The sequence below is a fragment of the Methylophaga sp. F-2 genome (genome assembly GCF_056859315.1).
The window spans coordinates 403,701-461,197 of record NZ_JBSXOF010000018.1 but is presented as its reverse complement, the minus strand read 5'-3'; the positions used below and the strand labels follow the sequence as shown (position 1 = coordinate 461,197).

Here is a 57,497-nt window from a genome sequence, read left to right as displayed (position 1 = left end):
GTCAGGCGGTCGGTGAACTAGATGATCAGGCGATAGCGAATTTTCTGCCACAGATTGGGCTATCAGCAAATGAAACAAAAACCTGGCTGGATTCATCATCACGTAATTTTACCGGTAACACGGACTACACCAGTCATGGCTACACATTGAGTCTGACCCAGTCTGTGTATAAACGGGAAAACTTTGTACAGAAAACCCAAGCTGAAATTGCCATGAAAGGGGCTGATGCCAGCTATAGCGTCGCTGAACAATCCCTGACATTACGGGTTGCAGAGCGTTATTTTGGTGTATTAGGAGCACAGGATGATCTGACCTTTGCTCTGGCAGAACGAGAGGCTATTGCCAAGCAGCTAGAGCAAATGCAACAACGTTTTGACGTTGGTATGGCGACAATTACTGATATTACTGAGTCACAAGCAGCTTATGATTTGGCTAATGCTAGAGTGATACAGGCTCAAAATGACCTTGCTAATGCGCAGGAACAATTGCGTGAAACGGCTGGCAAGTACATTGATGATCTGGTCGGGCTTTATGGTGAGTCACCGCTTGTAAAACCCGAACCGGCCAGCATCGATGCCTGGAGTGAAACCGCTATTTCTCAGAACCCGTCTTTGTTACTGGCGAATATCAATGTTGAAGCCGCAAAACAGACAATTGAATTACAACGCAGCGGCCACTATCCATCTTTAGGTATCGTAGCTCAGAAGAATTACAACTCTGACAGCGACGGTATATATGGTCGAAGTAATGCGACCAATGAAAGTCTGGGTCTGGAGTTCAATCTGCCAATCTATTCAGGTGGCGCTGTATCATCCAGAACACGCGAAGCGGGACATCGTCTAGACGAAACCATGCAGGTTGAAGAACAACAACGTCGTGCCGTTACTCGACAAACACGTGAGTCATATAACGGCGTGATGTCAGGCATCAGCCGTGTTAAAGCACTTAAACAAGCGGTGGTTTCAAATCAAAAAGCATTAGAGTCGACAGAAGCAGGTTACGATGTAGGAACACGGACAACGGTTGATGTGCTGAATGCGCGCCGTAATCTGTTTAGTGCAAAGCGTGACTACGCACGTTCTCGTTATGATTACATTCTGGATACATTGCGCTTGAAACAAGCCGCCGGTATTTTGAGTGTGAATGATTTGGTTGATATTAATAACTGGCTGGGTAAAGGCACTTCTTAAGTGAGTCAGGCTTTATCCATAGCGAATGCTGAAAAGGGTGTGCTGATAGTGGTCGATATACAAGATCGACTTCTGTCAGCCATGCCGCAACAGCAGCAAGAGATGATCCAAACATCGGTGCAGACCTTACTCGCTGCAGCCGATGTTCTTGCTTTACCAGTCTTAGTCACAGAGCAATATCCGAAAGGCTTGGGTCATACAGTGGCTGCCTTAAAGGACATCTTACCGGCTAATACGCCCATTTTTGAGAAAATACAGTTTTCCGCCTGGCAGGTTGATGATATTGCTGCTGTGCTCAAGCAATCGGAATATCAGCAAGTATTTCTATGCGGCATGGAAACACATATCTGTATATTACAGACGGCCTTAGATCTGCTTAAGCAAGGGTTTGAGGTGTTTGTGATAGAAGAAGCAGTATGCTCACGTGATAACAAGCACTATCAGAATGCTTTGAACAGACTTCGCGATGCCGGAGCCATAATCACAAATATTGAATCATTATTATTTGAGTGTCTTGGTGATGCCCGTCACCCTCAGTTTAAAACCATCTCAAAACTGATTATTTAGTTTTTCTTTTTTGAGCTAAACGTAGCTGCCTGCGTTGCTGGCAACGTTCTAGGGTTTGTAATTTTGCCGTGTCATCCATTGCAGACCAGCCAGTGATTTCATCAAGCCGGCGATAGCAGCCTAAACAGACATCTTTTTCATCCAGACAACATTTTCGCAGACAAGGGCTGGGAATGACTTGTTGAGATGAGTTAGATTGTCTGGTCATAGCTTGTCTCTCATGAGTACATGAATTAATTAATTGATCGTTCTACAAGCATCATGGTTGAGTTAGTTTTAGCCATGATAACGCTGACGTTTATTGGCTACCCCTGCTTTTGCCGGTTTATTCAAGCTGGGTAAATTTTCGTAGTCTGGAATACCTTTCACACCCGCTCGAGCGTAATCAAGCTTTAGATGATCTTTGACTGTCTGTTGATCAATGGCTAAATCTTCAGTCAATACAACAAACAGCAGTTCAAATAACCGTTTAAGTGCAATCTTCCAGGTACTGCCACTAATGTCAAAAAGTCGATCAGAGAGCAGCATGAAACGAGCAAATGCATCATCGCCCAGAATAAGTGGCAGCGTATTAATAAAGCGGCCGGAATTGCCAATCATATCCCAGAATCGTGCAAAGCGATTTACCCGTTGCATCGTCATAAAATCGACGCTGTTGGTCGATAAAATATTATACGGCGCTTGTGGATTATAGTTTAAAGCGAAGTTTTCATTATGACGATTAAGTGGCGCACCACGCAGCCGTTTCAGAATGCCTAGCTGAATTTCATGCGGGTTCAGAGCGACCAATTGATTAAAACTCTCAGCAAAATTATCCAGCGAGTCAGAGGGCAGACCAAAAATCAGATCGGTGTGTAAGTGAGCACCGGTATGTTCCCTCAACCAGCGAATATTCTCTCGGGTTTTATCATTGTTTTGTTTACGGCTGATAAGAGTTTGAATATCGCTGTCAAAAGTCTGAATACCAATTTCAAATTGCAGACTATTGGGTGGGAAACGTTTCAGCGCCTCTTTCAATTTATCAGGCAGATTATCAGGCACCACTTCAAAGTGGAGATATAAATCATCCGTCATTCGTTCAAGGAAAAATTCCAGAATACGAATACTGGTGGAGACCTTCAGGTTGAAAGTGCGATCAATAAATTTAAAGTTACGAACGCCGCGTTGCCATAATGCGTCCATTTCAGCCAGGAATGATTCCAGCGGGAAGGCGGTAGCTGTTTTATCTAATGCCGATAAACAGAATTCGCACTTAAACGGGCAACCACGAGACGCTTCGACATAAATCAGCCGGTTACGAATATCTTCTTCATTGTAGAGGTGGTAGGGCAGTTGTAATTCAGCTAAATCAGTAGCGAGACCATCAATATATTTTGTTTCAGGCCGTGCCTTGTCTAAAATTTGGCGGCACAGCTCTCGAAAGCTTTTTTCACCCGGACCACTGATCACAAAATCAGCTAATGCACAGATATCCGGTACATCCGGGTAATGGCCGACTTCCGGCCCACCAAGCACGATAACGGTGTCGGGTGAGATTTGTTTAATGACGGTGACAATGTCGCTGATTTCACGAATATTCCAGATATAGACACTAAATCCGATAATTTTAGGTTGATGCTGCAATAGCTGTTCGGCGATATTCAGTGTTTGTTCCTGAATGGTGAACTCGATCATTTTAGTTTTGGACGCCAGTTCTTCCATATTGGCGAGAAGATAGCGCAGCCCAAATGCTGAATGCATATAACGCGCATTAAGGGTAGTAAGTAGAATGTCGACTTGCTGAGTCATATTAGTTCGCTTGGTAACCAAGTTCAGCCGCTAATTGGCTGGCGTAGTGAGTGAGATCAGCCAGGACTTTTTGTTTTTGTTCAGGCAAGCCTTGTTGTTTCGCTTCAGCAAGCGCTGAATAAAACCGTGAGAAGTTAAGAATAGCGTCTGGTGTCTCATCTGCCAGTCGTTGTTGACGGTATTGCAACCATTGATCTTGTTCATCTTCAGTTAAGGACCCAGGCCAGTTACGAGCCCGATAACGGAATAACATCTCGGCCAGACGCGAGTCTTCAAAAGGGATAGATAATGTTTTTAACATATCCGGCTCAGCTGAACGAATAAGCTCCATCTTGCGTTTATCATTGTCACTGAAAAAACCACCGCTGTAGAGACTGGCATCAGGATCAGCGACCGGATCAAATGGTTTAGGTGTAAAAATCTGTGACAGCTTTTCGCTTAAATCACCTGCCGTATTCAACATGTCCAGGTGACGTTGATGTTGGGCACGATCAATATCTAAGCGTTTTGCTGCATCGTCATTTAATGTCGCTGCCGGCACAACCACCGGGCATTTATTGATATGAATGGTTTTAAGGGCCGGACGTTGAATACCTTCAGCCAGATCCGCTGAGGGGGTAAATAAACGTTGCTGTAATGTCTCTGCATCAAGCTCAATCAGATCGGTGGGATCATAACGGCAGTCGTAGACAATAACCCCATTAGGATTAGTCGGATCTTTTGCTAAGGGCACAACCAGTGCAGTGCCACAATATTCACTTGGATACATTCTCGACACATGAATGACCGGAGTTCTGTCATGGATATTGAGCAGCGGGGCAATATTATTTTTACGACGATTCTGATAAACGTAATCAAACAATTTGGGTTGGGCATTTTTGATGAGCTTGGCAATTTCTATCGTCGCATAAACGTCGACTAAGGCATCATGAGCGCCGATTTGTTCGATATTGTTTGCGGCTGTTAAATGTTCCAGGCGGAAACTGGGTTTGCCATCATCATGATCCGGCCAGTTGATACCTTCTGGTCGTAAAGCCCGGGTGAGTCTGACCATATCGATAATGTCCCAACGGGAATTACCGTTTTGCCATTCACGGGCATAGGCATCATAAAAATTACGGAACAAACTAAAGCGTGTGAACTCATCATCAAAGCGCAAGCTGTTATAACCAACGCCACATGTGCCGGGTTCTGCGAGTTCGGCATGAATACGTGCAATGAACTCGGCTTCTGTTAAACCTTCCTGCTGAGCTTTTTGTGGGGTAATACCGGTGATTAAAGAGGCTTGAGGATGGGGCAAAAAGTCATTGGCGGGTTTGCAATAAATCATCAGCGGCTCGCCGATGATATTAAGCTCTTCGTCTGTACGAATACCGGCAAACTGCAAAGGTCTGTCATAACGGGGATCCGTGCCAGAAGTTTCATAGTCATGCCAGTAAAGCGTATTCATAGTTAATTCAATATCTTAGATTTGTATAGATGGGATATATATCATTTTAACGTACAAAGCCATACATCTGCTGAGCATGTATGGCTTTGTACCGGTAATGGTGATTTATAAAGCAGAGAAAGCGGCTTTTGCTGCTGATAAGGTATGCTCGATTTCTTGTTCGCCATGGGCAGCAGAGACAAAACCAGCTTCAAATGCTGAGGGTGCCAGATACACGTCATTATTTAGCATTAAGTGGAAGAAGTGTTTGAAGCGCTCCTGATCGCAAGCCACAACTTGCTCGTAGTAGTTCACTTGGCTGTCTTCAGTAAAGAATAAACCAAACATACCGCCAACCTGGTTCGTTGTCATCGGAATACCCGCTTTATCAGCCAGTTCCTGTAAACCTGAGACTAATGTTTCGGTGGTTTTTGTTAATGCATCGTGAAATCCAGACGCCTGAATCAGTTTTAAGGTTGTCAGTCCGGCAGCCATGGCGATAGGGTTACCTGATAAAGTGCCCGCCTGGTAAACGGGGCCAAGCGGTGCGATATGCTCCATCACTTCACGTTTGCCACCAAATGCACCTACTGGCAGACCACCACCAATGATCTTGCCAAAGGTCGTTAAGTCCGGGGTGATATTGTAATGCGCTTGCGCACCACCCAGTGCAACACGGAATCCGGTCATCACTTCATCAAAAATCAGTACTGCACCATATTCATCGCAGATTTCTCTAAGCCCTTGCAGAAATCCGGGAACAGGTGGAATACAGTTCATATTACCGGCAACAGGTTCAATAATAATGCAGGCAATCTGATCACCGGCTTCTTTGAAACAGGCTTTGACGGACTCTAAGTCGTTATAACGTAATGTGAGTGTGTGTTCTGCTAATGAGGCTGGCACACCTGCAGAAGAGGGCACACCTAGGGTTAAAGCCCCTGAGCCTGCTTTCACTAACAATGAATCGGCATGGCCGTGATAACAACCTTCAAATTTGACGATTTTGTCACGACCGGTGTAACCACGTGCTAAACGAATGGCGCTCATCGTGGCTTCAGTCCCAGAGCTCACCATACGAACTAACTCCATTGATGGAACAAGTTCACAGACTAAGTCGGCCATGGTTGTTTCAATTTCCGTCGGTGCACCAAAACCTAAACCATGATTTACCGCCTCTTTGACAGCATCAATCACTTCCTGGTGTGCATGACCGACAATCATCGGCCCCCATGAACCAATATAGTCCACATATTTTTTTCCTGTCGCATCTGTCAGCCATGCGCCTTTTCCTTCGCGGAAAAATACGGGATCCCCACCCACACCTTTAAATGCGCGGACGGGCGAGTTGACGCCACCTGGAATATGTTTTTGGGCCTGTTGGAACAAGTCGTGATTATTTTGCATGCTGTTTCCTAATCGTCTCCGTTGTAACTGTGCGATAATTCTAAACTTATCTCATCTATTGTACTGATGATCATGAGTTTAAAACTACGATTACTAATAATAGTCAGCATTATTTTGCTGATTAACTTCGCTGCTGCCGGTTATTTCATGGTGCAAAACGCCAGATTAGCGCTTGCCCAGGAAATGGCCTCCAGTACGCAGCTGGCTAAAGGTTTGCTGGTAAATGCGCTCCCGACATTACGTTTTTCTAATGATCTGAGTGAGCGATTGACGCTGATTGTCGATAGTGTCAGACATACCCGCCATATTCGTGCCTGGTTTGAAGATATGCATGGCGAACCGTTGATTGGACAGGAAGATCAAACCGGCTTTTTTAATAAACCCGATGCACCGGACTGGTTTATTCGAATGATGGAGCCTGAAGCCGTCGCTTTCCGACGACTGATTACCAAAGGCAGTAAATCTTATGGTTATCTGGTAGTAGAGGCTGATCCCAGTGATGAAGTCACCGAAGTCTGGCAGGATATCCAAACCTTATTTTGGCTGGGTGTGTTCTTCTTATTACTGATTTTGAGTTTAATTTATCTGGCTTTACGTCAAGGTTTAAGGCCGTTATCACAACTGTCAGATGCGCTGGGGCATCTTGAACAAGGTGACTTTACAGCACGGGTGGATACTTCTGCTGTAAAAGAGTTGAATCCCATTCAAATCCGCTTTAATCATATGGCCAGCGTGTTAGAAAAAACCATGGCAGAAAATCATGCACTTGCCGGTAATATGCTCAGCTTACAGGAATCCCAACAGCGGGATTTGGCGCGGGAATTACATGATGAGTTAGCACCGTGTTTGTTTGGTATTCGTGTTGATTTAGGTGAAATTGAGCGAATTGCCGGCGAAAATCATCTGATCGAGATCGAAGAAAAAGTAGGCTCTGTAAAAACGATTACTAATCATATTCAATCTTTAGTCAGGAAAATGTTAAGCCGACTGCGTCCGATGACGCTGGATGATTTAGGTTTAACAGAAGCATTAAGAGATATGTTGCACAACTGGCGTGAGCGTCAGCCGGAAATTGACTGGGAGTGGGACTTTGTCGGTGAATTTGAATCACTGCCTGATACACTACAGGTAACGATTTACCGTCTGGTTCAGGAATGTACGACCAACTGTGTACGCCATGCCCATGCCAGTCATGTCAAAGTTGAAGTACGCCGGGAAACAGAGACCATCAAAGTGGCTGTAACGGATGATGGTAAGGGGCTGGATGCTAATCTGGTCAAAGGTTTTGGTTTAATTGGTATGCGAGAAAGGGTGTCAGCACTCGGTGGTCGTATAGCGTTTGATACGGAAGAAGGACGTGGTTTACAGGTCCGGGTGTTGATTCCATTAAAGGGTGAAGCAAAAAATGAAACAGGCATTAACAATTTTGGTAGTGGACGATCATCCAATAGTCAGAGCAGGTTGCCGTCAACTGATTCAACAAATTCCCTCGGCTACAGTTCTCGAAGCTGAAACTGGCGAAGAGGGTTATCGTCTCTTTCAGGAGTCGCAGCCAGATATGGTGTTGCTTGACATTACGCTGCCAGGTGTCGGTGGTCTGGAAGTATTAAGACGGATCAGAGCAAACCGTGAAGATGCCAAAGTGTTGATGTTTAGTATGCATGAAGATCCGGTGTTTGCATCACGTGCTATGCAGTCAGGCGCCAGAGGTTATATCACTAAAAACAACGCGGCGGATCACTTGGTCGAAGCGGTGAATAAAGTGCTTGATGGTAAAATTTACTTAAGCCCGGACATGGCTCAACAATTGGCCATGCTGAATATTGATGCAGGCACCAGTGCTCTGAGTGACTTATCACGCCGTGAGTTAGAGATTTTACGACTCTTGGGCGAAGGCAAGAGCATGACTGAGATTTCTGAAGTATTAGGAATCAGTTATAAAACGGTGGCTAACAATTTGACCCAGATAAAAAGTAAGCTGGATATCAGCAAAACAGCCGAACTGATGCGCTTTGCAATCAGCCATGGTATTTCATCGTAAATAATTGATATTGAAGGAAAGAGGAATAGGAATAAATTCCCGAGTTATTAGGATAAGTCGCTCATTTGAAAATCAGGAGTGATTTGTATTATGTATCTCAAGTTTATAGAAATTTCAGCTTCTATAGTCTTATATTTCTCTCTCCTTCTATGAAGGTTTCGCCAGATACAATTTGTATCTGGCTTTTTTTTGTCTAAATTCTACGCTAAACCGTTTCCCACTTTCCATTCTCTTGTTAAGATGACTCCTTTCGTTTACTGCCGTGATGACGGCAAATATGGGATTTGAAATCTATGCACCTCAAGCAAACCATCAAACGTGGTTGGCAGTTGAGTATTTTTCTTGCGTTGCCTTTTTTAGCCAATGCAGGCGCCTTGGATGAGGCGATTGATACTCAGGTCAATACCGATATTGCCGCTCAGAAGTCTCAAGAGAAAATTGATAATTTATCCGATGAAACCACGGATATGCTGGCGGAATACCGTGATGTTCTAAGACAAACGCAAAGTCTCAAATCCTATAATGACCAACTCCAGTCACTGGTCAATTCTCAACAAGAAGAAATGGCCTCCATCGCTGAGCAATTAAATAATATCGAAACAACACAGCACGACATTGTGCCGCTCATGCTGAAAATGATCGATGTCCTACAACAGTTTGTGTCATTGGACGTGCCTTTTCTGAAACAGGAACGTCAAACGCGTTTAGAGGCGTTAACTGCGATGATGGGACGCGCTGATGTGTCATTAGCAGAAAAGTATCGCCGTATTATGGAAGCCTATCAGGTCGAAACTGAATATGGTCGAACCATCGAAGCCTATCAGGCTGATTTGGAAGATGGCGAAATGAAAAAAACAGTCGACTTCTTAAGAATTGGTCGTGTCAGCCTGTATTACCTCACACTGGATGGAAAAGAAGCGGGTATGTGGGATAACGATAAAAAGCAGTGGGTCGTATTGTCTGATGATTATATTCAATCTATAACCGATGGCTTGAAAGTAGCGAAAAAACAATTACCACCGGATCTGATGGTGTTACCAGTTAATACTGTAGGAGAGAAACAATGAAACAACTGATTTCTCTTCTTTGTTTACTGACGCTGAGTTTGCCTGTATTCGCTGCGGATAAACCGGCGAATCTTGATGAGTTATTGCAGCAGGTCAAACGTGAACGTGTGCTTGAGCAACAACAAAATCAGGTACGTGAAGCTGAGTTTGCGAAAGCGCATGATCAACAAGCCAGTCTTTTGGCCCAAGCCAAGCAAGAATTAGCGGATCAGGAAAAGCGTACCCAGCAACTGAACACCATTTTTAACGAACAAGAGCAGCGTCTAGCCGAGCAACAAAGTCTGTTGGATGACAAATCAGGTTCATTAGGTGAGTTATTCGGTACCGTCAGACAAGTCGCCAATGATAGCCGTGCTGTGCTGGAAAGCTCGATGACCAATGTTCAGCATCCTGAACGTGTCGATTTCCTTAATCAATTAAGCGACAGCAAACAGCAACCCACCATCGAAGAACTTCGCCAGTTATGGTTGACCCTGCAAGAAGAAATGACCGCTTCAGGAAAAGTGGAAAAATTCACTACCCCCGTAATCACCACTACCGGGGATGTTGAGGATAAACAGGTTACCCGAATTGGTGTGTTTACCGCGTTTACTGAGGGCTTGTTCCTGCGTTATTTGCCAGAAACAGGCAATTTAGTTGAGCTGGCAAGGCAACCTGTGGATCGATTCAGAAAGCTGGTCGCTGAGTTTGAAGATGCCCAGCCAGGTGAGTTACTACCAACGGTGATTGATCCGACCCGGGGTGCGATTATGGCACTGTTAGTGCAAACACCGACCCTAAAAGAACGTATAGAGCAAGGTGGCTGGATTGGTTATATCATCCTGGTGCTGGGTGCGATTGGTTTGATTATCGCTCTTATTCAGTTCTTATCTTTGACCAAAGATGGCCATGGTATTGCCAAGCAGCAAAAACAAAAAGAAGTCAGTCAGAAAAATCCGCTGGGACGCATTTTGTCTGTGTACAACGATCGCTTAGCACATGATGTTGAAACCCTGTCATTAAAACTGGATGAAGCCATTCTCAGAGAAATGCCAAAACTGGAACGCGGTTTAATCACGCTGGCTATTCTGGCGGCGGTTGCGCCAATGCTAGGCTTATTAGGCACGGTTTCAGGCATGATCGAGACATTCCAGTCGATTACCTTGTTTGGTACCGGTGATCCGAAATTAATGTCTGGTGGCATATCCCAGGCACTGGTCACCACAGAACTGGGTCTGGCTGTCGCCATTCCTTTGTTATTGATTCATAGTGGTTTATCGAGCAAATCAAACCGTCTAGTGCAAATTCTTGATGAAGAAAGTGCTGCTATCGTTGCTCGTAACGCGGAAAAACAACATGACCAGTCTGTCTGACGGACTCTTTCAGATTGAATTGCTGATGGAAAGCGGCGGCAGTGTGCTGTGGCTGATCCTGTTTGCTTCGGTGTTAATGTGGAGTTTGATTATTGAACGTTATTTGTTTGTGGTGTTTGAGCATCCTAAACAGGTCAAACGTTTGATTAATGAGTGGCAGCAACGTAAAGACAGAAATAGCTGGTTTGCCCATCAAATACGTCAAGGCATGATTACAGAGAGTCGTATTTCCTTACAACGTTATTTGATGACGATTCGTACACTTACTATGGCGCTTCCTATGTTGGGTTTGCTGGGCACGGTGAGCGGAATGATTCAGACATTTGATGTGATGACCGTATTTGGTACCGGTAATGCCCGCGGTATGGCGGGTGGTATTTCTGTTGCGTTGATTACCACGATGGGCGGTCTGTTAACTGCATTATCAGGTTTGTATTTCAGCACTCAGTTAACCCAACGTGCAGAACGTGAAGTCGATAAAGTGGCTGATGCCTTGCGTAGAGAGTAAAGGATAAAAATGAGAAACCGACATTCCCGACGCCAAAGTGGTGGTATCGCTGAAATCAATATGACACCACTGATTGATATGGTGTTTATCTTATTAATCTTTTTCATTGTCACCAGTTCGTTTGTAAAAGAAACCGGCGTGGATGTGAACCGTCCTTCGGCAAAAACAGCGGTGAAAAAAGAACGGGCCAATATTCTGATTTCTATTCGTCCCAATGGCGAAATCTGGATGGATAAACGCCAGATTGATCGTCGTGCTGTCAGAGCCAATGTAGAACGTATGCATGCTGAAAACCCGGAAGGTTCAGTTATTATTTTGGCCGACGAAGAAGCGAAAACCGGCCTGTTAATTGAAGTTATGGATCAAGCCCGACTGGCGGGCGTGGCCAATGTGTCTATTGCTGCTGAACGCGACTAACGGCGGATTTGATGAGATTAGTTGTTGGTATTGTTCTCGCACTACTGGTTAACTTTGGTTTGTTCTATTTAATGGAACATATGACCAATAGTAAGAGTGTGGATAAACGCGATATTGAAGAAGTTCAGATTCTGGACTTTGTGCGTTTGAAAAAGGAAGAAGCGCAACCGGAAACCAAAAAGCGTGAGTTGCCCAAAAAACCGCCTCCACCGGATGAGCCGCCACCGCCACCTGAACCTGCGCCAACCCAGGCAAATAAGCCGGATGCACCGACACCAGAAATGGATATTCCAGCGATCGATGTACCGATGAATATCACCGGGGGACCGTATTTGGGGGATTTCTCCGCGGCCCCTAAAGCAGCACCCGCTCCAGCACCTAGTGACGCGCCGATGCTGGATAATGAAGTGGTGCCATTGGTACGTATTCCACCTAAATATCCGCGTGTTGCGTCACGGCGTGGTATTGAAGGCGTGGTGACGGTGACATTTATTATCACTAAAGATGGCAGGGTACGCGATCCAAAAGTGATTAAAGCTGAACCCGCCAGCGTATTTAATGATGCGGCGCTGAAAGCTATTTTGAAGTGGAAGTTCAAACCTAAATTAGTGGATGGACAGGCAGTTGAGCGTCAGGCCACTCAGGAAATCGAGTTTAAATTGTCACGATGAAAAAGCCATTATTAACGATCCTTTTTCTTACACTGTCTCTGTTGGTACTGGGAAGTGTATCCGCGGCTGATGATGAGAAACAATTTTTACTCAGTGAAAAAACATACAAAGCTTTGAATCAGGCACAGGAGTTGATGGAAAAAGAAAACTATCAACAGGCCAAACAGCAGCTTGATAGTTTATTGAGTACCGTTGAAAAGGGCAGTTATGAGCAGGCTGTTGTTCTACAAACTCTAGGCTTTTTATATTCATCATTAGAGCAGTATAAAAAAGCGACAGAGACATTCCAGCAGGCGCTGGATTTAAACGCATTACCTGAAGATGTCACACATACCCTGCGTTATAACCTGGCTCAATTGCTCATTGCTGATGGGCAATATAAAAAGGGCATTCCACTGATGGAGAGCTGGTTAGCCGCTGAGAACAAACCAGATAATACAGTTTATGTACTTTTGGCCAGCGCTTATTATCGTGTAGATAATTTTTCTAAAGCGGCCGACAGAATACAAATTGCTATTAAAAATGATAAAGCACCAAAAGAAGATTGGTACCGCTTATTGCTATCGTCTCATTTATCACTGAAACACTACAAATCAGCTATATCGGTGCTGGAATTACTGATTACCCGCTACCCTGACAAAAAAATGTATTGGGATCAGCTGGCAGCTTTATATATGCAGGAGAATAAAGAATTTACTTCTCTTGCCGTGCGTATGTTAGCTAAAAGGCTGGATCTGACCGAACCTAAAACGCTGGTAAATCTGGCTGATATGTATCGTTATCTGCGAGTACCATACAAAGCTGGTCAGTTACTTGAGCAGGGAATGGAACAAAACATTATTTCCAGTAACTTTGAAAACCTGAATAAGTTGGCAGACAGTTGGTTAGCTGCCAGAGAAAACCAGCGTGCCGTAGATACTTTAAAAGTCATGTTACCTATGGATAGTAGTGGTGATACCCAGTTAAAACTGGGGCAAATCTATATCAGTATGGAACAATGGGGAAATGCCATTGATACTTTATCTTCAGCATTAAAATTACTGAAAGGTAAAAAATTAGGCCAAACATACGCTATGTTAGGCACGGCTTACTATCATCAGGACAACCTTGAACAAGCCAAAGCACAATTTCTGAAAGCGGCTTCCTTTGAGGCTCAGAAAAAACAAGCGGCTCAATGGCTACAACATATTAATAGCCTGTTAGAGAAAAATGATGAGCCGGTTGCCTGATTTACAGCAACAGAAACAGGCTTTAGTTCAGCACTATAAATGGCTGCGTCAGTATGGTTGTAATGACTCTCATAGCGGTAATGCGTCTTTTCGTTGGCATGATGATGTCTGGGTCACGCCAACAGGCTGTTGTGCTGATACTTTAACCACTGATGATTTGGTGCTTTGCCACATTGATGGTCATTGTGGTGAGGGCGCGTCGCTTGATGCCCCTTTGCATGTGGCGGTGTATCAAAAAAATGAACAAGCTAGAGCGCTTTTTCATAGCCATGGTCCTTACACGGTCGCTATGACGATGAAGGAAAAAAGCTTCACCCCCATCGATTTCGAAGGCCAGTATTATTTTCCAGAAGTGCCAATTATTCATATCAACTATGCGCAGTATGTCGAACTGGCACCTGCTGCAGTTGCGCAGATCCTTCAGGACTATAAAGTAACAGTCGTAAGTGGGCATGGTGTCTATGCCTGTGCTTATAGCATAAATTTGGCTTATAAATGGACATGTTCCCTGGAGTTGTCAGCAAAAACAGCATGGATCGCCAAACAAATCTGATGTGTGTGACTTATTTTCGCAACAAATTCACAGTTCATTAGTCATAACACACAATAAAAATACAGAGATGGAGTAGCAATATGACTGCTGAGAATGCCTTGAAAAAATATGCCTCGATGGAGAGTTCTTATTTGAGAACGCCTTTATTAGATGGCGGTAATGCTGCAGATAAACGACAGGAAATTGCAGATTACTTCAATTTCACTTTTGAGCGTTATGAATCGCTGTTTGATACGCTAATTGATGATCAGGCGTATTTTCAGAAGTCTATTCCTCTACGTCACCCGCTGATTTTTTATTTTGGTCATACCGCCACCTTTTTTGTAAATAAAATGTTGCTGGCCGGACTTATCGATAAGCGCATTGATCCCAAATTTGAGTCTATGTTTGCTGTCGGTGTAGATGAGATGAGTTGGGATGACCTCAATGAAGATCATTATGACTGGCCAGCAGTGGAAGAGGTGAAAGCCTACCGCAAAAAAGTCCAGGCGATGGTGAATAAAGTCATTCGTCAAGCTCCCCTCAAGTTACCTATTGACTGGGAAAATCCATGGTGGTCGATCATGATGGGGATTGAGCATGAACAGATTCATCTGGAAACCTCTTCAGTACTGATTCGTCAACAACGTCTGGAGTGGGTCAAACCGCATCCAGCCTGGCAACCGTTCAGAGAGACGAATGAGGCACCGAGAAATAGTCTGGTGGATATTCCCGCAGGCAATGTTAGTTTAGGTAAGCCTTACTCAGATTCTATCTATGGTTGGGATAATGAATATGGTGAGCATGAAGCCGATGTTGAGGCCTTTCAGGCAGCCAAGTTTTTGGTCAGTAACCAGGAGTTTCTCGAATTCGTTGAAGACGGTGGGTACCACACAGATGAGTTCTGGTCTGAGGATGGTTTACAGTGGCGTCAGTTTACCAAAGCACAACACCCCACATTCTGGCATCAAACAAAAAAAGGCTGGCAGTGCCGTTTGATGGCGGAAGTCATTGATATGCCGTGGGACTGGCCAGTGGATGTTAACTACCATGAAGCAAAAGCGTTTTGTAACTGGAAAGCGAAACAGACCGGCCAATCTGTACGTTTGCCAACAGAAGATGAATGGTACCGACTCTATGAGGTGGCCGGACTGGATGAATTAACCAGCGATTTGGCACCCGCCAATATTCATCTGGATTATGCGGCATCCTCTTGTCCTGTTAACTTCTTTAAACATGGTGACTTATATGATGTGATTGGCAATGTCTGGCAATGGACTGAAACACCGATTTATCCTTTTGATGAGTTTAAAGTTCATCCTATTTATGATGATTTTACAACGCCAACCTTTGATGGCCGTCATAATCTGATCAAAGGTGGTTCGTGGATTTCGTCAGGCAATGAGAGTCGTAAAGCATCAAGGTACGCGTTTCGTAAACACTTTTTCCAACACGCTGGTTTTCGTTATGTCGTGTCAGAGGCTGAACTGGAAGAATACAGTTCTAATTACGAAACTGACATCATGCTTTCACAGTATGCTGAATTTCATTACGGTGATGAATATTTCAATGTCGCTAATTTCCCTAAAAAATTAGCGGAATTGGCGGTGGAGATGATGGCAGGCCGGCCAATGAAAAAAGCCCTGGATTTAGGCTGTTCTGTCGGCAGGGCCAGCTTTGAGCTAGCAAGACATTTTGACAAGGTTACTGGTATTGATTTCTCAGCACGCTTAATCAATCTCGGCACGCAAATGGCTGAACAGGGTGTGGTGCGCTATACCATTACCGATGAAGGTGAGCTGGTTCACTATAAAGAACGCCGTTTGGAACAGCTGGGTTTGGAAGATACGGCCTCTAAAGTTGAGTTTTTACAAGGTGATGCCTGTAATCTTAAGCCGATGTTTGAAGGTTATGATCTGATCCTGGCTGCTAACTTGATTGATCGCCTTTATAAGCCTGCACAGTTTTTAGCTACTGTTCACGAGCGACTCAATCAGGATGGCATTCTGATGTTGGCCTCACCTTATACCTGGCTGGATGAACACACTGAAAAAGAACATTGGTTGGGTGGGTTCAAAAAAGATGGTGAAAGCTTTACCACATTGGATGGTCTGAAAGCGATTCTGGAACCTCATTTTGAACTTATTCGCGCGCCGGAAGATATTCCGTTTGTTATTCGTGAAACCAGCCGTAAATTTCAGCATACCTTATCTGAGGTGACGGTCTGGAAACGTAAATAATGACGGTTGATTTTGACCAGAAAATAGATCGAAGTTTTAGTCAAAGCCTGAAATTTGATGCCAGAACGGCCTATTTTGGCCGTAGTGATGTTATCCCAATGTGGGTGGCGGATATGGACTTCGCTGCCCCTGAAGCTGTGACTAAGGCTCTGGTAGAGCGTGCTAAACATCCCATCTATGGTTACACGCTTCATCCTGATTCCATGTATGAAGCATTGATTGAGTGGAGTGCAAAGCGCTACGACTGGCAGATAAAGCAAAGCGATATCATTATGTGTCCAGGCGTTGTACCTTCAATCAATGCCGTCATTGAAGCGATAACGGAGCCCGGTGATAAGGTCATTGTTCAGCCACCGGTTTATTTCCCTTTTTTCTCATCGGTAGAAAAAACGGGGCGAGAATTAGTATTAAACCCGTTAAAGTTAGACAATAATCGTTATTTTATCGATTTTGAACATCTAGAGGACTGTGCCCAACAAGGAGCAAAAACATTACTTTTCTGCTCACCGCATAATCCTGTGGGGCGAGTCTGGACTCGCGAAGAATTACAGCAGTTGCTGGAACTGGCCGAACGTTATCAGATGACGATTATTTCTGATGAGATTCATGCTGATCTTATCTTCCCCGAGCAACAGCATATTAGCCTTGCAACCTTAACACACAGTAATAATGTGATTACGACGTTGGCGCCCAGCAAGACATTTAATATTGCCGGCATGGGGCTTTCAGCGTTGATTGTCAGTAATGTGCAACAGCGAAAAGCTATTAAAGCCATATTTGAACAATGGCACATCAGTCCCGCTAACCCTTTTAGTATCACCGCATTTGAAGCGGCTTATCGCTATGGTGAAGACTGGTTAAAACAGCTGAATGTTTATATTTACAAAAATAAAAAATGGGTAGAAGATTTTCTTCAAAAGCGTTGTCCTCAGATCCAGTTAATCGAGTCTGAAGGTACATACTTATTGTGGCTTGATTGTCGTGCACTGGGTATGGATAACGAATCGCTCAGACGCTTTTTTATTGAAGAGGCCAGGGTGGGCATGAATCCGGGTTATGTGTTTGGCGATAATGGCTCAGGGTTTATGCGATTAAATATCGGAACACGTCTTGAAGTTGTCCAGCAGGCTCTGGAAAACATGGCGGATGCTATTGCTGGTCTCAAAACAGTTTAATCAACACTCTTTCATGAGTTAAATGGAGTTTAGCCCCATGATGAATGATGAAATTGGTGAAGCTGCAGGCCTTATCTGGACATATTTAAATACCCGTGGCGAAGCGTCAGTCACGCGTATATGCAAGGATACGATGCTTGAGCCTAAGCTGTGTCAGCGTGCTATTGGCTGGTTGGCAAAAGAAAATAAGTTGGGCTTTAGACAGCAGGGGCGAACAGAACTGATCAGTCTGCTTTAAGTTTTGAGTAGCGGCGTTTCACAGAAAACGCCCCACGGATATCACCCATTTTGTAGCCGGTGGCCATGTCACTGGGATAATTTTTATCTATCAACTTCTGAACGGGTAATGCAATCTGACTGCCATGACACGATAAGCAGAGTTTATCAGTTGCAATGGCTTTCATATAACGCCACTCATATTCCAGCTCTGAATCTACTCTTTCTACGAAGCTGAGTGATTGAATAGCCTCACCCGTCTTTAGACGTGTTTCAAAACTTTGTAATACACCAGTTTCCCAACTGTCTGCCTCATTATCAGGATTTCGAACGCGTAAACTGGTTCGATGAATATCAAGACTGTATTTTTTTGAGACTTCGTCAGCAAGAGTAGGTGCCACCAACTTACAGACTGAGATAGCCTCTATAGGACCACCATCCTGCAAGGCGGACATCAACGCTTCTTTGAGATGGGTAGACAAATCCTTAATAGCTGCCTGAGCATCACGTTCAAACGCGATTTGCTCTTGGTTTTCAGCAAAAGCGGGTAAGGCTAAACCGAAAGCAACAATGAAAGGGATAAAACCTCGCATAGGCATTAGTTCAGAGCCATATGGAATACGCCATAGAACATAATCGGCCAGCAGGTGTATGGGCTGAGTAAAATATGCAACAGCGTCTTTTTAGGAGCGAAACCGACACCATGAATAAAACCGATACAGACACCAACTAATAACGCCATTAATAAATCATGATCCGATTTACCATTTTCCATCAAAAGCCGGTTAGGGAAAATTAATATGGCAGCAGATAAGCCCAGTGCAGTTAATAAACTAATTAAACGTACACCAGACTTATCTATCCACGAATTAGTCATCCAATGTATCCATCGGGCAGTTTTCTAACCACATCACATTAATGATACCGAATGCGACGGCTAATAAAACGCCAAGTATCCAAGCAAAATACCACATAATAGATTCCTAATAGGTTGAATGTTGGTTACCGCGAATAAAGTTCACGTCGAGTCTTCGCCACATACGACGATAGGTCCAGAAACTGTAACAAATTATAATTGGCACCATGACGATGGCCACCCAGAACATGATTTTTAATGTCAACAGACTGGAGGTGGCATCCCACATGGTCAGACTATGATTCACAGCATCACTTGATGGCATGACAAATGGGAACATAGAAAAACCAGCTGTCAGAATGATGCCTGTCAGTGTTACGGCACTACTTATAAAAGCCATACCAGGACGGGACAAGTGAGAGAATAGATACACACCAATCATCCCCAGAAAAGCAAATGCTGGGGCTAAAATCATCCATGGATATTGCTGATAGTTCAGCAACCAACCTCCCACTTGGGTGGTGACTTCTTTCATATCCGGAGTGAAACTTGAGTTTGCGGCTGGCATAGCGCTCACAACATAGCCATCCATACCAAAAGAAACCCACAAACCTGCAAGAGCAAATGCGATCAATAAAGCAACCGAACTGGCTTTAGCCACCTGAGTTGCCCGCCACTCCAGACTATCCAGTGTACGAATTTGTAACCAAACAGAGCCATGCATAACGATCATTAACAAGCTGACCACGCCGGATAATAAGGCAAAGGGATTAAGCAGTTGTAAAAATCCACCCGTGTAATTTGGACGCATCATATCGTCGAAGTAAAAGGGGACGCCCAACAATAAATTACCAAAGGCGACACCGAAGATAATCGGGGGGACAACACTTCCCACAAATAAACCCCAATCCCAGCTTGAACGCCAGCGTGAGTTATCCAGTTTGCTGCGATAATCAAAGCCAACAGGTCGTAAGAAAAGTGCAAATAGCGTTAACATCATGGCTAAATAAAAGCCTGAAAATGCCATGGCATAAACAAGGGGCCATGCAGCGAATAAAGCACCACCGGCAGTAACCAACCAGACTTGGTTACCTTCCCAGTGAGGGCCTACTGTGTTGATCATAATACGGCGTTCTTCGTCTGTATGACCGATAAACGGTAATAAAATACCGACGCCCATATCAAAACCATCGGTGAGAGCGAATCCGATGAGAAGAACGCCCATCAGCAGCCACCAGATTAATTTTAGTGTTTCATAATCAAGAATCATGATTAGCCTCTCTCTGCTGATGCTTCATAGTGGTAACGGCCGGTATGCAAGCTGCTCGGCCCTTGCCTGACGAACCGAATCATCAGATAGAGTTCAACAATTAACAGCAGGGTATAGAACACCACTAAGGCAATTAAACTGTTTTGAACATCACTGGCAGATAAGGTTGATGTCGAAATATGTGTTGGCAAAATGCCACTGATGGTCCAGGGTTGACGACCAAATTCAGCAACAAACCAGCCTGTTTCTGCCGCTATCCAGGGTAGCGGTAGACCGAGCATCGCCAGACGCAGTAACCATTTCTTTTTGTATTCTTGTCGCTTGGCGCAATGATAGAAAGACAAGAAAAAGATAATCAGCATGGCAAAGCCAGATGCGACCATGATCCTGAATGCCCAGAACATCGGTGCAACAGGTGGCACGGTATCATGCGCTGCTGCTTTTATTTGCTCATCCGTCGCATCGGTAACGTTATTGGTATATTTTTTCAATAACAAACCATAACCCAAGTCATCTTTGACTTTATCAAATTCGGCTTTGGTTTCCTCTGTTACAGGGCCGTCACGTAATTGTTTTAACAGCGCGTAGGCTTTCATACCATTACGAACACGGTCTTCATGCTCTGCTCTCAGGTCTTTAATCCCAGCTACGGGCTCAGTCACTGATCGTGTAGCAATTATGCCCAGCAAATAAGGGATTTTAACGGCGTAGTCTGTTTCCATTGTTTCGTCATTAGGCCAGCCGAACAAGGTAAAGGCGGCTGGTGGTTCTGCTGTTTCCCACTCGGCTTCAATTGCCGCTAATTTGGTTTTTTGCACATCACCTACTTCATAACCGCTTTCATCACCCAGCAAAATGACTGAGCATATTGCCGCTACGCCGAAACCTGCAGCTACAGCGAAGCTGCGGCGAGCAAAACCGACATCACGGTTTCTTAGTAGGTAATAAGCGCTGATACTTAATACAAACATAGCGCCAGTGACATAACCGGCTGCAACGGTGTGAATAAATTTCACCTGTGCGACAGGGTTGAAAAATACTTCGGCAAAGCTGGTGAGCTCCATACGCATTGTTTCATAGTTGAAGTGCGCTCCGACCGGATTTTGCATCCAGGCGTTTGCCACCAGAATCCACAATGCTGAGAGATTTGAACCTAGTGCGACCAGAAAAGTGGTGGTGAGATGTTGTCGTTTACTGAGTCTGTCCCAGCCAAGGAAAAACATACCAACAAAGGTCGATTCAAGCATAAATGCCATCAAACCTTCTATGGCAAGTGGGGCGCCGAAAATGTCGCCAACGTAATGCGAATAATATGCCCAGTTGGTGCCAAACTGGAATTCCATAGTCAGTCCGGTGGTCACCCCAAGGGCAAAGTTAATCCCGAATAACTTACCCCAGAACTTTGTCATGTCACGGTATATTTCCTTACCTGTCATGACATACACCGATTCCATAATCACCAGAATCCATGATAGCCCCAGCGTGAGCGGCACAAATAAAAAGTGATACAGTGCCGTGATAGCGAACTGCAAACGGGATAAGTCGACTAAGTGTTCAGAAATCAAGGTGAATCTCCATCTGAAGAGTGATTAATAATCACGTCAGCGACGGCGTCATGGTCAATGTCGTCGGGGGCGCTACTAAAAAATAAATGCCATATAAGAAAAAGTAATAACAGCTTGCAAACCAACATAATGCTAAGCTCAATTATTAATTTCCTATCAGTGAATAATTTCTTCGCCACTATTCCACCACAACAGAAGTTAAGAAAACATGATCTTAGTCAATTTTAGTCAAATCAGGTTGCAAGCTTTTTAAATTAAGGTGCGAATAATACGCCTGCTAGTCTAAAAGCCAGTATTTTGAGGTCCTTATTTACAAAACTTTACAAACTTGTCACTTTAAAAGCGAGGGAATATTTACACGAATTCGGATTAAACCGGTTTTTTTTCACAGATATGTTGCTTCTGTGTTGTCTGTTAGGCTTTTATCCTGCTAACCTTCGGTGGGAACAATTTTAGGTAGATATCTCAATAATGACGAATACATACAATGCATCTGCCATTGAGGTTTTGACGGGACTTGAGCCTGTCCGTAAACGACCAGGCATGTACACCGATACAGCACGTCCCAACCATCTTGCTCAAGAGGTCATTGATAATAGTGTTGACGAAGCGGTAGCAGGCCACGCGAAACAAATTCAGGTTACCTTACATAAGGATAATTCACTGGAAGTCAGCGATGATGGCCGTGGTATGCCGGTTGATATTCATCCGGAAGAAGGTGTTCCAGGTGTTGAAGTTATTCTCACGCGCTTACATGCGGGGGGGAAATTCTCCAACAAAAACTACCGCTTTTCCGGCGGTTTGCATGGTGTCGGTGTTTCCGTTGTTAATGCATTGTCCTCGCGTCTGGAAGTCAAAATTCGTCGAAACGCTACCGAGTATCAAATTGCGTTTGAAAGTGGTGCTTTGGTTGAAGCCTTGAATGAAATCGGTACGGTGGGTAAACGAAATACTGGCACCACTGTCAGATTCTGGCCTGAAGAACCGTTTTTTGATTCTCCTAAATTTTCTGTCCCCAGACTAAGACATGTACTGCGAGCAAAAGCCGTTTTATGTCCCGGTCTCGTGGTGACCTTTACCGATTTATCGGGTAAGGAGAAAGTGGAAGATCGCTGGTGCTACGAAGATGGTTTAAATTCATATCTTTCTACGGCGATGACCGATGCACCCTGTGTTCCTGCAACGCCTTTTGTTGGTCATATGAGTGAAGAGTCACAGGAAGTGGACTGGGCGCTTATGTGGCAGCTGGAACCTGGCGATGAGTTGGCAGAAAGTTATGTCAACCTGATTCCAACAGCTCAGGGTGGAACCCATGTTAATGGCTTACGTAGTGGCGTACTGGAAGCACTCCGGGAATTTTGTGAGTTTCGTAACTTATTGCCAAGAGGCGTGAAGTTAGCACCGGAAGATGTCTGGGAGCGTTGTTGTTATGTGTTATCCGTCAAGTTAGAGGATCCCCAATTCTCAGGTCAGACCAAAGAGCGTTTATCTTCTCGTCAATGCGCTGGCTTTGTGTCTGGTGTGGTGAAAGATGCCTTTAGTTTATGGCTGAACCACCATGTAGAAGATGGTGAAAAAATTGCCGATCTGGCAATTAATAATGCGCAGTCCAGATTAAAGCAGGCGAAAAAAGTGGTACGCAAACGCGTACAGTCTGGTCCGGCGCTGCCCGGTAAGTTAGCGGATTGCGCTTCTCAGGATCCTTCGCGTACGGAATTATTTTTAGTGGAAGGGGATTCGGCTGGCGGTAGTGCCAAGCAAGGCCGAAATAGAGAGTTTCAGGCCATCATGCCATTACGTGGCAAAATTCTGAATACATGGGAAGTGGAACCAGGACAGGTGCTGGCCTCTCAGGAAGTCCATGATATTGCCGTCGCTATTGGTGTGGATCCCGGTTCTGATGATTTGTCGGGCTTACGTTACGGTAAAGTTTGTATTTTAGCCGATGCGGATTCAGATGGTGCCCATATCGCCACCTTATTATGTGCGTTATTTGTCAGACATTTTCGCCCCCTGGTTGAAGCAGGTCATATCTGCGTTGCTATGCCACCGTTGTATCGTATCGATGTGGGTAAACAAGTGTTCTACGCACTGGATGATGAAGAACGTAAGATTATTCTCGACCGAATTGAAAAAGACAAAATCAAAGGTAAAGTCAGTACACAGCGCTTTAAAGGCCTGGGGGAAATGAATCCCATGCAACTGCGTGAAACAACGATGGCACCTGATACCCGACGTTTAATTAGACTGACCATTAATGCTGAAGACGATACGATGATGACGCTGGATAAGCTTTTGGCTAAAAAACGTGCTGCTGATCGTAAGTCCTGGCTTGAGCAACATGGTGATTTGGCGGATCTGGCCGCTTTATAAATGATAAAGAGATATAACCCATGACTACTTTCGTCGATGATTTGGAGAATATGCCGCTACGCGATTTCACTGAAAAAGCGTATCTGGATTATTCGATGTATGTCATTCTGGACCGCGCATTACCGCATATTGGTGATGGTCTGAAACCTGTTCAGCGGCGGATTATTTATGCAATGTCTGAACTGGGTCTGAGTGCCTTATCCAAGCATAAAAAATCAGCCAGAACAGTCGGTGACGTCTTAGGTAAATACCATCCACATGGTGATTCTGCCTGTTATGAAGCCATGGTATTAATGGCGCAGCCGTTCTCTTATCGTTATCCCTTAGTCGATGGACAAGGAAACTGGGGCTCAATCGATGACCCTAAATCTTTTGCTGCAATGCGTTATACCGAAGCGCGTCTGGCAGCTTATTCGCAGGTTTTATTAAGTGAGTTGGGACAGGGCACAGCGGATTGGGTGCCGAATTTTGACGGTACCATGGATGAGCCGTCCTTGTTGCCAGCCCGGTTGCCTAACCTATTACTAAACGGTACGACAGGGATTGCTGTGGGGATGGCCACTGATGTGCCTCCTCATAATCTGCGTGAAGTGGTTAATGCCTGTTTACGCCTATTAAAAACACCCAAAAGTACTCTGGAAGATTTGCTTGAAGATATTCAGGGGCCGGATTTCCCAACTGGGGCTGAAATCGTTTCCAGTCGCGATGAAATTCATAAAATGTATGCCACCGGGCATGGCTCGATAAAACAACGGGCATGTTATAAAAAAGAAGAAGGTGAAATCATCATCTATGAATTGCCCTATCAGGTGTCCGGGGCAAAAGTGCTGGAGCAAATTGCGGCTCAGATGCAGGCAAAAAAATTACCGATGGTAGCCGATTTGCGCGATGAGTCGGATCATGAAAATCCAGTTCGTCTGGTCATTATGCCTCGTTCCAACCGGGTTGATATCGACAGTCTGATGTCGCATTTATTTGCGACGACTGATTTAGAACGCAGCCATCGTGTCAATATGAATATGATTGGCATGGATGGTCGTCCGCAGGTGAAAAATCTGTTGGATATGCTGCAGGAATGGTTGGCCTATCGTGTAGAAACGGTTCGTCGTCGTTTGCAATATCGTCTGGATAAAGTGCTGGATCGCATGCACGTCCTGGAAGGTTTACTCGTTGCCTATCTGAATATCGACGAAGTCATTGCGATTATCCGTACTGAAGATGAACCCAAAGCAGTGATGATGGAACGATTCGGTATTACTGACAGACAAGCCGAAGCCATTTTAGAACTGCGTTTACGCCATTTAGCCAAGCTGGAAGAGATGAAAATCCGTGGCGAAATGGATGAGTTGAGTAAAGAGCGCAAACAGCTTGAATTATTACTAGGCTCAGACACACGCTTAAAAACACTTATTCGAAAAGAATTGACGGCTGATGCAGAAAAATTTGGTGATGACAGACGCTCAAACATCATTGAAAGAAAGGCCGCAAAAGCATTAAATGCCACGGAATTATTACCGACAGAACCATTGACCATCGTGTTATCTGAAAGTGGTTGGGTACGCGCTGCTAAAGGTCATGATGTTGATCCTGCTTCGTTAAATTTCCGTACAGGTGATCGTTATTTTGCTTCAGTAAAAGCCAGAAGTAATCAACAGATTGTGTTTCTGGATGATACTGGACGTAGTTACTCGCTGGGAGCACACACGCTCCCTTCTGCCAGAGGTCAGGGTGAACCTTTAAGCGGGCGTTTACAATCACCTGCCGAGGCCAGGTTTGTGGCTGTGATGGTAGTTGAACCTGAACAGTCCGTCTTACTGACCAATACGGCAGGTTACGGATTCATCACCACGCTTGATAATTTATTGGCTAAAAATAAAGCAGGTAAGGCCATTTTTAATATTCCAAAAGGCGCTGCTTTGCTGCCACCGTTATTTATTGACAGTAAAGAGACACAGATTGCCGTTGCCTCCGGCGATGGTCGTTTACTGGTGTTTCCTGCTGATGACATTCCGGAAATGAATAAGGGCAAAGGGGTTCGTCTGATCAATATTCCTCAGGCCAAATTCACCTCGGGTCAAGAATGGATGCAATCTGTCGTTATAGTACCTAATGAACAGGGGCTCACCTTACATGCTGGCCGACGTCATTTAACGTTAAAAGCCGCTGATTTAGCCCATTATGAAGGCAGTCGTGGTAAAAGAGGACATAAGCTTCCACGCGGCTTACAGAAAGTCAGTGGTATGGAAGTCGCTGAATAAATTTCATTACCGTGACAACGATGTCATATGACGCTGATAGCGTTGAAGAACAGCCAAAGTATTCTTTCTTCAGCCACATGGCTGTTTTTGCGTGATTTTATAACGATCGCTGCTCAATCTTGTTAAGATATGAGCGCTTAAATAACAAGAGCTTAAAGACCAAACAATCTAATGAAAATCCTGATAAGCAATGATGACGGGTATATGTCGAAAGGCATTCGCACTCTGGCAAAAGCGATGGCAGAACTGGGGGAGATCACCGTTGTCGCCCCTGATAGAAACAGAAGTGGTGCCAGCAATTCACTGACACTGGAAAATCCGCTAAGACTTGAACAACAAGAAGATGGCGTCTATCGCGTTGAAGGCACGCCGACAGACTGTGTGCATCTGGCGATTACAGGCTTACTGGAGGATGAACCGGATATGGTGGTGTCGGGTATTAATGCTGGCGCCAATCTGGGTGATGATGTGCTTTACTCTGGTACGGTAGCGGCGGCCATGGAAGGACGTTTTCTTGGCTTGCCAGCAATCGCTATATCACTCACATCGCATAATGGCACCCACTACGAGACAGCAGCCTGGGTAGCCAAGAAACTTGTTGCCCAGCTTAAGTTATCTGCATTACCCGCTGATACGATTCTGAATGTGAATGTGCCGGATTTACCTATTGACGAAATTACCGGTATTGAAAGTACAAGACTTGGCCATCGTCACAAAGCCGAGCCGGTCATTAAAGAAGTGGATCCACGTGGTCGTATGATGTACTGGATTGGGCCTGCTGGTGAAGAGGAAGATGCGGGTCCAGGAACTGATTTTGATGCTATCCGGCGCGGTGCTGTTTCGGTGACTCCTTTGCAAATTGATTTAACACGCTACGATGCTATTGATGGCGTTGCCAACTGGTTGAAAGATATCTGAAATGAAAACCGACTACCGAGGCATCGGCATGACCTCACAGCGCACACGCGATCGATTGGTAACTCGATTACAGGAGCGTGGAATCAAGAATAATGAAGTGCTTTCTGTCATTCGTGAGATGCCAAGACATTTATTTGTCGATGAAGCTTTAGCCAGCCGTGCTTATGAAGATACGGCTTTGCCGATTGGTCATGGTCAGACTATTTCACAGCCATATATTGTGGCAAAAATGACTGAAATCCTGCTCGAAGATGGGCCACGCCAGAAAATTCTGGAAGTAGGAACGGGTTCCGGTTATCAGACAGCGGTGTTATCTAAACTGGTTGAACGGGTCTACAGTGTTGAACGAATTTCACCGCTGCAAAATCAGGCTCGTGAACGTTTTTATCAACTTAAACTCAATAATATAAAACTCAAACACAGTGATGGTAACTGGGGTTGGGAATGGTATGCACCGTATGACGGTATTATTGTGACCTGTGCGCCTGAACACATCCCATTAGAATTATTAAAACAGTTAGCGCCGGGCGGACGTCTGGTGATACCGGTTGGTACAAGTCAGGGTCAGTCTCTACGTGTGATTGATCGTCAGGGTGACAGGTACGAAGAAACGGAGTTAGATCCTGTCAGTTTTGTTCCTCTATTGAGTGGTCAGATTTAATGCGCTTATTTTCAGGTTTGTATGCACAAGTGATGATATGGGCCCGACATAAGTACGCGACCTACTGGTTAGCTTTAGTCAGTTTTACCGAGTCTTCCTGTTTTCTTGTGCCACCGGATGTAATGCTGGCACCGATGACCTTAGCCAGACCAGAACGTGCCTGGTTTCTGGCTACTTTAACCACAGTGACATCAGTTTTAGGCGGACTGTTGGGTTATCTCATTGGCTTGTTTGCTTTTAATATGGTTGAACCCTGGCTGGTGTCTTTAGGTTATATGAATGCATATAACCATGCTGCAGAGTGGTTCCATGAGTGGGGAATCTGGGCCATTTTTCTTGCTGGATTTACACCGATTCCCTTTAAAATCTTTACTATCGCGGCCGGCGTAGCCAGCATGGCTCTATTACCATTTATATTTGGTTCTTTGGTTGGGCGGGGAATGCGTTTCTTTCTGGTGGCGGCTTTAATGCGTTGGGGCGGTGCTGAGTTAGAGTCAAAACTTCATTTATGGATTGATCGTATTGGCTGGTTTACGGTGTTAGCACTGGTGATAGGTTATTTTATCTTCATATAAATTTATGCAATGGATCTGGCCGTTACTACTGGTTTTTACCTTAACATCCTGTGGTGGTGGAAGCCGGGCGTTGGCGCCAGTTGGTTCCTATGGTTATGAAAGCAATCAGCGGAAAATAGCCAAAACGCCTTATTCTTATACGGTCAAAAAAGGCGATACTCTGTATTCCATAAGTTGGCGTTATGGAATGGATTACAAGGAATTGGCGCGTATTAATGGCATTCGGTCTCCTTACACCATATACGTCGGACAAAAGTTAAAATTCAGAGGTTCTACGTCAAGTACTAGGGCGCCGTCCAGTTCCAGCAAACAAAAAGTAGTGACCAAGCCGACGACGCCTGCACCAAAACCTAAAACACAAGCGAAGCCAACTTCCCAGCCAGCAACTGCCTCAACAAACTCCAGCTATACGGGTAGCCAGAACTTGCAATGGCGCTGGCCGACGGATGGACTGGTGATTGCGACATATTCCAATAGCAGTTCAGGTGGTAAGGGTATTGATATTTCTGGCAAAGCCGGGCAACCGGTAGTCGCCGCCGCTTCAGGAAAAGTGGTTTACAGTGGTAATGGTTTGCCGAGATATGGCAACTTATTGATTATAAAACATAACGATGTTTACTTGAGTGCCTATGCGCATAACGAACGTTTGTTAGTGAAAGAGGGCGAGGTTGTGAAGTCTGGGCAAAAGATTGCCACATTAGGACGGACCGGTACTCAGCGATACCAACTGCATTTTGAAATTCGTCGTAATGGTAAACCTGTCGATCCACAACGTTTTCTACCCAAACAATAAACGCTGGGTACGCCATTTTTATGACAAATCAGCTACAATATGTGGCTTGCCGGATTCGCCGGTAGTTCAATCAAATTTACTAGAGGTTACCTTTGGAACTAGGCGCAACGATGCAGCGAATCAAAGACCTACGGGATCGCAGTGACGATCTTAGGGGGTATCTTTGACTATGATGAGAAAGCTGAACGATTAATTGAAGTCACGCGCGAACTGGAGTCGCCCAGTGTGTGGGAAAATCCGGAAACTGCTCAGAAACTAGGGCAGGAACGTGCGAGTTTAGAAAAAATTGTCACCACCTTATCCGGCCATCGTGACATGCTGGATGATGCAAAAGAATTACTCGAATTAGCCGTTGAAGATAATGATCAGGCCACGTTTGATGCGATCCAGGCTGATCTGAATGAATTAGAAAAAGGTCTGGAAAAGCTGGAATTTCAACGCATGTTCTCCGGTAAGCTGGATAAAAACAATGCCTATCTGGACATTCAGTCAGGTTCTGGTGGAACTGAGGCGCAAGACTGGGCAAATATGATTTTGCGTATGTATCTGCGTTGGGGTGAGTCACAAGACTATAAAGTCGAATTGATGGAAGTCTCTGCTGGTGAGGTGGCGGGTATTAAAAGTGCCACAGTCCGGTTTGAAGGCGAATATGCCTTTGGTATGCTGCGGACCGAAACCGGTGTACACCGCCTGGTTCGTAAGTCACCGTTTGATTCTGGTGCGCGTCGCCATACCTCATTTGCATCGGTATTCGTTTATCCGGAAGTGGATGACACCATTGAAATTGATATCAACCCGGCAGATCTGAGAACCGATACTTATCGTTCCAGTGGTGCCGGCGGTCAGCATGTTAATACGACGGATTCTGCTGTTCGTATTACGCATGTACCTACCAATACGGTGGTGCAATGTCAGACCGAACGCTCGCAGCATCAGAATAGAGACCGTGCAATGAACCAGTTACGTGCGAAACTGTACGAACTGGAGTTGATGAAACAAAACGAAGTGAAACAGGCTGCTGAAGAGTCGAAGTCAGATATTGGCTGGGGCAGTCAGATACGTTCTTATGTGCTCGATCAGTCCCGCATCAAGGACCTGCGAACAGGCGTCGAAACCGGCAATACTCAAGCGGTCTTAGATGGTGACCTGGACCAATTTATTGAAGCCTCACTCAAATCAGGATTATAAGCTGGAAACCCGAATGACAAATGAAACAGAATTGGACGAAAACCGATTAATTGCCCAACGCCGTGAAAAACTGGCCGACTTAAGAGAGCAGGGCAATGCTTTTCCTAACGACTTCCGTCGTAATGTAATGAACGCTGAATTACAGGCAGAATACGCAGAGTGGGATGCTGAAAAATTAAAGGCAAATCCATTACGCGTGAAGATTGCCGGCCGTATGATGACCAAGCGTGTCATGGGTAAAGCAAGTTTTGCCACCATTCGTGATATGTCTGGCAATATTCAGTTGTATGTCGCACGCGATGAATTACCGGAAGGTGTCTATGCGCAATTTAAAAGTTGGGATTTAGGCGATATTATCGGTGCTGAAGGCACACTATTTCGTACCCAGAAAGGCGAGTTGTCGGTGCATGTTGATAGTATTCAGCTTTTAACAAAATCGCTCAGACCATTACCAGAAAAATTCCACGGATTATCGGATCAGGAAACACGCTATCGTCAACGCTATGTTGATTTAATCATGAACGAAGCCAGTCGTGATGTGTTCCGTATTCGTACCAAAATTGTTGATGGTGTTCGTCGTTACCTGATGAGCAAGGATTATCTGGAAGTGGAAACACCGATGATGCAGGCAATTCCAGGTGGTGCCACAGCCCGTCCATTTACGACACATCACAATGCGCTGGATATGGGCTTATACTTGCGTATTGCCCCAGAGCTTTATCTGAAGCGTCTGGTAGTCGGTGGTTTCGAACGCGTATTTGAAATCAATCGTAACTTCCGTAACGAAGGTTTATCGACTCGTCATAATCCAGAATTCACCATGGTGGAGTTTTACCAAGCCTATGCTGACTACCATGAATTAATGGATTTGACTGAGGATATGCTGCGTACCATCACGCAAGATGTGTTGGGTACAACGCAAGTGCACTATCAAGGTTTAGACATTGATTTTGCCAAACCCTTTACCCGAATGACCGTGAAAGAGTCGATTCTGCATTTCAATCCTGAATTAAAAGCTGAACAACTGGATGATATTGAGTCTGCACGTGCAATCGCTAAATCATTAGATATCGCGCTGAAAGACAGTTATGGTTTGGGTAAAGTCCAGATTGAGATTTTTGAAAAAACCGTTGAACACCGTTTAATGGATCCGACTTTCATCACGGCTTATCCAACCGAAGTCTCACCATTAGCGCGTCGTAATGATAATGATCCGTTTGTGACCGACCGTTTTGAATTTTTTGTCGGTGGTCGTGAAATTGCTAATGGCTTCTCAGAGCTTAATGATGCCGAAGATCAGGCGGAACGTTTCAAAGCACAGGTGGAAGAAAAAGACGCCGGTGACGATGAAGCGATGCATTATGATGCCGATTACATTCGTGCTCTTGAATACGGTATGCCACCTACCGCGGGTGAGGGTATCGGTATTGATCGACTGGTGATGTTACTGACAGACTCACCTTCTATAAGGGACGTCTTGTTATTCCCGCATATGCGTCCTGAATAGTTATATATTAGTTAATAAAAAAGGCGAGTTTTGACTCGCCTTTTTTGTTTCTGTTTTATTGCAGGGGGAGGTTGTAAGAGGCACGAACCCCAAAAGTTTTTATTCAGCCGCCGGACATGCACCAATCCGTTTTGCGGTAAAATTCATCTTCATCACCATCACCCCCATCGGACTATTCATTTCACTGCTCATTTGACCATCCATATGATCACCGTGGAAATTAGTGTGGCCGATAAAGTGATTTTTTATACCTTGAATATCACAGTCAACAGCAAAGTCAGCACTATCCCGTAATACCTTTACTTTTTGAACAATACACTGCTGAGGTATTTCCAACATATTCACACCTTTATCAATCTGAGCCTGGGTCAGACATTCCTGATTGGTGCTGGTTTGTGGTTGCAGTGACATCGGGCCTTCGATGGTTGTGGTTGTGGTATGAGCCCAAATGCCGGGGTGGAGGTTAGGTGTTTCAGCAAGAACGGGGAAACTGATAATGGTCAGACTAAAACAGATCAGTAACATATAAGCGCGTTGAAACATGAGACGTTCTCCTAGAGTTTTATTCATCACTGAATAATGAATCTCGCACATATTGCCGCGAGTTTCTCAATATAGCAATGCGTCTATGGTGAAATAGTGATAACTGGTTTGACACGCACTGCTTGCCAAAAATAACGTGACCAGTAGCTGTTGTGCATACTGGAAATAGTAACGCCGATTTTGGTCGACACATGCAAAAATTTATCGTCTTCTAGATAAATTCCGACATGACTGCCCTTACGGAAAAAAACCAAGTCCCCAGATTTGAGTTCGCTTCGTTTTATCGGATGCCCCTGCAGGATTTGTTGCGACGTTGTTCTGGGCATAGGGATGCCAAATAGTGTTTGATACGTCTGCTGTACAAAAGCAGAGCAATCTATACCAGAGTGACTATTACCACCTAAACGGTAAGGGGTGCTTGCCCATTGTTGATATTGACGATAAAGCAGACTAAGCGTTTGTTGCTGATCAGGCGTAGCAATGGCTTGTGGTGGAGGGCTATAACTATAGTCGGGAGGACTCGTCTGACAAGCAGCGAGCAGATTGAGTAAGGACAGAATTATGAAGCGCCATAAATAGCGGTTTAACCGATTAATCTCTAAGTGGAGAATATGCATATCACACAGTTCTGTCTCTTTGCTTCCAAATAAACAAAAAGGGCAGTATGACTGCCCCTTATGCATAAATTTAGTTTTAAGGTTTGATGTTAAATAAAGCTAATGCTTCCAGATATTCTTCACTATTTTCGTCAATTTCATATACAGTCAGACCTGTATCTGCACCCACTTTCTCGAAAGAAATCACTTTATTTAATGTGAGCGGGTCTAGTGCTTTTTCAGTATCAAATAAGCTTTGAAGGTAGGCAACTTGCACCACATCGACTAAATCAGGACCGGAAGGACCACTATTACGATTGAGATTTTTATGTTCAGCGGCGACCTCAACCAAACTTTGTGGAAATTCCCATTTGCGGAGGATTGCTGCGCCAATACGCGGATAAAGATTATCGATAATCTGGTCTAAACGCTGCGGATTTTCTAATAAACCGGGTTCGTCTTGGGCCTGCATTAGAATAGGGAGTGTGCCTATGGAGTGAATTAAGCCCGCTAACATCGCTTCATCTGTATTCATTTTGGGAAGTTTGCTGGCCAGCACCTGACTCTGCGCAGAAACCTTAGTGCTATGCTCCCAGAGTGTTTTTAAACGTTTTTCTAAACGTTTATTGGTCGCTTTAAACATTTGTTCCATCATCAGACTGGTAACGATATTACGCACCATTGTAAGTCCCAGTCTTGGCACGGCCATGTGGATACTTTCAATCGGGACTCGGCCACGGTATAGCGGACTATTGGCAACTTTTAATAAGCGCGCTGACAGGGCAGGATCGGTTACAATAATATCTGCCAATTGCACTGCAGTGGCATCTGGATCATCGACAACTTCTCTCACCTTCAAGGCCACTTCTGGCAATGTCGGTAGAAGAAGTTTACCGTCCTCAAGATCTTTCAGGATTTTGTTATAAAATAGGTCTTGCTGGCTCATAGTAATCGCTTCTGATAAATGAATTTGAAGTGTTTATTAATTTCAGTTATTTTGCTTAGTTTGCCGACAGTTTTTAGCTTATCGCAGGTATTCAGTTGAACGACGAATTTCCAAGAATTAAACGCCTTCCGCCCTACGTTTTCAACATTGTAAATGATTTGAAAGCAAAAGCACGTGCGCGTGGTGAGGATATCATTGATTTTGGTATGGGTAACCCCGATCGCCCTGCACCCGCACATATTGTAGAAAAACTGGTCGAGGCGGCGCAGCGGCCAGATACCCACCGTTATTCGGTTTCTCGTGGTATTCCCAGGTTACGTAAAGCTTGCGCGGGCTGGTACAAACGTAAGTTTGATGTCGAACTTGATCCGGAAACTGAATGCATTGTTACTATCGGCTCTAAAGAAGGTTTAGCGCATCTAGCACTAGCTACTGTCGGTCCTGGTGATGCGGTATTAGTGCCTAACCCCGCTTATCCGATTCATCCTTATGGCTTTGTTATCGCGGGCGCAGATATCCGCCATGTGCCATTGACGCCTGATGTCGACTTTTTTGCTGAGCTGGAAAAATCGGTTAAGGATTCATGGCCTAAACCCAAAATGCTGGTGCTGAATTTCCCTGGCAACCCGACAACACAATGTGTTGATTTGGACTTTTTCCAACGGGTAGTCGACTTTGCCCGCGAGCATAAAATCTGGGTGATTCATGATCTGGCTTATGGTGAAATTGTATTTGATGGCTATAAAGCGCCGTCCATTTTACAAGTGCCGGGCGCGAAAGAAGTCGCTGTTGAGTTTTATACCCTGTCAAAAACGTACAATATGCCTGGCTGGCGTGTGGGCTTTATGTCTGGTAATCCGACATTAGTCGCTGCACTGGCACGAATGAAGTCTTATCTGGACTACGGTATGTTTACGCCGATTCAGGTAGCAGCCATTACCGCTCTGGAAGGGCCACAGGACTGTGTTGATGAAATTGTGGAAACTTACAGAAGTCGTCGTGATGTTTTATGTGATGGACTGAATGCCATTGGCTGGCAGGTAGAAAAACCCAAAGCCACCATGTTTGTCTGGGCGAAGATTCCTGAGAAATATCGTGAGCTTGGCTCATTAGAATTTAGTAAAAAATTATTGAAAGAAGCGAAAGTCGCTGTATCACCAGGTATTGGTTTTGGTGAGTACGGGGATGATTATGTACGCTTTGGATTGATTGAAAATGAACATCGTACACGTCAGGCGATCCGTGGGATCCGTGACATGATGAGAAAACCGTAGGGGGCAGAGTGCAATCAGTAAAAATCGGAATTCTGGGTTTAGGAACGGTTGGTAGTGGTACTGTCAACGTATTAACCCGGAACTCGAGAGAAATCAGTCGTCGTGCAGGCCGTGATATTGAAATATATCGCGCTGCTGATCGTGACCTTGATAAACCTAAAGGCTGTGACACTTCTGCTATCAATTTAACGGATGATGCTTTTGACATCATCAACGATCCTGAGATTCAGATTGTTGTTGAATTGATTGGCGGTACAGGTGTTGCTAAAGAGTTGGTGATTAAAGCCATCGAAAATGGCAAGCATGTCGTGACAGCCAACAAAGCGCTTATTGCCATACATGGTAATGAGCTATTTGAGCTTGCTCAGGAAAAAGGCGTCACAATCTCCTTCGAAGCGGCAGTTGCTGGTGGTATTCCGATTATCAAAGCCATGCGTGAAGGTCTGGCTGGTAACCGCATTGAATGGCTGGCAGGCATTATCAACGGTACAGGTAACTTTATCCTGACTGAAATGCGGGAAAAAGGTCGTGATTTTGCTGACGTTTTAGCGGAAGCACAGGCGCTGGGTTATGCCGAAGCGGATCCTACGTTTGATATTGAAGGTATTGATGCGGCGCATAAACTCACCATTATGGCTTCCATTGCATTTGGTATACCGTTGCAGTTTGATAAATGCTACACCGAAGGTATCAGCCGTATAGCGCAAGAAGATGTGCTGAACGCCAATGAATTGGGTTACCGCATTAAACACCTGGGTATTGCGAAGAAAACCACAGCTGGTGTGGAACTAAGAGTCCACCCGACCTTGATTCCGCAGCGACGTTTATTAGCCAATGTAAATGGTGTGATGAACGCGGTTGTGGTGAAAGGTGATGCAGTTGGCCCAACACTCTATTACGGTGCAGGTGCAGGTTCAGAAGCCACGGCTTCAGCCGTTGTCGCAGATATCGTGGATATCGTTCGTGCTTTGACCACTGATCCTGAAAATCGCGTACCCCATTTGGCCTTCCAGCCTGATGCATTAAAAGACACGCCGATTCTGCCTATGTCAGAGGTGGTGACATCGTATTATTTACGTATTCATACCTTAGACAAGCCGGGTGTGTTAGCCGATATAACCCGTATTTTGAGCAATGAGGGCATCAATATTGAAGCTATCTTGCAAAAGCAGCCTGAAGAACATGAAGGCATGGTACCGATTATCATGTTGACCCAAGCTGTGGTAGAGAAAAATATGGACCAGGCCATTGCACAAATTGAGGCATTGGATACGGTGCCGGATTCTATTATGCGTATTCGCATGGAATCTCTCGGTGGTTAAGCCTGTATAAAGAATTCATTTAGAGGAAATTATTATGTCATTTCGACCACGTTACACTGGACTCATTGAGCGCTATCGCGACCGTTTACCAGTCAATGACGATACCCGCCTGATCAGTCTTGGTGAAGGCAATACCCCGCTTATTAAGCTCAACCACATTACCAAAGAGCTGGGTAAGGATGTCGATATTTATGTGAAGTACGAAGGTCTGAACCCAACGGGTTCATTTAAAGACCGTGGTATGACCATGGCTGTGACCAAAGCGGTAGAAGAGGGAAGTAAAGCGATTATCTGTGCCTCAACAGGTAATACATCGGCTGCGGCTGCGGCTTATGCTGCACGTGCAGGCATCGCTGCATTTGTACTTATCCCAGACGGCAAAATCGCACAAGGTAAACTGGCCCAGGCAATGATGCACGGTGCAACCGTTATTCAAATCAAAGGCAACTTTGATCAGGGCATGCAGTTAGTCAAAGAAGTCGCTGAACACGCACCAGTAACCATTGTGAACTCGATAAACCCATATCGTTTACAAGGACAGAAAACAGCGGCCTTTGAAATTGTCGAAGAACTGGGTCGAGCGCCTGACTATCACTGCTTGCCTGTAGGGAATGCCGGTAATATTACGGCTCACTGGATTGGCTACTGTGAGTATTCATGTAATTCAGGTGATCATGTCACCGATTCATGTGCTTATTGTGGTGGTAAATGTAAATATGCAGGTGGTGCCATTGTCGGAAATCGTCCTAAGATGATTGGTTATCAAGCGGCTGGCAGTGCGCCTTTCATGCGTGGTCATATGGTAGATGATCCTGAAACAGTCGCCACAGCGATTCGTATCGGTCACCCGCAAAGCTGGGATAAAGCTTGGCAGGTGAAAGAAGAGTCGGGCGGTTGGTTTGATGAATGCTCTGATGAAGAAATTCTGGCTGCGCAGAAGTTATTAGCTGAAAAAGAAGGTGTGTTCTGTGAGCCTGCTTCAGCAACATCTTTGGCGGGAGCTATGCGTGATATTAAATCAGGCAAAATCCCTGAAGGCAGCACTATTGTTTGTACTTTAACGGGTCACGGCTTAAAAGATCCTGACACAGCGATCAAACAAAGTACATCTGCTGTTGTTACCGTAAATGCTGAGCTTGATGCCGTGCGTGAAGCCATTTTGAACAATATGGCGTAATCGATATGACGCATTTCGCGGAACCAACCGAAACAGAGATTGCACGTGCCAAGTTGCCCCATGATATTTTTTTAAGCAACCTGATTGGCAATCATATTCTGGTGTTTACCGCGATATCTACGTTTGGTCCAACGTATATGAAGTATTTATTCCTAGTGCCATTAATTTCTTTTTTGGCACTGGGATATACCTACTGGCGATCCAGTCGGGTTAAACGTGAAGAGGGTGAGTTCGTCTGGGCACATTGGCAAGTAGCTCGTCGCTGGAGTCGTTTTTTTATGATGATTCTTCTACTGCTTGTCAGCGTGTCGACCTTAGGTGTGCTTGGTCATATGCATCTTGGCATGATGAAAGAAGCTGTCTATGCCATGATCGGTGGTCTGGGAATTTTGCCAACCCTGGTCAGTGTGTTGGTGTTGATTGTTATTGAGTCTGATTCCCTACATCATGCAAGGATGGGAACGCTGCCGAAATGGGCATTAAAACGGTTTTTGAATATTGATTCTGCACCAAGTCAGGACGATTAACGCGACTATCTAATTTAGTGGTCTCGATATTTATTTGACGACAACAGAATGAATTACTTTGTCGTATTCAAACACCACCTCAAACTTTGCATACTCCCAACGCGTAATTGGCGGCTGTCCGACGGCTGGACGAATGGTATCTGGTTCCCCAAACTGTTCTTTTACCTGAACCATTGTCATTCCTCGGGTGGGCCGGACAATGCCTGAGGGATCATTAGCTACCTCATAACTGGGATCCGTAATGGAAATCACTTCTGCCTGACAGAGGTTGGTAAAAAACAATAATGCGGTGCCAATAATTAGCAGAGAACGGTTTGCCATAAACGTTTCCTTATGTCTTTGTGCAAAAAAGCATACTATGCGTGTAAAAATAGCTCAATGAGACTGTTGAGATAACGTTGCCCTTTTTCTGTTGGCCGAATTCTCTCGATAGTATGTTCCAATAATTCCAACTGTTCAGCTTTTTGCATAGCCTGTTTTATAACGGATATTGGCATGCCAGTATGTTGCTGGAAAAGCGGTGTGGGAACGCCATCAAGCAAACGCATCGCATTCAACATAAACTCAAATCCAACCTCATCCTCGCTGACGAAAGTTTGCTCAAGCAATCCCGCTTCTGTGCCTGCCGTATCGATATATTTCTGTGGCTGTTTTTGTTTAACACGCCGTTGAATCTGTTGTGGAGAAGCACTGCTGATTTTGCCATGAGCACCGGCACCAATGCCGATATAGTCACCATAGCGCCAGTAGTTAATATTATGGCGGCATTCATGGCCTTTTTGCGCGTAGGCCGAGGTTTCATACTGCATATAACCCGCTTCAGCCAGACTTGCCTGATTGGCAAGCTGCCAGTCATAAATTGGATCGTCATCCGGAAGACTCGGCGGTTGAGCATAAAACAGCGTATTAGGTTCTATCGTTAATTGATAATAGGAGATATGTGGTGGTGCTAGCGCGATGGCGGTTTCAACATCATGCCTGGCTTTTTTCTCATCCTGTCCGGGCAAGCCAAACATCAGATCCAGATTAAAACTATCAAACCCTGCCTGATGAGCATATTCCACGGCTTTGATCGCTTGCTTGCTGTCATGGATACGGCCCAGAGCCTGTAGTGCATCCTGATCAAAACTCTGGATACCAATACTCAGCCTATTGATACCGACATCACGATATTCGCTAAAACGACCCGCTTCTACAGTACCTGGATTGGCTTCTAAAGTAATTTCAGCATCATGTTGCAAGGGCAGTAAGGCACGGACTGAAGAGAAAAGCCGATCATACGCTTCTGCTGAAAATAAACTGGGTGTGCCACCACCGATAAAGACTGTATTAATCGAGCGTCCCCAAATCAGGGGTAATTCTTGTTCCAGGTCACGTATCAATGCATCAATATAGGCCTGTTCCGGCAATGATTGATGATTATCATGAGAGTTAAAGTCACAGTAGGGGCATTTACGCACACACCAGGGCACATGAATATAAAGACTAAGAGGCGGTAAGCTTGTAAAGTTGAACATTATTGTTGTTCCGGTTCCCAGCCTGACATCCATTCATCCAGATTGATAATGACTGGGGCTTTTCCATTTTCATAAAACCAAGAGTCTACGGCATAACGGATCTGCGTTTGTGTATCAATCATCGTCGCCGTGTTGTGTGGCGCCTGACCCTGAAAAATACCTCGTGACATACGTGAAGCGGTACTATGCCATGTTAAAACACCGGCATTTTCAAGCATACGCAGATAGACACTGGTATTGGTGGCCTCATCAACACAGTCCATCTGACCATAACGATTAGACGCTATCTGGTTACGAGCTAAATCATGCTGGCTGCCAATCTGTATTCCGACCAGGTGTTCTAAATTGGCAATGGCTTGTTGAACTGCTTGTCGTTCATCTTCAGCACTGTCGGTGTTGGCAAACAATGTGAGAATGTCCTGCCAATCCTGCTTATTAATACTCGCTTCACTGATTTTATAGCAGCTCATGCTGTGACAGACTGAAAAACGATCGGGAGTGGGCTGACCAATAAAAAAACGATAATCATTGTCCCATATATCATTCAGGTTCTGACTACTACGGATCGGTTTTATAGGATGCTCAGCGTAAGGGGATGAACAAGCTGATAAAGCTAAAAATAGCGTGATGAATGGAGTCCGGTATCGAAACATCACATTAAATAGTAGCTAAAAATGTGATCAAAACTGATGGCGATTGTATGGGAATTCTTCCACAAACCGATGCATTGCTTGGCCACGGTGGCTGATCGCATGTTTTTGTTCTGAGCTAAGTTCTGCTGCACTGCAGCCCGTTTCGGGAACAAAAAAGATCGGATCATAACCAAAACCTGCTTCGCCAACGGCTTCCGTCATTATTTGACCTTGCCAACTACCGTGAAATATCAGGGGAGTCGGGTCGTCAGCATGACGCATGAAGACAATAACGCATTGAAAACGGGCGCTGCGCTCAGAAGCCGGTACATCTTTCAGTGCGTCTAACAGAGCAGCAATATTGTCTTTATCTGTGGCAGACTTACCGGCATAGCGAGAAGAATAAATGCCCGGCGCACCGCGCAGGGCATCTACTTCAATACCAGAGTCATCAGCAATGGCTGCCAGGCCAGTCTGTTTACAGGCATTGCGAGCCTTGATGATGGCATTTTCGACAAAGCTTAAACCGGTTTCCTCAGCCTCAATGACACCGAGATCGGCTTGCGAGACGATGTCGATTTTGAGAGGGGCGAGTATTTCTGCAAACTCACGAAGCTTGCCTTGATTGCCGGTCGCTAAGACGATTTTTTTCATGATACTGCCAGTACTTCCCGTTGTTTTTCCATCAGCTGACTGATGCCATGACTAGCCAGATCCAACATGGATTGTAATTCTTCAGCTCGGAAGGCATGACCTTCAGCGGTGCCTTGTAATTCGATATAAGCGCCTGCATCGTTCATGACCACATTCATATCAGTTTCTGCAGATGAATCTTCATCATAGTCCAAATCCAAAACCGGTGTGCCGTTATAGATACCGACGGAAATTGAAGCAACTTGACCATGTAGGGGACTGGATTTCAGCTTTCTGGTGTTGAGTAAATGGCTGATGGCATCGTGTAATGCAACATAAGCACCCGTGATAGAGGCTGTACGAGTACCACCATCGGCCTGAATCACATCGCAGTCAATGGTAATACTGCGCTCACCTAATGATTTCAGATCAATGGCTGCGCGTAATGAGCGTCCGATAAGGCGTTGAATTTCCATTGTACGGCCGCCTTGTTTTCCTCTGGCCGCTTCACGTTGCATGCGGCTACCGGTAGAGCGTGGAAGCATGCCATATTCAGCGGTCACCCAACCTTCACCTGTACCGCGTAAGAATTGTGGAATACGTTCTTCAACGGTTGCAGTACAAAGTACTTTGGTGTCACCGAACTCTACCAGTACTGAGCCTTCGGCATGTTTGGTGTAGTTACGGGTGATATTGACGTGTCTTAATTCATTGGCTTGACGACCACTTGGACGCATATTCGCTTTTCCTCAGTCAAATTTAACCTATTATACCTGCCCTAAATCACTGCCGCAGATGCTTTTTATCAATGGTTTTCTGTAAGATGTCAGATTAATTCAGAAATAGGACATGATTGTGACACGAAGTATGACCGCCTTTGCCCGCCATGAGGAGCAAACTGAGCTTGGCAGCTTGAGTTGGGAAATTCGCTCAGTAAATCATCGTTATCTGGAAGTGTCTTTTCGTTTAGAAGAAAGTTTTCGTCCGTTTGAAATGGCGATGCGCAAACTGATCAGTGACACGCTGAGTCGGGGTAAGGTGGAAGTCGCATTACGCTATCGTGTGCCTGAGCAAGCGCAGAATGCATTACAAATGAATGTCGGCCTGGCTAAAACCGTTATGGAAAACTATCAACAGCTGGCTTCATTTACCGATAATGCGGCACCGATTGATATCTTGCGGGTGATGCAATGGCCTGGCGTCATTCAGACTGAAAGTCTGGATCAGGATGCCTTACAAGCAACCGTATTGAATTCTTTAAAACACGCGCTGGATGATTTAGTGGCAACCCGCGAGCGAGAAGGTGCAGCACTGGAACAGATGATTATTCAACGCTGTGAGCAAATCAACGATATTGCAGAACAAACTAAAATTCGTCTGCCAGACATTCTTGCCAGCCATCGACAAAAATTATCAGACCGGATTGCTGAGCTTGAGGTGAGTCTGGAACCAGAACGGCTTGAGCAGGAAATGGTACTATTGGCGCAAAAAGCGGATGTGGCAGAAGAAATCGATCGTTTACAGAATCATGTGAATGAAGTGAAACATACATTGAAACGGAATGAGCCTATCGGTCGCCGACTCGATTTTCTGATGCAGGAATTAAACCGCGAAGCCAATACATTAGGCTCTAAATCGATTGATACTGATACCACACGATACTCGGTTGATCTGAAAGTATTAATCGAACAGATGCGTGAGCAAATTCAGAATATTGAGTGATTGAAAATCTTTTCAATCAGACATAAAAAAAACGCGGCTTTTGGCCGCGTTTTTTTGAGCTTTTACGACAATCTTACTTAATCGCTGATTGCCTTCTACGGAAACCAACTAAACCAAGTAATGCTGGAGCAAACAGCCATAAAGCGGCAGGCACTGGCACTGCAGAGATAGGGGCTGTGTTGAACAAGGCGATATGAGAAATGCCCTGTTTAATAAAGGTTTTGAAATACAACTCTGAAATCGCATCACTGAATAAGGCGACAAGGGTAGTGTTACCTGATTTGATCATGATGCCTTCAAATGTCAGACCGAGTGAAGTTGTATTCACATAGCCAGTTGAAAACACCTCTGAGGTGAAAAAGTCGGTGCTTTCTGTAGCCGCAGGGTAGGAACCCGTGCTGTAAAAATCTAATACATCGTAGCCAACCAGTTCAGAATAATTACCAGAAGCTTCAGCAGCATTAAACGCGGTGTTTAACTGGTCTTGTTTAACCGAGTTTGTTGTTGCCTCTGGATTGAGTTGGTATGCGTAATCCGGGCCTGTACCAGCGGTGAAGCTACCATCTGTACTTACGTACTGATAAGCGCCTGCAAAGTGCTGAATTGTGCTTTCTTTTTTATTTTTTGTCGCATAAATAACTTTGTCGCTGAGGTGAGCAGCGGAAGCTGAACCTGCAATGAAGAGTGACAGAGCCACACCTGCTAAAGTCTTTAATATTTTCATTTTCCCCTCCAAATGAGGAAGTAGTTAATCGCTGAACTAGTTTGCTTTCAAAGAAGTTATGAAGGAATCGTCGGTAATTCCACTAGTTTGTTACGCTGTGATAATTATATGCATGGACAATTATTTTTATATTGTACCTTGGTACTAGTGCACATAATTGGTTGCGCACAATCATTATGATTGATAATTGTGCCAATGTGAATTGGCTTAATAAAAATAGTTGCTTATGTTCATCATTTAGATCGGTTTATTTATAAAAATAGACGCAGGATTAGATCCTTCATGGTGAAACACAGGGCTTTTTGTCATAATTGCCCAATTATTCCTAACAGCGTTCAGAATTATATGATGGGTAATCTTTTTATTGTGGCTGCACCGTCAGGTGCGGGCAAAACGAGTTTGGTCAATGCGCTTATTGCACAGCATGCTGAAATTAAACTATCAGTCTCACACACAACTCGGGCTCCTCGTGAGGGTGAGATCGATGGCAAGGATTACCATTTTGTTGATCAGCAAACCTTTTCAGCGATGCGAGATGCTGGCCAGTTTCTAGAGTCAGCCACGGTATTTGATAACAGCTACGGCACATCTTCTGAAACAGTTGAAACCTTATTAAGTGAAGGCTTTGACGTCATTCTGGAAATTGACTGGCAGGGCGCGCAACAAGTCAGAAACAATTTCCAGCAAGCGATTGGCATATTCATTCTGCCGCCATCAAAAGCGACTTTGGAACAACGCTTACGCAATCGCGGTCAGGATAATGAGGATGTCATTTCCAGACGTATGCGTGATGCAGAGAATGAAATCTCGCACTATGTCGAATTTGACTACATAATCGTCAATGATGATTTTGAACAGGCACTGACCAGTTTGTCATCTATCATCGTTGCACAGCGTCATTCCTTAGCGATTCAAAAAAATATTCAAGCGGACTTAATCGCTGAATTACTGGCTCAAAGCTAAGATATTTCGTAAAATTGATTCTTTAAATTTTAACTGGGAAAAACCATGGCTCGTACTACTGTTGAAGATTGTTTAGAAAATGTTGATAACCGTTTCCAATTAGTCCTGGTTGCTTCAAAACGTGCTCGTGAAATCGCCATGGGTGATGACGCTATGGTCAGCATTGATAATGACAAACCTACTGTTCTAGCGTTACGTGAGATTGCTGCAGGTTTAGTTGGTCGTGAAATTCTCGAAAAGACCAATGCCCGTGAACATGCTGCTGAAAGCATCGTCAGTGACGAAGAATTACAAACGGAAGAATAAACGACAGTGAGTGCCAAGCCATCCGTTGCTTCTGAACTGGATTTTATCCAGGAGTCAGAACCCAAACTGACAATAGATGACTTGTGCTATGCGACGGCAAATTACCTGGAATCAGGCCAAGTCGATGCGATACGAAGAGCCTATCATTTCGCGGATAACGCACATGAAGGCCAAACTCGCCGGAGTGGTGAGCGATACATCACTCATCCGTTAGCCGTCGCCCATGTTCTGGCCATGATGCATATGGATTATGAATGCATCATGGCCGGATTGCTTCATGATGTGATTGAAGACACTGCTCTGACAAAAGCTGACCTGGCCGCTGAATTTGGTGAAGAAGTCGGTGAGTTAGTTGAAGGTGTTACCAAATTAGCAAAAGCTGCTTTTGAAACGCAAAAGCATGCTCAGGCTGAAAACTTAAGAAAAATGCTGCTGGCGATGTCTCGTGATATCCGCGTTATTATCGTTAAGCTGGCAGACCGTCTCCACAATATGCGTACGCTGGGTCATTTACGCCCTGAAAAACGCCGTCGCATAGCCAACGAAACATTGGATATTTACGCACCCATTGCCCAACGCCTCGGCATGAATTTAATGCGTTGTGAGCTGGAAGATCTGGGATTCCATGTTCTGTATCCGATTCGTTACCGTGTGCTTCAGGATGCAGTAAGAAAATCGCGTGGTAACCGCAAAGAAATTGTCACACAGATCACGGCGTCTATTCTGAACCGAATGGAACAGGAAGGGTTGAGTGCTGATATTCAGGGTCGTGAGAAAAACCTGTATAGCCTGTACAAAAAAATGGTCAGCAAACAACTGTCATTCTCTGAGGTGATGGATGTGTACGCTTTCCGCATTATTGTCGATGATGTGGACGCCTGCTATCGGATGCTGGGGGTGGTGCATAACCTCTACAAACCGGTACAAGGTAAATTCAAAGATTATATTGCGATTCCTAAAGCCAATGGTTACCAGTCATTACATACGGTGTTATTTGGTCCTTATGGTGTGCCTATTGAAGTGCAGATTCGTTCCCGTGATATGGATCACATGGCAGAAGCGGGTGTTGCTGCTCACTGGTTATACAAAACCGGTGAATCAGTGGGTAATAATTTAGCCCACCGTAAAGCACGCCAATGGCTGCAAGGCATTCTGGAAATGCAGAAAGGCTCTGGTGACTCAATGGAGTTTCTGGAAAATCTGCGTATCGATTTATTCCCAGACGAAATTTATGTGTCGACGCCAAAAGGGGAAATTCTGACCCTGCCACGTGGCGCTACAGCGGTCGACTTTGCTTATGCTGTACATAGTGATGTGGGTAACAACTGTGTCGCCGCCCGTGTTGGACGTCATCTGGTACCGCTGAGCAGTCAGCTGGAAACCGGTGAGTCTGTTGAAATCATTACTTCACCCGCTTCACACCCAAATCCTGCCTGGCTCAATTTTGTGGTGACGGCGAAAGCGCGAACCAATATTCGTAATTATTTACGTCATTTGCAGACCGAAGAAGCGGTGTTACTCGGACGTCGTTTGTTAAACAAACACCTGACCGCGTTCTCGACTAATCTGGATGAAATTCCGGTTGAACGCTTTAACGAGCTGATTAATGAGTTTGAACTGAAACAGTTCGATGACTTATTAGAGGATATCGGTCTCGGTAACCATTCTGCTTTATTGATTGCCCAGAAACTGGTGCATGAATCAACGCCGGATACTGAAGCGCAGGCACTGATGATTGCCGGAACCGAGGGTATGGTGGTGAGCTTTGCCCGTTGTTGTCATCCGATTCCGGGCGATCCGATTCATGGTTATGTCAGTAGTGGTCGTGGCATCATTATTCACCAACGTGGCTGTAAAAATACCTCGCATTTACGCGTGCAAAATGAAAAATGGCTGGATGTGGCCTGGTCGCCTGACGTATCACGTGACTTCCCGGTCGATATTATGATTCATGTGAAAAACCAACGTGGCGTCCTCGCGACGATTGCGGCCGTGGTATCTGAGTCCGATTCCAATATCGACAATGTTGTCGTTGATGAGCGTGATGGTGGCTACTCTGATTTACGTCTGACAATCGAAGTCGCTAATCGCCAGCATTTAGCGCGTGTTATCCGCCGCTTACGTCGCCTCGACATGGTAGAAAGAATTACTCGTATTAATTAAAACCAGACTTTGATGGAGAAATGAATGTCTCGCGAAATTATTCATACAGCGGATGCCCCTGAAGCTATTGGCACATACTCACAAGCAGTAAAAGTGGGTGATGTGGTTTACCTGTCAGGACAGATTCCATTGGTACCCGAAACAATGACCGTTATCGAAGGTGACTTTAATACACAGGTTAAACGTGTATTTGATAATTTGTCTGCGGTAGCCAAAGCGGCTGGTGGTAGTTTGCAGGATGTGGTGAAGTTGAATATTTACCTGACCGACTTAAGCTATTTCGGTGCTGTTAATGAAATTATGGCGGAGTATTTTGAGCAGCCTTATCCAGCACGTGCAGCGATCGGCGTGGCTTCTTTACCGAAAGATGTGCCTGTGGAAATGGATGCAATTCTGCATCTTAATGCGTAATTATTAACCTTTAGGAGGTTAAGGTTGTGGTGGCGGATAATGGATTATCACAACCCGTGACTTCATTAAAAGGCGTGGGTGGAAAAGTCGCCGAACGTCTTGTCAAAATTGGTGTACAGCAGGTCCAGGACCTGCTGTTTCATCTTCCTCTCCGCTATCAGGACCGTACCCGCTTAATGCCGCTTGGTGCACTAAGATTGCAACAGGAAGTCCTGGTGGAAGGCACTATCCAAATTTCACAAGTCAAATTTGGTCGTCGTCGTTCATTGTTATGTCATATCTCTGACGGAACAGGCTCATTGATCCTGCGTTTTTTTCACTTTTCCAAAGCTCAACAATTGCAGTTGGAAAAAGGCCGGAAGATTCGCTGTTTTGGTGAAGTACGTAACGGGCCTTCCAGTTTTGAGATGGTACATCCTGAATACCAGTTAATTGATGCCGGTAAAATTGTGCCGGTCGATTCTGAACTGACACCGGTGTATCCGACTACAGAAGGACTTCATCAACTTTCCCTGCGTAAACTGATCACACAGGCGCTTGCCAGTCTTGAAAATGGCTTGATGCCAGAGTTAGTGATACCTGAAGCTCGTTGTCACAATGTGGCTGATTTTTCTCTGACGGAGGCCTTGAAGTTTGTGCATCAACCGCCGCCAGATGCGCCTGTGCAACAACTGATCGACCGGCAACATCCTGCACAAAAACGACTGGCTTATGAAGAGTTATTGGCTCAGCAACTGACCATGAAAAAGCTGCGTCAGCAGACACAACATCATCGGGCACCAGCATTAAATCCAGACCCGGCACAGCGCGAAGCCTTATTAAATCAGTTGCCATTTCCGTTGACCAAAGCGCAGCAACGAGTACTAACGGAAATTGAAGCCGATATGAGCAAGTCGTTTCCGATGCAGCGATTGGTGCAGGGAGATGTGGGCTCAGGCAAAACCGTTGTCGCGGCACTTGCCGCTATTGATGCTGTCAGTGCTGGTGCACAAGCAGTGATGATGGCGCCAACAGAGCTACTGGCAGAACAACATTTCAAGACCTTTACACAATGGCTGACGCCATTGGGTATGAAAGTAGGCTGGTGCGCTGGAAAACAGACCGCAGCAGAACGCCGACAGGTATTAGAACAGCTAAAGTCCGGTGAGATTAAAGTGGCTGTGGGGACCCATGCCTTATTTCAGGATGAAGTGGTATTTAATCAGCTGGGTTTAGTCATTATTGATGAGCAACATCGCTTTGGCGTACATCAGCGTCTGGCCTTACGAGATAAAGGCCGTGATGTGGATACCATGCCACACCAACTGGTGATGACAGCAACCCCGATTCCCCGCACACTGGCGATGACCGCTTATGCCGACCTAAGTGTCTCGGTGATTGATGAGTTACCGCCCGGAAGAACACCAGTCACAACAGTGGTCGTTTCAGATGGCCGACGGCAGGATGTGATTGAGCGTGTCCATGCCGCTTGCCAACAGAACCGTCAAGTCTATTGGGTGTGTACCTTAATTGAAGAGTCTGAACATTTGCAGTGTCAGGCGGCCGAAGATACCGCGACTACCTTGCAGGACAGCTTACCGGATTTGAAGATAGGTCTTGTGCATGGTCGGATGAAGTCAGCAGAAAAAGAACGGGTGATGACGGCGTTCAAGTCTGGAGAACTGGATATGCTGGTGGCGACCACGGTGATTGAGGTCGGTGTGGATGTGCCCAATGCCAGCTTGATGGTGATTGAGAATGCCGAGCGACTAGGGCTGGCACAGTTACATCAGTTGCGTGGTCGGGTCGGACGTGGCCAGATCGAGAGTCATTGTGTTTTGATGTACCATGCGCCACTGTCTGAGAACGGTCAGGCCAGATTAAAATGTCTGCGTGAAAGTAATGATGGTTTTGTGATTGCTCAGCGTGATCTGGAAATCCGTGGACCCGGTGAAGTTCTCGGCACTCGTCAAACTGGTCTGCCGCAATTTCGCGTCGCTAATTTACTAGAAGATCAGGAACTGTTAACGGTGATGGAACAGGCGGCCAATAAAATGCTGGAGTTAGCGCCGGACAAAGCCGAGGCCTTAGTAACACGTTGGTTTGCCCACAAACTTGATTTTGGGCATGTTTAATTAGTTGGATTTTGAATGAAGCATTGGACAAACTGGCTGCCAGCTCGTAAGCCATCATTACCGTATGACTTACGCGAGTGGCTGACGGATAGCGGATCACTGACCAAGCGACTGCAATCGGTCAGTGAGCAAGCAGTGAATGTCGAGTTATTACATTATGACTGGCATACCGCTTTGCCTGAAGAAAGCCTGTTTCTTCAGCAACCATTACGGCGTATTCAACTGGAGCGTGAGGTTTTATTGTGTGATGGTGACAGACCGGAAATTTATGCCCGAACGATTATTCCTCAATCCACCTATCAAGTCTTGCCGTCTCGGTTCGATAACCTAGGTACAAAACCATTAGGCCAGATGTTATTTGATGAGCCAACATTAAGCCGAAGTGATATTGAGGTCGCGTGTTTAACGTCGCAGCATTGGTTGTATCAATTAGCGACCGAGTGGTTGGACATACGTCCTGATATTTTATGGGCAAGACGGTCATGTTTTTACTTGAAAGGTAACCCAGTACTTGTGTGTGAGATATTTTTGCCATCAGAAAAATGGAGTCATGTGTGAGCAAGGTTCAACAACGTATCATGCCTTATATCCAGTTGATGCGACTGGACAGACCGATTGGCATTTTACTTTTGTTATGGCCGACATTATCGGCATTGTGGATTGCTGCTGAAGGCATGCCTGATCTCACGGTGTTAATCGTATTCATTTTAGGTGTGATTTTAATGCGTTCAGCAGGCTGTGCGATTAATGATTTTGCCGACAGGGAAATAGATGGCAGCGTCTGGCGAACACAAAACCGTCCTCTGGCGACGGGTGAGTTAACGGCCAGACAAGCGGTGTATGTTTTTATAGGCATGGCCTTGGTGGCCTTTATTCTGGTGTCTTTGCTGAATAGCTTGACCATCTGGTTGTCGTTGGGCGGTGTCTTTCTGGCAGCGACTTATCCTTTCATGAAACGCTACACCTATTTCCCTCAGATTTATCTTGGCATGGCATTTGGTTGGGCGATTCCCATGGCATTTGCAGCACAGACGAATACGGTTCCGGTGATGGCCTGGTTATTGTTTCTGGCTAATATTATCTGGACAACCATGTACGACACATTTTATGCGATGGCAGACAGGGAAGATGATCTGTTGGCTGGGGTCAAATCAACAGCCGTGTTATTTGGTGATGATGACCTGATTATTCAAGGCATTATGCAAGTCGCCTATATCGTGGTGATGGTATTAGTCGGTCTGCAATTGGAGATGAGCTTTATTTTTTATTTGGGGTTGTGTCTGGCTAGTGCCCTGTTTGTCTATCAACAGTTTTTGGCAAAAGACCGGCAGCCACAACGCTGTTTACAAGCATTTTTAAATAATAACTGGGTTGGATTGATTATTTTTATCAGTCTGGTCATTCATTACAGTATTGTGTCGGTGGGAAAATGAACGCGATATCAGAAATATCTTCTTCAAGTTTGCAGCAGCAAGCGGATGCTCTGGCAAGGGCAATGGATGATCTTAATCCCATGTTAAAGAAAATGCGTTTACTGGCTTCCAATGCAGTCAGTGCCGCTGCCAGGGCGGGTTCCGAAGGTGATGCCTTCCGTGTGCTAACCCAAGGTATTCAGGAGCTAGGGCTGGAAATCAAACATGAAATTGATAATTCCAAAGAGCTATTGCTGGCACTCGCTGACAGTCAGTCAGAGGCTGAAAAGAAAAAACTCTTATTTGAAATCAAGTCAACATTGGAAGAATTACCAGCGGCAGTGGCCAAAGGCGATTATTTAGCTATTTATTGTTCTGTGGAAGCGGCGCATGCAGAGAGCCACGCGACACGATTTAATTCAGTTGCACAAATGTTGAAATCCTTGATTACAGATCTCAGAGAAGAGATTGTTAAGCAAAAAACACTAATAACAAATATGCTCGAAGAAGTTTAGTCATCACTATCGTTATTCATGGAGGAAAACGATGCGAATGATTCTGGTGTTTATCACCATCATCATACCAACCGTCTGTTATCCCACATCGGTTTATCAATCACAGAATGAACAAGGGCGGACTGTTTTTTCCGATCAGCCCTCTGACAATGCGACCTTAATATCAGTCAAGTCAAAACCCTACCGTTACCGCGTCAGTCTTAAACGAGTGATTGACGGAGATACCCTCGAATTACAATCAGGACAAATCATTCGTTTGCTGGGTATCAATACCCCTGAGGTCCAGAGCCGTTATCGGGATGGCGAAGCCGGTGGTGAGCAGGCGAGAGAGTGGTTAAAGGCTACGTTAAGTCAGCCAGAGCTTTTTATTGAATATGATCAGCAACAGCGAGATAAATATGATCGTGCTTTAGCTCATTGTTTTTTGCCGGATGGCCGTTATTTAAATGCCATGCTGATTGAACAAGGTCTTGCCTCACTGACATTGATTCCACCTAATTTGCGATACAGCGACAAACTTATTTCTGCACAAAACAAAGCCGAACAAAACAAAACAGGCATCTGGTCTTTGTCTGAGTATCGGGTAAAACGTCTTTCCGAGTTAAAAACAGGAAAGAACTACCGTGGCTGGCAGCGAATTAAGTTAAAACTCAAATCAATAAAATATGGCAAAAAGACGGTTTTTCTGGAAGCGAATACGCATTTCAGATTAGCGATAAAAAAGAAAGATATCGTCTATTTTGGAGATGTAAAACGTTACCTTAATCAAACGCTGGAAGTGCGCGGTTGGATTCATCGACAGGGTAAACAGTTTTATATGAATATCAGACACCCTTCAGCGATTATAAGCCAATAATGATTAGCGTTTTGGCCAGTATTTCTGCATCTCCAGAAATACAAAAGAGGCGGACCAGGTAATCATCACTAATCCTGTCAGTGATTCGAGTCCGGTTAAAAAGCGGACATAACCGGTCGGTTCGATATCGCCAAACCCCAGCGTAGTATAAGTAGTGAAAGAAAAATAACTGCAATCAAGCAAGCTGGAATCAATATTGCCCATCAGCGTGCCGAAACCATCCGCCTGTATCATCAGATAATAAGCGATAGCAAATAGCCAAATCTCAACGATATGAGCCACCATAACCACCATCACCGCGAGTAAAACCCGATAACGATGAATAATATGCAAGGCAGGGAGGCGCTTAGCTAGCTGGTAAAGTGTTTCGTAGTGGATGAGTATGGTGCTGACAAAAACAAAAGTATTGATGACAAACGTCGTAAGTAACATCTAACGTGCCTGTTTGATTTGATTTCGACCTGATAATTTGGCTGCATAAACAGCCTGATCAGCCGCTGCTATCAGTGATTTTGTGTCATGAATATGACCATATTGCCCAAGTGTTGCCGAGCCGATAGAGAGAGTGGCGTGTATGGCTTTACCGGATGGAATAATAAACTCAGTTTTCTCGACGCGATGGCGAATTTGCTCTGCTATCAAAGCGGCATCTTCGGCGCTGGTATCCGCTAATAAAATGACAAATTCTTCTCCACCATAACGAGCCAGCACATCACTATTACGCAGACGGTCATTGAGTAATTGTGACACTTGTTTGAGTACCGCATCACCCGCTTGATGGCCGTAGTGATCATTAATACGTTTAAAAAAATCTAAATCAATAAACAAGCAGGTTAATGGACTATTTACCCGCTTGGCCCGACTGACTTCTTCGCTGATGCGTTGATCAAAGAAACGACGATTATTAATGCCAGTTAAAGGATCACGCAGGCCGACTAATTTAATATGTTCGTGTAAACGGGCATTTTCCAGACAGGCTGACATGACTGCGGCCAGATGTTCCAGAAATTGAGTGCCGATATGACTTTCAAAGCGATTCGGGTTGCGACTGCCTAAATTCAGACTGCCAATTAATACGTTATGTCTGATTAATGGCAGCAAGGCGATGGAACCGAGCTCGGCTTGATCAGGAAATAAAAAAGCATGTTGATGAGGAGAGTAACGAATCAGGCGTGGTTTACGTAAGGGGCTGAAATACTGATTTAATAAATGGGCTGATTCAGTAAATATCAGTTTATCGAGCCAGGAGGATTTGACGGGCTGCGCCTCGATCAAGCGCTGGAATTCATATTCCGGATCATGTAACAGCAAAGTCACATCAGTCAGCTGGAAACGTTCTTTATGTTCCTCAAGTACAATCCCTAACAGCTCATGAAGATTGTTACTGGCAAGAAGTGCCAGTTCATATTCCTGGAAATTGGTTTGTTTTCGCTCATTGCTTTTAGCGATGCGAAGCAGTTCATCCAAACGAGCTTGTAAGGTGGCGATATCTTGCATCCAAACGCCTTATGAGCCTAAGTGTGATTTAGTTAACACTAATAATGGCTTATTGCACGTGCAATTGTCCACACTTCTATTGTCTCTACGCCAGCTCGCTTTAATACACGTGCCGCTTCATGTGTGGTTGCACCGGATGTCATGACGTCATCGATAATCGCTACATGCTCAGGTACAAAAGAAGAATCATACTTAAAAGCTTGTCGCATATTTTTATGCCGTTGCTTGGCATTAAGCTGAGTCTGTGTTGCTGTTTTTTTGACTCGTTTCAGCAATTCTGGTCGACAGGGAATCTTCAATAACTGAGCGAGCGTATCGGCAAATAACAGAGATTGATTATAACCACGTTGTCGGAGCCGGCTCGGGTGCAGAGGTATGGGAAGCAAAAGGTCCGGTGGCGTAGCTAATGAGTGATACGCAATAAATTCCCTGGCACAAATGTCTGCAATCTGAATTTGCCGATGATATTTCAGCGCTGACATCATTCTGGGAACCGCCTGTTCATAGCGATATAGACTCAGGCTGGAATCCTGAATGGGTGGTTTTTTCAAACATTGTCCGCAAATCTGTCCTTGTTCTATAGGTATCGCGCAGTGAATACAACACTGTTGGATAACAGGTAATTCAGCGATACAGCTCTCACATAGCGCTTGCCCTTCTGTTGCCAAGCCGCAGAGTAAACACGGAATTGGAAATACTTTCCTGTATAATTGTTGCAATTGTTGTGTCAGTGAGAGCAGATTTGCCATGACATGACCTAATTTAATCCTTTAAATCAGTAAAGAGTCATCATGCCTGAGAATGTAGCAGAAACCCAAGCAACAATCCGCAACGACTGGAGCCAGCAAGAGGTTGAAGCCTTATTTGCCATGCCCTTTAACGACCTGATGTTTAAAGCACAAACTGTTCATCGTGCCAATTTTGATGCTAATGCGGTGCAAATTAGTACCTTATTAAGCATTAAAACCGGTGGTTGTGCCGAAGACTGTGGTTATTGCCCACAGAGTGCACATCACGAGTCAGCCGTAAAAGCTGAGCCTTTAATGCCGCTTGATGAAGTGATGAAATCAGCCAACGAAGCCAAACAAGCCGGTGCCAACCGTTTCTGTATGGGCGCGGCCTGGCGTAGTCTGAAAGACCGTGATCTGGAACGTGTCGCCGAAATGGTCGAGGGTGTGAAAAGTTTAGGTCTGGAGACCTGTGTCACATTGGGCATGCTGGAAGAGCACCAAGCGAAACGTTTAAAAGAAGCCGGTCTGGATTATTACAACCATAACCTGGATACCTCACCTGAATATTACGGTGAAATTATTACTACCCGTACTTATGAAGATCGTCTGAATACCTTAAGCCACGTTCGTGATGCCGGTATCAATGTATGTAGTGGCGGTATTGTGGGCATGGGCGAAGGTCGTCATGATCGTGCTGGTTTATTAATCAGCCTGGCTAATCTGCCAACCCAACCACAAAGTGTGCCTATCAATCTATTAGTTCAAGTTGAAGGTACACCATTAGATGGTGTTGATAATCTGGATCCTATCGAGTTTGTCCGCACTATTGCTGTCGCTCGTATCATGATGCCGAAATCATTTGTGCGTTTATCAGCCGGTCGTGAGCACATGACAGATGAGTTACAAGCGATGTGTTTCCTGGCTGGTGCTAATTCGATTTTCTACGGTGAAAAACTGTTAACCACTGACAACCCTGATACCAACCATGATCAGCAACTGTTCAAACGTTTAGGTATCACACCTTGGGTGGGTGAAGAAAAAACCGAAGAACATAGCTGTTCTTCAGCAGCCTAACGTCTCCATTTTCGAGTGGCCAAACTCCCTTGGCATAATGAACTGACCGCCGCTTTAGCTGAACGCAAAGCGGCGGGGCGTTACCGACAAAACCGGCTTCGTGTCGGCGAGCAGGGTGTGCATATTCAGCTTGGTGACAAAACCATTTTGTCGTTTTGCAGCAATGACTATCTTGGTCTTGCTGCTCACCCTGATATCAAACAAGCATTCAAACAAGCAGTAGATAAAGAAGGTGTCGGTAGTGGTGCCGCGCATTTACTGACCGGCCATAGTTATTATCATCAGGCACTGGAAGAAAAACTGGCCGACTTTACGGGTCAACAGCGCGTATTACTCTTTTCCACTGGTTATATGGCGAATCTGGGTGTGATTGATGGTCTGCTTACTCGCGGCGATGCCGTGATTCAGGACAAATGGAATCATGCCTCTCTATTAGATGGTGGCCGTCTGACCGATGCCGACCAGTTACGTTACCCACATGCCGATATGAAGCTATTGCATAAACGCTTACATAACGCGGCCTCAGCAAAACATCGTCTGATAGTGAGTGATGGCGTATTCAGTATGGATGGTGATATCGCGCCGTTACCTGAGATTATGGCGCTATCGGAACAGCACCGTGCCGCCGTTCTGATTGATGATGCGCATGGCTTTGGTGTGATAGGTGAAGGTGGTCGTGGCACGGTATCTCATTACCAAATCGCAGCAGATAAAGCCCCCATTGTGGTGGGCACCTTAGGTAAAGCCATTGGTACAGGAGGCGCTTTTGTCGCTGCAGATGAACTGGTCATCGAAACCTTAATTCAGCAAGCACGCAGTTATGTGTACACCACAGCACAACCACCGGCGATTGCGGCTGCGACGCTGGTGAGTCTGGATCTGGTTGAAAAGGAACAATGGCGACGTGACCAACTTCAGCAGTTAATTCAGCAATTCAGACAAGGCGCTGAACAACTCGGCTTAGAACTGATGCCATCGATGACACCGATCCAGCCGGTGATTATCGGTGATGATAAACAGGCGCTGGAAATCGGGGCAAAATTAGAAAAACAAGGCATCCTGGTAGGCGTTATCCGTCCACCTACCGTGCCTAAAAATACAGCAAGACTAAGAATTACTATTTCTGCTGCCCATACAGAACAGGATGTAGACCGGCTGCTTGTTGCATTGGAGCAGGCGTATGCACATTAACAGCATAGGTCAGGGGCCTGATTTAGTCCTGGTACATGGTTGGAGTATGCATAGTGGTGTCTGGCAACCACTGGTGGATTTATTGGCTGAACATTTTCGTTGTCATCTGGTTGATTTACCCGGCCATGGTCAAAGTGACTGGCAACAAGGGGACTTTGAATTACCAACTTTATTAGCCTCTTTAGCCAAGGCATTACCGCAAAAAGCCGTATGGCTGGGCTGGTCATTAGGTGGGCAGGTGTCATTAGCTATGGCTAAACATTATCCTGATAACGTAAAAAAACTGATTATGCTGGCAAGTAATCCACGCTTTGTGCAAACAGAAGATTGGCCTTGTGGCATGGCTGCTGAGGTGTTTGATACCTTTTCAGCCAGTTTAGCTGTTGATCAACAGCAGACCTTGCAGCGGTTTATTATGCTGCAAGCGAAAGGTGCGAATCAGCCCCGGCAAGTGATTAAACAATTAAGCGAACAACTGGCTCAACAGCATGAACCAAAACCAGAGGCATTACAGGCAGGCTTAAAGTGTCTGGCTGAGTGGGATTTACGCGATGCGCTTGCCAGCGTAAATTGCCCCACACAAATGATTCTGGCGGAGAATGATCATCTTATTCCAGTTTCAGTAGCGGAATATGTACGGAAGTTGCAGCCAAAACTGCACATTGATGTGATGCCTGGCTTAGGTCATGCCCCTTTTATTTCTCAGCCTCAGCAATGCCAACTAGTGATAGAACAGTTTATCCATGAGTGAATATCGTCCCGATAAAAAAAAGGTAGCGCAGTCATTTTCTGCTGCCGCTGAGCATTATGATGATGTGGCTGTCTTGCAAAGACAAACAGCCGATGAATTATTAGAGC

62 protein-coding genes (2 of these 62 cut by a window edge) are annotated in these 57,497 nt (G+C 45.1%); 40 read left to right on the top strand and 22 right to left on the bottom strand.

Going from position 1 to position 57,497, the window contains the following annotated elements; genetic code table 11:
* Together AC13DA_RS09270 and AC13DA_RS09265 are read left to right on the top strand one after the other, a co-directional pair.
* Positions 1-1,190, top strand: partial view of a TolC family outer membrane protein gene (locus AC13DA_RS09270; RefSeq protein ID WP_284450927.1) — the 3' portion only. The gene continues 133 nt to the left of window position 1, outside the view; only the last 1,190 of its 1,323 coding nucleotides appear in the window; its start codon lies off the left edge, out of view; the stop codon is at positions 1,188-1,190.
* A complete protein-coding gene (locus tag AC13DA_RS09265) occupies positions 1,191-1,757 on the top strand; it encodes an isochorismatase family protein (RefSeq protein ID WP_284450926.1) in 567 nt (188 codons plus the stop codon). It abuts the gene before it with no gap.
* Here AC13DA_RS09265 and AC13DA_RS09260 read toward each other — a convergent pair.
* The 4 genes from AC13DA_RS09260 to hemL all read right to left on the bottom strand — a co-directional run bounded on the left by AC13DA_RS09260 (position 1,750) and on the right by hemL (position 6,381).
* On the bottom strand, positions 1,750-1,965 hold the full coding sequence (locus tag AC13DA_RS09260) for a DUF1289 domain-containing protein (protein ID WP_007146840.1): 216 nt from the start codon (positions 1,963-1,965) through the stop codon (positions 1,750-1,752). The genes AC13DA_RS09265 and AC13DA_RS09260 overlap by 8 nt on opposite strands.
* 68 nt (positions 1,966-2,033) lie before the next feature.
* Entirely contained in the window at positions 2,034-3,545 is a 1,512-nt protein-coding gene (locus tag AC13DA_RS09255; RefSeq protein WP_482945904.1) for a B12-binding domain-containing radical SAM protein, read from the bottom strand.
* A gap of 1 nt (position 3,546) precedes the next feature.
* A complete protein-coding gene (gene sbcB / locus AC13DA_RS09250; protein WP_284450937.1) occupies positions 3,547-4,995 on the bottom strand; it encodes an exodeoxyribonuclease I in 1,449 nt (482 codons plus the stop codon).
* A 105-nt stretch (positions 4,996-5,100) separates the two neighbouring features.
* The gene (hemL, locus tag AC13DA_RS09245; protein WP_284450938.1) at positions 5,101-6,381 is read right to left on the bottom strand and encodes a glutamate-1-semialdehyde 2,1-aminomutase; all 1,281 of its coding nucleotides are present in this window, start codon (positions 6,379-6,381) and stop codon (positions 5,101-5,103) included.
* 72 nt (positions 6,382-6,453) lie between these two features.
* Here hemL and AC13DA_RS09240 point away from each other — a divergent pair, with 72 nt between their 5' ends.
* The 12 genes from AC13DA_RS09240 (at position 6,454) to AC13DA_RS09185 (ending at position 17,851) form a co-directional block, all read left to right on the top strand.
* Entirely contained in the window at positions 6,454-7,893 is a 1,440-nt protein-coding gene (locus AC13DA_RS09240; RefSeq protein ID WP_284450939.1) for a LapD/MoxY N-terminal periplasmic domain-containing protein, read from the top strand.
* Positions 7,787-8,422, top strand: a complete 636-nt coding sequence (locus AC13DA_RS09235; protein WP_040576633.1) for a response regulator — start codon at positions 7,787-7,789, stop codon at positions 8,420-8,422. The genes AC13DA_RS09240 and AC13DA_RS09235 overlap by 107 nt, the downstream gene beginning before the upstream one ends.
* Before the next feature lie 293 nt (positions 8,423-8,715).
* The gene (locus AC13DA_RS09230; RefSeq protein ID WP_284450940.1) at positions 8,716-9,489 is read left to right on the top strand and encodes a DUF3450 domain-containing protein; all 774 of its coding nucleotides are present in this window, start codon (positions 8,716-8,718) and stop codon (positions 9,487-9,489) included.
* Entirely contained in the window at positions 9,486-10,841 is a 1,356-nt protein-coding gene (locus AC13DA_RS09225; protein ID WP_284450941.1) for a MotA/TolQ/ExbB proton channel family protein, read from the top strand. The genes AC13DA_RS09230 and AC13DA_RS09225 overlap by 4 nt, the downstream gene beginning before the upstream one ends.
* Positions 10,825-11,349, top strand: coding sequence for a MotA/TolQ/ExbB proton channel family protein (locus AC13DA_RS09220; protein ID WP_007146832.1), 525 nt, complete (start codon positions 10,825-10,827; stop codon positions 11,347-11,349). The genes AC13DA_RS09225 and AC13DA_RS09220 overlap by 17 nt, the downstream gene beginning before the upstream one ends.
* Positions 11,350-11,358: 9 nt before the next feature.
* The gene (locus AC13DA_RS09215) at positions 11,359-11,766 is read left to right on the top strand and encodes an ExbD/TolR family protein (RefSeq protein ID WP_273180251.1); all 408 of its coding nucleotides are present in this window, start codon (positions 11,359-11,361) and stop codon (positions 11,764-11,766) included.
* Between the two features lie 11 nt (positions 11,767-11,777).
* On the top strand, positions 11,778-12,437 hold the full coding sequence (locus AC13DA_RS09210; RefSeq protein ID WP_007146830.1) for an energy transducer TonB: 660 nt from the start codon (positions 11,778-11,780) through the stop codon (positions 12,435-12,437).
* Positions 12,434-13,666: a tetratricopeptide repeat protein gene (locus tag AC13DA_RS09205; protein ID WP_284450942.1), complete on the top strand. Its 1,233-nt coding sequence runs from the start codon at positions 12,434-12,436 to the stop codon at positions 13,664-13,666. The genes AC13DA_RS09210 and AC13DA_RS09205 overlap by 4 nt, the downstream gene beginning before the upstream one ends.
* The gene (locus tag AC13DA_RS09200) at positions 13,650-14,219 is read left to right on the top strand and encodes a class II aldolase/adducin family protein (RefSeq protein WP_284450943.1); all 570 of its coding nucleotides are present in this window, start codon (positions 13,650-13,652) and stop codon (positions 14,217-14,219) included. The genes AC13DA_RS09205 and AC13DA_RS09200 overlap by 17 nt, the downstream gene beginning before the upstream one ends.
* A gap of 80 nt (positions 14,220-14,299) precedes the next feature.
* Positions 14,300-16,438 carry a 5-histidylcysteine sulfoxide synthase gene (gene ovoA / locus AC13DA_RS09195; RefSeq protein ID WP_284450944.1) on the top strand — a complete coding sequence of 713 codons (2,139 nt, stop codon included), beginning with the start codon at positions 14,300-14,302 and terminating at the stop codon, positions 16,436-16,438.
* Positions 16,438-17,613, top strand: a complete 1,176-nt coding sequence (locus AC13DA_RS09190; RefSeq protein ID WP_284450945.1) for a pyridoxal phosphate-dependent aminotransferase — start codon at positions 16,438-16,440, stop codon at positions 17,611-17,613. The genes ovoA and AC13DA_RS09190 overlap by 1 nt, the downstream gene beginning before the upstream one ends.
* 37 nt (positions 17,614-17,650) lie before the next feature.
* Positions 17,651-17,851 carry a winged helix-turn-helix domain-containing protein gene (locus tag AC13DA_RS09185; protein WP_007146825.1) on the top strand — a complete coding sequence of 67 codons (201 nt, stop codon included), beginning with the start codon at positions 17,651-17,653 and terminating at the stop codon, positions 17,849-17,851.
* Here AC13DA_RS09185 and AC13DA_RS09180 read toward each other — a convergent pair.
* Genes AC13DA_RS09180 through cydP form a run of 6 tightly spaced genes read right to left on the bottom strand, consistent with a single transcriptional unit; the run spans position 17,838 to position 21,699 of the window.
* Positions 17,838-18,422 (bottom strand): Tll0287-like domain-containing protein, encoded by a 585-nt coding sequence (locus AC13DA_RS09180; protein ID WP_284450946.1) that lies wholly within the window; start codon positions 18,420-18,422, stop codon positions 17,838-17,840. The two genes, AC13DA_RS09185 and AC13DA_RS09180, sit on opposite strands and share 14 nt — an antisense overlap.
* 5 nt (positions 18,423-18,427) lie before the next feature.
* Complete coding sequence (locus AC13DA_RS09175; protein WP_284450947.1) at positions 18,428-18,706, bottom strand: cyd operon YbgE family protein; 279 nt, start codon at positions 18,704-18,706, stop codon at positions 18,428-18,430.
* On the bottom strand, positions 18,699-18,803 hold the full coding sequence (gene cydX, locus AC13DA_RS09170; protein ID WP_040576631.1) for a cytochrome bd-I oxidase subunit CydX: 105 nt from the start codon (positions 18,801-18,803) through the stop codon (positions 18,699-18,701). Before cydX ends, AC13DA_RS09175 begins: the two co-directional genes overlap by 8 nt.
* A 9-nt stretch (positions 18,804-18,812) precedes the next feature.
* A complete protein-coding gene (gene cydB / locus AC13DA_RS09165) occupies positions 18,813-19,955 on the bottom strand; it encodes a cytochrome d ubiquinol oxidase subunit II (protein ID WP_007146822.1) in 1,143 nt (380 codons plus the stop codon).
* 2 nt (positions 19,956-19,957) lie between these two features.
* Positions 19,958-21,520 (bottom strand): cytochrome ubiquinol oxidase subunit I, encoded by a 1,563-nt coding sequence (locus AC13DA_RS09160; RefSeq protein WP_273180263.1) that lies wholly within the window; start codon positions 21,518-21,520, stop codon positions 19,958-19,960.
* Positions 21,517-21,699 carry a cytochrome oxidase putative small subunit CydP gene (cydP, locus tag AC13DA_RS09155; protein ID WP_431522803.1) on the bottom strand — a complete coding sequence of 61 codons (183 nt, stop codon included), beginning with the start codon at positions 21,697-21,699 and terminating at the stop codon, positions 21,517-21,519. Before cydP ends, AC13DA_RS09160 begins: the two co-directional genes overlap by 4 nt.
* A gap of 292 nt (positions 21,700-21,991) precedes the next feature.
* Here cydP and parE point away from each other — a divergent pair, with 292 nt between their 5' ends.
* The 8 genes from parE to lysS all read left to right on the top strand — a co-directional run bounded on the left by parE (position 21,992) and on the right by lysS (position 31,793).
* Positions 21,992-23,893, top strand: a complete 1,902-nt coding sequence (gene parE, locus AC13DA_RS09150) for a DNA topoisomerase IV subunit B (protein ID WP_040576630.1) — start codon at positions 21,992-21,994, stop codon at positions 23,891-23,893.
* A 20-nt stretch (positions 23,894-23,913) separates the two neighbouring features.
* A complete protein-coding gene (gene parC, locus AC13DA_RS09145; protein ID WP_284450948.1) occupies positions 23,914-26,151 on the top strand; it encodes a DNA topoisomerase IV subunit A in 2,238 nt (745 codons plus the stop codon).
* Between the two features lie 171 nt (positions 26,152-26,322).
* The gene (gene surE / locus AC13DA_RS09140; RefSeq protein WP_007146817.1) at positions 26,323-27,069 is read left to right on the top strand and encodes a 5'/3'-nucleotidase SurE; all 747 of its coding nucleotides are present in this window, start codon (positions 26,323-26,325) and stop codon (positions 27,067-27,069) included.
* Between the two features lies 1 nt (position 27,070).
* The gene (locus tag AC13DA_RS09135) at positions 27,071-27,730 is read left to right on the top strand and encodes a protein-L-isoaspartate(D-aspartate) O-methyltransferase (protein WP_007146816.1); all 660 of its coding nucleotides are present in this window, start codon (positions 27,071-27,073) and stop codon (positions 27,728-27,730) included.
* Entirely contained in the window at positions 27,730-28,305 is a 576-nt protein-coding gene (locus AC13DA_RS09130; RefSeq protein WP_284450949.1) for a YqaA family protein, read from the top strand. The genes AC13DA_RS09135 and AC13DA_RS09130 overlap by 1 nt, the downstream gene beginning before the upstream one ends.
* A 4-nt stretch (positions 28,306-28,309) precedes the next feature.
* On the top strand, positions 28,310-29,098 hold the full coding sequence (locus AC13DA_RS09125) for a peptidoglycan DD-metalloendopeptidase family protein (RefSeq protein ID WP_284450950.1): 789 nt from the start codon (positions 28,310-28,312) through the stop codon (positions 29,096-29,098).
* 110 nt (positions 29,099-29,208) lie between these two features.
* A protein-coding gene (prfB, locus tag AC13DA_RS09120; RefSeq protein WP_139031940.1) for a peptide chain release factor 2 occupies positions 29,209-30,286 on the top strand; the annotation gives its coding sequence in 2 pieces (ribosomal slippage) (positions 29,209-29,262 and positions 29,264-30,286; 1,077 coding nt in all).
* A gap of 13 nt (positions 30,287-30,299) precedes the next feature.
* Positions 30,300-31,793 (top strand): lysine--tRNA ligase, encoded by a 1,494-nt coding sequence (gene lysS, locus AC13DA_RS09115; protein ID WP_007146812.1) that lies wholly within the window; start codon positions 30,300-30,302, stop codon positions 31,791-31,793.
* Positions 31,794-31,892: 99 nt separating this feature from the next.
* Here the strand turns inward: lysS and AC13DA_RS09110 are convergent, their stop codons facing one another.
* The 3 genes from AC13DA_RS09110 to AC13DA_RS09100 form a co-directional block, all read right to left on the bottom strand.
* On the bottom strand, positions 31,893-32,336 hold the full coding sequence (locus AC13DA_RS09110) for a DUF3617 domain-containing protein (protein ID WP_284723175.1): 444 nt from the start codon (positions 32,334-32,336) through the stop codon (positions 31,893-31,895).
* A gap of 83 nt (positions 32,337-32,419) precedes the next feature.
* Positions 32,420-32,953, bottom strand: coding sequence for an NlpC/P60 family protein (locus AC13DA_RS09105; RefSeq protein ID WP_482945903.1), 534 nt, complete (start codon positions 32,951-32,953; stop codon positions 32,420-32,422).
* A gap of 76 nt (positions 32,954-33,029) precedes the next feature.
* A complete protein-coding gene (locus tag AC13DA_RS09100; protein WP_007146809.1) occupies positions 33,030-33,878 on the bottom strand; it encodes an HDOD domain-containing protein in 849 nt (282 codons plus the stop codon).
* Positions 33,879-33,973: 95 nt separating this feature from the next.
* Here AC13DA_RS09100 and alaC point away from each other — a divergent pair, with 95 nt between their 5' ends.
* The 4 genes from alaC to AC13DA_RS09080 are packed head-to-tail and all read left to right on the top strand — an operon-like array spanning position 33,974 to position 38,178.
* On the top strand, positions 33,974-35,152 hold the full coding sequence (gene alaC, locus AC13DA_RS09095; RefSeq protein ID WP_040576629.1) for an alanine transaminase: 1,179 nt from the start codon (positions 33,974-33,976) through the stop codon (positions 35,150-35,152).
* 8 nt (positions 35,153-35,160) lie between these two features.
* A complete protein-coding gene (locus AC13DA_RS09090; protein ID WP_007146807.1) occupies positions 35,161-36,474 on the top strand; it encodes a homoserine dehydrogenase in 1,314 nt (437 codons plus the stop codon).
* A gap of 34 nt (positions 36,475-36,508) precedes the next feature.
* A complete protein-coding gene (gene thrC, locus AC13DA_RS09085; protein ID WP_007146806.1) occupies positions 36,509-37,651 on the top strand; it encodes a threonine synthase in 1,143 nt (380 codons plus the stop codon).
* A 5-nt stretch (positions 37,652-37,656) separates the two neighbouring features.
* Positions 37,657-38,178 (top strand): hypothetical protein, encoded by a 522-nt coding sequence (locus AC13DA_RS09080; protein WP_284450954.1) that lies wholly within the window; start codon positions 37,657-37,659, stop codon positions 38,176-38,178.
* Between the two features lie 30 nt (positions 38,179-38,208).
* On the opposite strand, the gene AC13DA_RS09075 is transcribed toward AC13DA_RS09080, so the two are convergent.
* The 5 genes from AC13DA_RS09075 to rph are packed head-to-tail and all read right to left on the bottom strand — an operon-like array spanning position 38,209 to position 41,697.
* Complete coding sequence (locus AC13DA_RS09075; protein WP_273180279.1) at positions 38,209-38,499, bottom strand: hypothetical protein; 291 nt, start codon at positions 38,497-38,499, stop codon at positions 38,209-38,211.
* Positions 38,500-38,534: 35 nt separating this feature from the next.
* Positions 38,535-39,695: a radical SAM family heme chaperone HemW gene (gene hemW, locus AC13DA_RS09070; protein ID WP_284450955.1), complete on the bottom strand. Its 1,161-nt coding sequence runs from the start codon at positions 39,693-39,695 to the stop codon at positions 38,535-38,537.
* The gene (locus tag AC13DA_RS09065) at positions 39,695-40,348 is read right to left on the bottom strand and encodes a hypothetical protein (protein ID WP_284451100.1); all 654 of its coding nucleotides are present in this window, start codon (positions 40,346-40,348) and stop codon (positions 39,695-39,697) included. The genes hemW and AC13DA_RS09065 overlap by 1 nt, the downstream gene beginning before the upstream one ends.
* 27 nt (positions 40,349-40,375) lie before the next feature.
* The gene (rdgB, locus tag AC13DA_RS09060; protein WP_007146801.1) at positions 40,376-40,981 is read right to left on the bottom strand and encodes an RdgB/HAM1 family non-canonical purine NTP pyrophosphatase; all 606 of its coding nucleotides are present in this window, start codon (positions 40,979-40,981) and stop codon (positions 40,376-40,378) included.
* A complete protein-coding gene (rph, locus tag AC13DA_RS09055; protein WP_007146800.1) occupies positions 40,978-41,697 on the bottom strand; it encodes a ribonuclease PH in 720 nt (239 codons plus the stop codon). Before rph ends, rdgB begins: the two co-directional genes overlap by 4 nt.
* A 130-nt stretch (positions 41,698-41,827) precedes the next feature.
* Here rph and AC13DA_RS09050 point away from each other — a divergent pair, with 130 nt between their 5' ends.
* Complete coding sequence (locus AC13DA_RS09050; protein ID WP_284451101.1) at positions 41,828-42,682, top strand: YicC/YloC family endoribonuclease; 855 nt, start codon at positions 41,828-41,830, stop codon at positions 42,680-42,682.
* 73 nt (positions 42,683-42,755) lie between these two features.
* Here AC13DA_RS09050 and AC13DA_RS09045 read toward each other — a convergent pair whose 3' ends face one another.
* The gene (locus AC13DA_RS09045; protein ID WP_284450984.1) at positions 42,756-43,406 is read right to left on the bottom strand and encodes a VPLPA-CTERM sorting domain-containing protein; all 651 of its coding nucleotides are present in this window, start codon (positions 43,404-43,406) and stop codon (positions 42,756-42,758) included.
* 345 nt (positions 43,407-43,751) lie between these two features.
* Here AC13DA_RS09045 and gmk point away from each other — a divergent pair, with 345 nt between their 5' ends.
* From gmk to AC13DA_RS09000, 9 genes are read left to right on the top strand one after another with little or no spacing between them, the layout of a single operon-like run.
* Positions 43,752-44,369, top strand: a complete 618-nt coding sequence (gene gmk, locus AC13DA_RS09040; RefSeq protein ID WP_273180287.1) for a guanylate kinase — start codon at positions 43,752-43,754, stop codon at positions 44,367-44,369.
* A gap of 45 nt (positions 44,370-44,414) precedes the next feature.
* Positions 44,415-44,675, top strand: a complete 261-nt coding sequence (gene rpoZ, locus AC13DA_RS09035; protein ID WP_007146778.1) for a DNA-directed RNA polymerase subunit omega — start codon at positions 44,415-44,417, stop codon at positions 44,673-44,675.
* 6 nt (positions 44,676-44,681) lie between these two features.
* Complete coding sequence (locus AC13DA_RS09030; RefSeq protein ID WP_007146777.1) at positions 44,682-46,838, top strand: RelA/SpoT family protein; 2,157 nt, start codon at positions 44,682-44,684, stop codon at positions 46,836-46,838.
* 24 nt (positions 46,839-46,862) lie between these two features.
* Positions 46,863-47,249 (top strand): RidA family protein, encoded by a 387-nt coding sequence (locus AC13DA_RS09025; RefSeq protein WP_007146776.1) that lies wholly within the window; start codon positions 46,863-46,865, stop codon positions 47,247-47,249.
* A gap of 26 nt (positions 47,250-47,275) precedes the next feature.
* Positions 47,276-49,363 (top strand): ATP-dependent DNA helicase RecG, encoded by a 2,088-nt coding sequence (recG, locus tag AC13DA_RS09020; protein WP_284450985.1) that lies wholly within the window; start codon positions 47,276-47,278, stop codon positions 49,361-49,363.
* A 15-nt stretch (positions 49,364-49,378) separates the two neighbouring features.
* On the top strand, positions 49,379-49,921 hold the full coding sequence (locus AC13DA_RS09015) for a chorismate--pyruvate lyase family protein (protein WP_284450986.1): 543 nt from the start codon (positions 49,379-49,381) through the stop codon (positions 49,919-49,921).
* On the top strand, positions 49,918-50,796 hold the full coding sequence (ubiA, locus tag AC13DA_RS09010) for a 4-hydroxybenzoate octaprenyltransferase (RefSeq protein ID WP_284450987.1): 879 nt from the start codon (positions 49,918-49,920) through the stop codon (positions 50,794-50,796). Before AC13DA_RS09015 ends, ubiA begins: the two co-directional genes overlap by 4 nt.
* Entirely contained in the window at positions 50,793-51,290 is a 498-nt protein-coding gene (locus AC13DA_RS09005) for a hypothetical protein (RefSeq protein ID WP_007146772.1), read from the top strand. Before ubiA ends, AC13DA_RS09005 begins: the two co-directional genes overlap by 4 nt.
* Positions 51,291-51,321: 31 nt before the next feature.
* Positions 51,322-52,146 carry a thermonuclease family protein gene (locus AC13DA_RS09000; protein WP_284450988.1) on the top strand — a complete coding sequence of 275 codons (825 nt, stop codon included), beginning with the start codon at positions 51,322-51,324 and terminating at the stop codon, positions 52,144-52,146.
* 3 nt (positions 52,147-52,149) lie between these two features.
* Here AC13DA_RS09000 and AC13DA_RS08995 read toward each other — a convergent pair whose 3' ends face one another.
* From AC13DA_RS08995 to AC13DA_RS08985, 3 genes are read right to left on the bottom strand one after another with little or no spacing between them, the layout of a single operon-like run.
* Positions 52,150-52,578, bottom strand: coding sequence for a potassium channel family protein (locus AC13DA_RS08995; protein WP_284450989.1), 429 nt, complete (start codon positions 52,576-52,578; stop codon positions 52,150-52,152).
* Positions 52,579-53,643 carry a GGDEF domain-containing protein gene (locus AC13DA_RS08990; RefSeq protein ID WP_007146769.1) on the bottom strand — a complete coding sequence of 355 codons (1,065 nt, stop codon included), beginning with the start codon at positions 53,641-53,643 and terminating at the stop codon, positions 52,579-52,581.
* A gap of 38 nt (positions 53,644-53,681) precedes the next feature.
* Positions 53,682-54,392 carry a ComF family protein gene (locus AC13DA_RS08985; RefSeq protein ID WP_284450990.1) on the bottom strand — a complete coding sequence of 237 codons (711 nt, stop codon included), beginning with the start codon at positions 54,390-54,392 and terminating at the stop codon, positions 53,682-53,684.
* A 42-nt stretch (positions 54,393-54,434) separates the two neighbouring features.
* On the opposite strand from AC13DA_RS08985, the gene bioB reads away from it, so the two are divergent.
* The 4 genes in view from bioB to bioC are tightly spaced (at most 15 nt apart) and all read left to right on the top strand, a layout consistent with a single transcriptional unit that may run on beyond the window.
* Positions 54,435-55,448, top strand: coding sequence for a biotin synthase BioB (bioB, locus tag AC13DA_RS08980; protein ID WP_007146767.1), 1,014 nt, complete (start codon positions 54,435-54,437; stop codon positions 55,446-55,448).
* 15 nt (positions 55,449-55,463) lie between these two features.
* A complete protein-coding gene (gene bioF / locus AC13DA_RS08975) occupies positions 55,464-56,639 on the top strand; it encodes an 8-amino-7-oxononanoate synthase (protein ID WP_284450991.1) in 1,176 nt (391 codons plus the stop codon).
* Positions 56,629-57,390: a pimeloyl-ACP methyl ester esterase BioH gene (gene bioH / locus AC13DA_RS08970; protein ID WP_284450992.1), complete on the top strand. Its 762-nt coding sequence runs from the start codon at positions 56,629-56,631 to the stop codon at positions 57,388-57,390. Before bioF ends, bioH begins: the two co-directional genes overlap by 11 nt.
* Positions 57,383-57,497: the start of a malonyl-ACP O-methyltransferase BioC gene (bioC, locus tag AC13DA_RS08965; RefSeq protein WP_284450993.1), read on the top strand. Its footprint extends 779 nt past the window's final position; the window shows 115 of its 894 coding nt (coding positions 1-115); its start codon is at positions 57,383-57,385; the stop codon falls past the right edge of the window. The genes bioH and bioC overlap by 8 nt, the downstream gene beginning before the upstream one ends.

Coding starts and splice junctions, on each gene's coding strand:
- AC13DA_RS09260 (WP_007146840.1), bottom strand. CDS start 1,965: ATGACCAGACAATCTAACTCATCTCAACAAGTCATTCCCAGCCCTTGT.
- AC13DA_RS09255 (WP_482945904.1), bottom strand. CDS start 3,545: ATGACTCAGCAAGTCGACATTCTACTTACTACCCTTAATGCGCGTTAT.
- sbcB (WP_284450937.1), bottom strand. CDS start 4,995: ATGAATACGCTTTACTGGCATGACTATGAAACTTCTGGCACGGATCCC.
- hemL (WP_284450938.1), bottom strand. CDS start 6,381: ATGCAAAATAATCACGACTTGTTCCAACAGGCCCAAAAACATATTCCA.
- AC13DA_RS09240 (WP_284450939.1), top strand. CDS start 6,454: ATGAGTTTAAAACTACGATTACTAATAATAGTCAGCATTATTTTGCTG.
- AC13DA_RS09235 (WP_040576633.1), top strand. CDS start 7,787: ATGAAACAGGCATTAACAATTTTGGTAGTGGACGATCATCCAATAGTC.
- AC13DA_RS09230 (WP_284450940.1), top strand. CDS start 8,716: ATGCACCTCAAGCAAACCATCAAACGTGGTTGGCAGTTGAGTATTTTT.
- AC13DA_RS09225 (WP_284450941.1), top strand. CDS start 9,486: ATGAAACAACTGATTTCTCTTCTTTGTTTACTGACGCTGAGTTTGCCT.
- AC13DA_RS09220 (WP_007146832.1), top strand. CDS start 10,825: ATGACCAGTCTGTCTGACGGACTCTTTCAGATTGAATTGCTGATGGAA.
- AC13DA_RS09215 (WP_273180251.1), top strand. CDS start 11,359: ATGAGAAACCGACATTCCCGACGCCAAAGTGGTGGTATCGCTGAAATC.
- AC13DA_RS09210 (WP_007146830.1), top strand. CDS start 11,778: ATGAGATTAGTTGTTGGTATTGTTCTCGCACTACTGGTTAACTTTGGT.
- AC13DA_RS09205 (WP_284450942.1), top strand. CDS start 12,434: ATGAAAAAGCCATTATTAACGATCCTTTTTCTTACACTGTCTCTGTTG.
- AC13DA_RS09200 (WP_284450943.1), top strand. CDS start 13,650: ATGAGCCGGTTGCCTGATTTACAGCAACAGAAACAGGCTTTAGTTCAG.
- ovoA (WP_284450944.1), top strand. CDS start 14,300: ATGACTGCTGAGAATGCCTTGAAAAAATATGCCTCGATGGAGAGTTCT.
- AC13DA_RS09190 (WP_284450945.1), top strand. CDS start 16,438: ATGACGGTTGATTTTGACCAGAAAATAGATCGAAGTTTTAGTCAAAGC.
- AC13DA_RS09185 (WP_007146825.1), top strand. CDS start 17,651: ATGATGAATGATGAAATTGGTGAAGCTGCAGGCCTTATCTGGACATAT.
- AC13DA_RS09180 (WP_284450946.1), bottom strand. CDS start 18,422: ATGCGAGGTTTTATCCCTTTCATTGTTGCTTTCGGTTTAGCCTTACCC.
- AC13DA_RS09175 (WP_284450947.1), bottom strand. CDS start 18,706: ATGACTAATTCGTGGATAGATAAGTCTGGTGTACGTTTAATTAGTTTA.
- cydX (WP_040576631.1), bottom strand. CDS start 18,803: ATGTGGTATTTTGCTTGGATACTTGGCGTTTTATTAGCCGTCGCATTC.
- cydB (WP_007146822.1), bottom strand. CDS start 19,955: ATGATTCTTGATTATGAAACACTAAAATTAATCTGGTGGCTGCTGATG.
- parE (WP_040576630.1), top strand. CDS start 21,992: ATGACGAATACATACAATGCATCTGCCATTGAGGTTTTGACGGGACTT.
- parC (WP_284450948.1), top strand. CDS start 23,914: ATGACTACTTTCGTCGATGATTTGGAGAATATGCCGCTACGCGATTTC.
- surE (WP_007146817.1), top strand. CDS start 26,323: ATGAAAATCCTGATAAGCAATGATGACGGGTATATGTCGAAAGGCATT.
- AC13DA_RS09135 (WP_007146816.1), top strand. CDS start 27,071: ATGAAAACCGACTACCGAGGCATCGGCATGACCTCACAGCGCACACGC.
- AC13DA_RS09130 (WP_284450949.1), top strand. CDS start 27,730: ATGCGCTTATTTTCAGGTTTGTATGCACAAGTGATGATATGGGCCCGA.
- AC13DA_RS09125 (WP_284450950.1), top strand. CDS start 28,310: ATGCAATGGATCTGGCCGTTACTACTGGTTTTTACCTTAACATCCTGT.
- lysS (WP_007146812.1), top strand. CDS start 30,300: ATGACAAATGAAACAGAATTGGACGAAAACCGATTAATTGCCCAACGC.
- AC13DA_RS09110 (WP_284723175.1), bottom strand. CDS start 32,336: ATGTTTCAACGCGCTTATATGTTACTGATCTGTTTTAGTCTGACCATT.
- AC13DA_RS09105 (WP_482945903.1), bottom strand. CDS start 32,953: ATGCATATTCTCCACTTAGAGATTAATCGGTTAAACCGCTATTTATGG.
- AC13DA_RS09100 (WP_007146809.1), bottom strand. CDS start 33,878: ATGAGCCAGCAAGACCTATTTTATAACAAAATCCTGAAAGATCTTGAG.
- thrC (WP_007146806.1), top strand. CDS start 36,509: ATGTCATTTCGACCACGTTACACTGGACTCATTGAGCGCTATCGCGAC.
- AC13DA_RS09080 (WP_284450954.1), top strand. CDS start 37,657: ATGACGCATTTCGCGGAACCAACCGAAACAGAGATTGCACGTGCCAAG.
- AC13DA_RS09075 (WP_273180279.1), bottom strand. CDS start 38,499: ATGGCAAACCGTTCTCTGCTAATTATTGGCACCGCATTATTGTTTTTT.
- hemW (WP_284450955.1), bottom strand. CDS start 39,695: ATGTTCAACTTTACAAGCTTACCGCCTCTTAGTCTTTATATTCATGTG.
- AC13DA_RS09065 (WP_284451100.1), bottom strand. CDS start 40,348: ATGTTTCGATACCGGACTCCATTCATCACGCTATTTTTAGCTTTATCA.
- rdgB (WP_007146801.1), bottom strand. CDS start 40,981: ATGAAAAAAATCGTCTTAGCGACCGGCAATCAAGGCAAGCTTCGTGAG.
- rph (WP_007146800.1), bottom strand. CDS start 41,697: ATGCGTCCAAGTGGTCGTCAAGCCAATGAATTAAGACACGTCAATATC.
- AC13DA_RS09050 (WP_284451101.1), top strand. CDS start 41,828: ATGACCGCCTTTGCCCGCCATGAGGAGCAAACTGAGCTTGGCAGCTTG.
- AC13DA_RS09045 (WP_284450984.1), bottom strand. CDS start 43,406: ATGAAAATATTAAAGACTTTAGCAGGTGTGGCTCTGTCACTCTTCATT.
- gmk (WP_273180287.1), top strand. CDS start 43,752: ATGATGGGTAATCTTTTTATTGTGGCTGCACCGTCAGGTGCGGGCAAA.
- rpoZ (WP_007146778.1), top strand. CDS start 44,415: ATGGCTCGTACTACTGTTGAAGATTGTTTAGAAAATGTTGATAACCGT.
- AC13DA_RS09025 (WP_007146776.1), top strand. CDS start 46,863: ATGTCTCGCGAAATTATTCATACAGCGGATGCCCCTGAAGCTATTGGC.
- AC13DA_RS09015 (WP_284450986.1), top strand. CDS start 49,379: ATGAAGCATTGGACAAACTGGCTGCCAGCTCGTAAGCCATCATTACCG.
- AC13DA_RS09005 (WP_007146772.1), top strand. CDS start 50,793: ATGAACGCGATATCAGAAATATCTTCTTCAAGTTTGCAGCAGCAAGCG.
- AC13DA_RS09000 (WP_284450988.1), top strand. CDS start 51,322: ATGCGAATGATTCTGGTGTTTATCACCATCATCATACCAACCGTCTGT.
- AC13DA_RS08995 (WP_284450989.1), bottom strand. CDS start 52,578: ATGTTACTTACGACGTTTGTCATCAATACTTTTGTTTTTGTCAGCACC.
- AC13DA_RS08990 (WP_007146769.1), bottom strand. CDS start 53,643: ATGCAAGATATCGCCACCTTACAAGCTCGTTTGGATGAACTGCTTCGC.
- AC13DA_RS08985 (WP_284450990.1), bottom strand. CDS start 54,392: ATGGCAAATCTGCTCTCACTGACACAACAATTGCAACAATTATACAGG.
- bioB (WP_007146767.1), top strand. CDS start 54,435: ATGCCTGAGAATGTAGCAGAAACCCAAGCAACAATCCGCAACGACTGG.
- bioH (WP_284450992.1), top strand. CDS start 56,629: ATGCACATTAACAGCATAGGTCAGGGGCCTGATTTAGTCCTGGTACAT.